Source organism: Methylomonas koyamae (assembly GCF_019669905.1).
Classification (GTDB): domain Bacteria; phylum Pseudomonadota; class Gammaproteobacteria; order Methylococcales; family Methylomonadaceae; genus Methylomonas; species Methylomonas koyamae.
Genome location: NZ_AP019777.1, coordinates 4,413,287 through 4,470,957 on the forward strand (window position 1 = coordinate 4,413,287; position 57,671 = coordinate 4,470,957).

The window sequence follows — 57,671 nt, forward strand, 5'->3', positions numbered from 1 at the left end:
TCGTGGTGGTCTGCATCAGGCCGAAGGGTTGGAGCTGGGCGGCCCAGACGGTTTGCCCGGCGGCGTTGCTGGCTTTCAGCGGTACGCCCAGCGGGTGGTTGTGGAAGTAGTAGATCGGGCTGTTGGCGGCGCTGCCGTCGATGCGGGCCAGCGGTTCGCCGTCCAGGTAGGCGTAGTGGCTGGGGGTGCCGGCGATTTCCGCCAGTAGCTGGCTACCGGCGTAGGCGAAGGTGTGCAGCGGCTTGCCCGGCCAGGTTTTGCCGACCCGGCGGCCAAAGGCGTCGTAGGCATAGCCGGCCAGCAGGCTGCTACCGCTGTTGATTTGCACCAAGCGCTGGTCTGCGGCATAAACGTAATTGATCGGCGTGCTGAGCACATTCCAGAAGGCCGACTTCAGTTCGGTTTGCGAGCGGTCGATTGCGCCGCGAGCGTCGCTCCGGAAGTGGTTGAGTTGTTGGCCGGTCGCGGGAACGCCCATCACCGTCCCCAACAATTGCTGGCTGTCCGGATCGTACCGATAATCCGCCGTGCCGCCGCTAGGGCTGGACAGCTGGGTACGGTTACCTACCGCATCGTATTGGTAATTCTGGTTTTGCAGCGGATTGGCATGGTTCAGAGCGGTTAATTCGCCGACGGCGTCGTAGGTGTAATTTTGTTGGGCCAAGCTGGCGGTTTCGTCGTTGCTCAACGTCATGTTGCCAAGGTTGTCGTAGCCGTACTGCTGGCGGAACAGGTTACCGACGGTCTGCCGGGTCAAGCGGTAATCCTGGTCGAATTGGCGGCTGTCGCTCAGGCCGTTGCCGTAGGTCAGGCCGGCGACCGGGCCGAACGGCAGGTGGACGATATTGTCCGCCAGCAGCCGGGTGGTGGTGGCGCCGGACACGGTGTCGGCGACTTGGATGCGCCGGACTTGGCCGGTGGCGTCGTATTCGTATTGCAGGCGGCGGCCGCTGCCGGGCTGGGTTTGCACGATACGGTCGTCGACATCGTAACCAAAAGCCAGCTCACTGAGTACGCTGTTATTGGAAGGTTTGCGCACCGTGGCGGTAAGCAGGTTGCCGCGCAGGTCGAATTGGTGGCGGGTGGCGATATCGCCGCGGCGGGCATCAGTCAACCGGCCCTGTTGGCCGGCGATATTGCCGGCGCTACCGTCGTAACCGTATTCGGCGTCGGCCTCGCTGCCGGGATAATCGATACCGAGCAGGCGGTTCAGGGCGTCGTAGCGGTAGGTGGCCGTGACGTCGGCGGCGTCGGTGGTTTGGGCCAGGTTGCCGGCGGCGTCGTAGGCGTATTGCGTCGCGCCGGTGTTGGGGCTGTCGAGGCGGGTCAGGTCGCCCAGGCCGTTGTAGCGGTATTCGGTGTTGTGGCCGGCGGCGTCGGTGATTTGGGTCAAGCGGTCCTGCGCGTCGTAGTAGTAATCGGTCTGGCCGTTCAACGCGTCGGTGCTGCGGATCAGCCGGTCCAGGCTGTCGTATTGGCGCTGGCTGACGTTGCCGGCGGCATCGGTGGTTTGAGTCAGGTTGCCGTTGGCGTCGTAGGCGTAGCTAGTGGTTTGGTTGTAGGCGCCGATGTCCTGGGCCAGGCGATTAAGAGCATCGTAGACGCGGCGATGGCTTTTTACCACAGTACCGCTGCTGTCGAGTATCTGTTCCTGGGTACGGTTGCCCATGGCATCCAGCGTGTAGTGGATCTTGCCGCCCAGGGCGTCGGTAATGTCGGTCAGGCGGTGGGCGGCGTCGTAGGTGTAGCTGAAAAACACGCCGCTGGGCTGGGTCACTTTCGTCAAATTGCCGACCGGATCGTAGTCATAGCGGGTGATGTTGCCGCCGACATTTTTTTGCGTCAGCCGACCGCGGGCATCGTAGCTGAATCCAACCGCCAAACCGTTGGGGCCGGTCAGGCCGAGCAGGCGGCCGTTGGCATCGTAGCTGTTAAAGCTGGTGGTGTGGCCGAGGGCATTGGTGATTTGCCACAGGTCGCCGACATGGTGGCCGGCTGCGGTATCGGTGTAATAGCGGTAGGCGGTGACGTCGTTAACGTCGGTGCGCGGGCCGTCCTGGCTCAGGATTTGGCCCAATGTTGTAGGTATAGGTCCAAGTCCGGCTTTGCTGGGTCGAGGTATCGGTGACGGTTTTGCTCAGCAGGTTGCCGCCGGCGTCGTAACTGAAGGTTGTGCGGCGGCCGGCTTCGTCGATTTGGGTGGGCAGCCGGTAATTGGCGTGCCATTGGCTGCCGATTTTGTGGACATTGCTGCCGGCGGCCGGAGTATAGCCGGCCAGGTTGGCCGGACAGCTCGAGCCCGGCGGCAAACCTCCGAGGCGCACGGTCTCCAGATTGCGACTCAGGTCGTAAGCGTAACAGCTCAGGTTGCCGTTGAAGTCGGTTTGGCTGGCAAGGTTGCCGTTGGCGTCGTAGCTACGGGTTTGGGTCGTCGTACCGCCGCCGGTCGAGCCGGGCTGGCTGAGGCCGGTGAGTTTCCAGACGTTCAGCACGTTTTGGAAGGTGTAATGCCGAGTCGTGTTCAGACTGTCGGTGACATCGGTACTGCTGTCGCTGTTGTAGACCAGATTCACTTGCTCAGCGCCGTCGGCATGCTGCGACAGGTTGGCCCGGCCTTGGCCGTCGTAACTCCAGGTGGCGAAGCGGACGCCGTTTTCGTCGGTGATGCCGGTCAGCGCGTGCGGAAAAGTGGCGTTTTCGTAATGGTAGCGGCGCACGCTGCCGTCCTGGTGGACAACCTGGCTCAGGTTGCCCTGGGCGTCGTATTGGTACTGGCTAAATAATCCGTCGGGATAGGTCACGCGGGAGATGCGGTTGGCGCTGTCGTAGCTTAATTGCAGGGTATGGCCGAACGGGCCAGTGACGCTACTGAGCCGTTGCGAGGCGTCGTAGGCAAAAGCGGTAACGCGGCCGTTGGTTTCGGTACTGGACTGGATACGACCGCCGTTGTCGTAACGCTCGACAGTGCCGGCGGCGTCGGTCAGCGTGTAACCGCCCGCGTCCTGTGTCAGGCGCAAACGGCTGTCGGCATCGCCGCCCCAGGTGCCGTTGGTCAGCGTGAACCATTCGGCGCGGCCGTCCGAGCTCATCACTTGTATTTGGTCGTAGCTAACCCCTAAAGCCAATGAATAATTATGGCTCCAACCGAAACCAAAGGAGCTACTACTGTCAGAAGCACCACTGTTATAGTATCGGACCAGATTTATGCCAACAGCACCTGAGTCTAAATCAGTTTCCGCTTGAAATTTATTGCCGGTAGCCGTGTCGCAAGGGTTGCCTGCAGAGCACCGTGGTTCCCCTTGATTTTTTGGAAATACAAATGACTTGAGCGGTAAGCGGCATGACCAGGACACCCTATCGGCAACAAACGGTGACTTACAAGCCAATTCAGAGCCGACATACGTTAAATTTCTGTATATTCCACCGTCGTAAGTCAATACACAAGTTCCTTGCAAACCAGTAACTATTTGCCCATGGGGAGGGAGGTGCCACAAAGTGTTATAGCAATAGTTGCGGACATTGTTAATGTAAGTGCATATTGAAGATGTCGCTCCTGTGAGATTAAGCGTGATATCGCTTCGGTTACAGTAATAAGGTTCATAGATCGAGTACTGATCAGGTTGGGCCGAATATACAGAGAAATGAATTGCAATAAGCAAAATAAAACCGCTAATTCCGCGGCAGTGGATAAAACGAAAGCAAGACATCTTGAGAAACTCCTAATCCGTATCAATTGGGCGGAATGTTTGAACCTAACGGATTGATACGGCCGTGGTTGGGCTTTGCATCAAAACTCTAGTAAGCAAATTTAGCCGCCAAATCACGAACTTCAACGACGATCTGACTTGGATCCCCTGTTTTTATTGAATTCGAATGAAAAGTGCTAACCAATCGACTTAAATTGTATGTAGCCTAGCTGCGTGAATTTCTATCTGGAAGAACTACAGCTACTGAACATAGCCCGGATTTATGAGCACACATTTAAGTAGGCATATTAGAACTGTAAACCATCCCTGATAGAAGCGCCGTTGGCGGAGCTGCCTATACTTGCCAAGTCAAAATTTTGCAAAGCGCGACCATGGCTACTGAAGACGATATCACCCGTATGCTGCCGCTGGACGACGTCACCATTATCCAAACCCGTCGGCAAAACCGGCCTTTGGGCGACGCTCCGGAAGCGGACGACCTGTATGGCGGCGATTATTCGTTGCGCGGCGCGGTCGGTGCCGGCGGCGTCGGCCGGGTGTTGCTGGGCTTCGACCAGCGTATCGGCCGGGAAGTGGCGATCAAGGAGATGCTGGACCAGGCCGCCAACGAAGACATGGCCTTGAATGCGCGCTTTCTGCGCGAAGCCCGCATTACCGGCCGGCTGGAGCATCCGAGCATCGTCCCGGTCTACGATCTCGGCGTCAAACAAAGCGGCGCGCCGTATTACGTGATGCGACTGGTGCGCGGCGATACGCTGGCCAAGGCCCTGAAAGAATGCAACAACGAGCCGTTGGCCGAACACGCGCTGTCCAAACGCCTGGCCCTGCTGGACCGGCTGATCGATGTCTGCGAGGCCCTGGCCTATGCCCATTCCAAGGGCGTCGTGCACCGCGATATCAAACCCGGCAATATTGTGCTGGGGCCTTTCGGCGAAACCATCGTGCTGGACTGGGGCTTGGCCAAAGTCGAAAACGAAGCGGAAACCCCGCTGCCGACGCCGCACCAGCAAGGCGGCGACGCCGAGCTGACCCAATTCGGCGACATTCTCGGCACACCGGCCTACATGGCGCCGGAACAGGCCGATCCGGAGTTCGGCCCGATAGATGCCCGCTCCGACGTATTCGCTCTCGGCTGCATTCTGTATTACCTGCTGAACGGCCGGCCGCCGCTGCAAGGCAACGCCGACCAGATCATGTCGCAGTTGGTTGCGGCGGCGCCGATGCCGGATGCGCGCAATCCCAAACTGGCCGCCCCGGCCGAATTGATCGCGATCTGCAACAAGGCCCTGTCCAAACGGCAAAGCCTGCGTTTCAAGGACGCCGGCGCGCTGGCCGACGAGCTGCGCGCGTTTCGCGACGGCCGCCTGGTCAATGCTTACGCCTATACCCGCGGCGAATTGCTGCGCCGCTTCATTGCCCGCAATAAAGTCGCCTTGGCCGCATCCGCCGCGGTACTGGTTTCGATCCTGGCCGGCGCCGGATTGGCGTTTAAATTCGGCGTCGAAGCGCATCAAGCCCGGCAATTGGCCGAAGCCGAGGGCGAGATCGCCAAACAGCAGCAGCAACGCGCGGAACTGGCCCTGGCCGACGTGACCCGGATTTCCAACGCCAACCTGGCCACCGCAGACTCGATTGCCGCTAAAATCGGCGCCGAATTCGAGAATACCCGGGCAGGCTTGGCGCAAACCGCCGCGCGTTTCAAATCCGCCGCCGAACTGGCCGGTTCCACGCCGTTACTGAACAGCTTGCTGAGCCGGCTGCCGCACCTGACCAGCGTTGCCGCCACCCGCGCACCGGGGACTATCGTCGCGGTCGCGCCGGCGCAATACCGGCAAGCGATCGGCAGCGATACCTCGCAACTGGAACACAACCGCTTGACGCTGCAAACCGCGGCCCCGGCCTTGAGCCGAGTCTATCCGGCTCCCGAGGGCTACCAGGCCATCACATTGGTGGTACCGGTCAAAACCGGCACGACAGTACCCGGTTTCATCTCCGGCCGTTTCAAGGCCGCCGAACTGTTGGGAGCCCTGTTGGCGCCGGAATTGCAAACCGCGAACCGAACCATTTGGGTGATCCAGGACGACGGCTTGATTTTGTTCGATACCGATAGCGACGAAATCGGCTTGAACCTGTTCCGCGAGGAGCGTTACGCCGAACTGCCGGAATTGCGCGAGCTGGCCCGGCATATCTCCGCGCAGGACGCCGGCGTCGGCTACTACCAAAACCCGGCCGCTTACAGCGGACGCCGCATCGCGTCTTGGGTTAGTCTGCATCCGATTGCCAACCGGGAATGGAAAGTCGTGGTTTTGGAAGCCTGGTAGGCCAGGACGGATCGAATCGGCGAGCACGCGGCGTCCGGACCCACTATACTAAGCGCGCTTCGCTTACGCCGTTGACCATGCCGATGTTCAGTTCTTGTTCGAATTACCGGATTTGCCGCTTAGCCGCCCCATGGCTGCTGGCGCTCGCGCTCGGCCAACTGGCCGGTTGCGCCAGCACCGAAAAGGCGCCGCCGATTTATTTGCCGCAAACCGAAGGCGGCAACCGGATGGCGGTGGCCGAGGCGCTGCAGTTGCAGGGCGCCCCTTACGTTTACGGCGGCGAATCGCCCAGCGAAGGCTTCGACTGCAGCGGTCTGGTGTATTACGTTTACTATCGGCAGGGATTGCGTCTGCCGCGCGACACCCAATCGTTGGCCCGGCAATTGCCGGCCGTGGCGCCGGAACAGCGCCTGCCCGGCGACCTGTTGTTTTTCAATACCGAACGGCCCTATTCCCACGTCGGCATCTATATCGGCGGCGAACAATTCGTCCACGCCCCCAGCGCCCGCACCGGCCGGGTCATGGTCTCCGACCTGCGCCAGCCCTATTGGCGCGAGCGCTTCATCGGCGTGCGCCGCCCGCTTAACCGCCAAGCCTTGTCCTTTAACAGCCTCGACGCCGGCTGCGGCGTCAACTAAGCCCGGCAGCATAAGGCTCGGGAAGCTGTCATAGCCCGTCCCGACCGCTGCCGCCGATGAATGCCGAAAACTCCTCCGCCGGCATCGGTTTGCCGAACAGATAGCCTTGCCCCTGTTTGCAATGGTTTTGCCGCAAATAGCTGGCCTGCTCCGCGGTTTCCACGCCCTCGGCAATCACCTCGAACTTTAAAATCCCGGCGATCGAAATGATCACCCGCACGATCGCCGCGGCATCGGCGTCGTGCATGATGTTGGCGACGAAGGATTTGTCGATTTTCAGTTTGTCGAATACGAAATGTTTCAGTTGGTTCAGACTGGAATAACCGGTGCCGAAATCGTCGATCGATATCTGCATGCCGGCGGCTTTCAAGCGCGCCAGAATTTCGCGTTTCTGCTCCGGGTGGCGGATGAACAGGCTTTCGGTCAATTCCAATTCCAGATATTCGGCCGCCAGCCCGGACTCGTGCAGAATGGCAATCACCTGTTCGGCAAAGCCGTCCCTGTCCAACTGTTTGGCCGACACGTTGACCGCGACGACGAAAGGCGGGTGGCCGTTTTGTTGCCACAGCCGGTTCTGCCGGCAAGCCTCGCGCAACACCCAGGCGCCGATCTCGTCGATCAAGCCGATTTCCTCGGCCACCGGGATAAACTGGTCGGGCGAGATCATGCCCAATTCCGGATGCCGCCACCGGATCAAAGCCTCGGCGCCGATGACGCGGCCGGAGTCCAAATCGATCTGCGGTTGGTAATGCAGAAAGAACTCCCGCCGCTGCAAGGCCCGGCGCAAATCGCTCTCCAGCCGCAATTTGCTGGACACCGCATATTCCATGCTCTGTTCGTAAAAACAAAAGGTATTGCCCTGCTCCTTGGCCCGGTACATCGCGGTGTCGGCGTGCTTGACCAGCAGGCCGCTGTCCTTGCCGTCGTACGGGTACAAGGAAATGCCGATACTGGAGCTGATGTAAAACTCCTGCCCCATCAACGCGAACGGTTTGGCAATGGCATTACAGATTTTTTGCGCCACCGCCGCCGCAGCCTGCGGATTGCCGACATGCTCCAGCAACAGGATGAACTCGTCGCCGCCGAAGCGCGACACCATGTCTTCGCGGCGGACGCAAGCCTGAATCCGCTCGGCGGCGGCCTTTAACATCATGTCGCCGACGTCGTGGCCCATCGTGTCGTTGGTCAGTTTGAAACGGTCCAGATCCAAAAACAACACCGCATGCGCTTGCGGCTGCGCTGCCGGTTTTGCCAGCACCCGGTTCAAGCGCTCCATAAACTGCACCCGGTTGGGCAAATTGGTCAAGGTATCGTGGTAGGCGAGCTGGTTCAGGCTGCGCTGGCTTTGGCTGGCTTTCAACAGATGGGCGATGCGCTTGCGCAACACCGTGAAATGAATCGGCTTCGGGACAAAATCGTTCGCGCCGGTGGCGAAGGCCAATTCGACCGAATGTTCGTTTTCCAGTGAGGTGATCATCAGAATCGGCACCTCCGCTCCGTGCGGTAAGGCGCGAATGGCTTTGCAAGCGGCGAAACCGTCCATTTCCGGCATCATCGCGTCCATCAAAATCAGATCGGCCATTTGCCGGGCGCACAAGGCCACGGCCTGCCGGCCGGTAACGGCCAGATCGACGCTATAACCGTCCTGCTGCAGGATGTCCTGCAAAGCCACCCGCAAAACCCTGTCGTCGTCGGCCACCAACACCCGCGGCCCGAGCGGGGCCAACGCACTGTCCGCGGCCGGCTCGGCTTCGATTTCCGCCCGCAGCAGCGGTTCGAGTGCGCGAAATTCGGCAAGCAAGCCCTCGGCCAACGTGGCGGAACCCTCGGCCAAAGCGCCGGTTTCGGCCGCCAATTCCAATTGCCGGGCCATGGCCGCCAGTTTTTCCGCACCCACATTTCGGGCGGCGCCTTTCAGACTGTGCGCCAACTCGCGCAAGCGGCTCAGGTCCATGTCCCGCAGGGCCGGAGCGATTTGCTCGATTTGCGCCGGCGCATCCTCCAAAAAGAAACTGAGCATTTTGCCGTATGCACCGCCGATTTCGGCGCGCAGTTGCGCCAGTTTGTCGGGGTCCAGAGTAGCCGGCCCGGCAGCGGCAGGCGCGGCATCGCTGGCCGCAGCAAGCGGCAGCGGCCGGTTTTCGAGGCGGCCGATTAATTTTTGCCGCAACGCCTGCAACTTGATCGGTTTCGGCAGAAAATCGTCCATGCCGGCAGCGCGGCATAGTTCTTCGTCGCCGCGCAGGGCGTTGGCCGTCATCGCGATGATCGGTATCCGGCCCAACGGTTCCGGCCACGCCCGGATCCGGCGCGTGGCTTCGAAACCGTCGACGCCGGGCATATGGCAATCCATCAACACCACGTCGAACGCGCCGGATGCCAAGCGCTGCAGCGCTTCCGCACCGGAAGCGGCAATTTGGTAACGGCAGCCCAAGCGCTCCAGCATGCCGGCCGCCACCATTTGTCCGGCACGGTTATCCTCCACCACCAGCACATCGAGCGCCAACGCCGGCAGCACGGCTACCGGTGGCGCCGCGACGCCGTCCGCCGCATTCCGGCCGCAACCGACATTCAAAATCAGACCGTATAAATCGGTTGGATTTACCGGTTTGGCCAAGCGTGCGGCGAGATTGGCCAAATCGCCGAGCCGGGATTCGTACTCGGAATCGTGCAACAGAATGATTTTCGCGTTCACCTCAGCCGCGGCAGCGGCGACGGCATCGAGCCGTTTCCAATCGGCTTCGGTGTCGATATCGGCCACGATCAAGCGGTAGGTTTCGCCTTGGCTGGGCACCGGGTCGAAAACTTGGTTCATGCGGCCGGTAAAACCGGAATGACGGTACTCGACTTGCCACTCGTCGAAATGGCTCGCCAGCACGCTACGGGTTTGCTCGTTGTCGGTAACCAGCAAAATGCGCAGTTCGGCGAAACATTCCCGCCGCGCGGCGGCCAGGGCGGCGCTGCCGCGCGGGGTGGCGAACGGCACGCTAAACCAGAACCGGCTGCCGTGGCCGAGCCGGCTGTCGACGCCGATGCGCCCGCCCATCAACTGCACCAATTGCCGGCATATGGCCAGCCCCAAGCCGGCGCCTTCGTAATGCCGAGTGCTGGAACCGTCGGCTTGCACGAAAGCATCGAAAATCCGGTCTTGGACCGTTGCCGGGATGCCCAAGCCGGTATCGGCCACGCTGAAGCGCAACACCAGTGGATCTTGGCCGGCCGCATCCGCTTCGACGCCAAGCTCGATAGCCCCCTGCTCGGTGAATTTCAGCGCGTTGCCGACCAGATTGATCAGTACCTGGCGCACGCGGCCGGCTTCGCCGTGCAACACGGCGGGGACGCGCTCGCCGATGGTATAGCTTAAGCGCAGGTTCTTGCGTCTGGCCTGAGCCGCCATCAGTTCGACGACTTCGTCCAAGGTTTCGTGCAACACAAAATCGCTCGGTTGGCACTTCAACATGCCCGCCTCGATCCGCGAAAAATCCAGAATATCCTCGATCAACTTCAGCAGCGCCTCGCCGGCATTGCGCGCCACCGTCGAATATTCCAATTGCTTGGGCGTCAGCCCCATGTCTTGCAGCAATTCCAGCATGCCGAGTACCGCATTCAGCGGCGTGCGCAGCTCGTGGCTGACGTTGGCGGCAAATTCGCCTTTCAAACGGGCCGACTCCAGGGCTTTGTCTCTGGCCTGCTCCAACAATTCCTCGCGGGTTTCCAACACCTGCATCATGGCGTTGAATGCCGCCCCCATGTCGGTAATATCGCGCGGCCCGGCCAATTTAGCCCTGACCTTCTTTTCGCCGGCCGAGGCCCGGCCCATCCGTTTCGCCAATTGCTGGATCGGCAATGTCAACCGCCGGGCCATGGCCAGCAAAAACACGAAAAACACCAATGCCGCACCGCCCGATACCAGCAACGTCACGAATTGGATCTGCCGCTTCATCGCCAGCAACGATTGCTTGCCGATCGCCAACCTGACGTAGCCGATCAATTCGGGGCTGGGGGTTTGCGCTTCGAACGGCGATGCCTGTTCGCCGCCGCTACGGGCAAAAACCGGCGCGGCAAAAAACCAGGCCTGCTCGGTTTCCTCCACTAACTGCAGCGCTTCGGGCCAAACCGAAGCGGCCGAGCCGGCCGGCTGGGTCGATTCGCCCAGCTCGAGCAAGGCCTCGCGGTTAGCGTTGTAAATCGCGACGCCCCGCACGTCGGGCGAGGACAGAAACCGCTTGGCCGGCTCTTCGGCATTTTCCCGGCTGGCGTAGAGCAAGGCCAATGCGCTTTGCGCGGCGAAGGCTTCGGTCGACTGCCGGCCCTGTGCCAGCCATTTATCGCGGACCACGCCGTAAGACAAGGCCGATATGCCGAACGAGGACAATAACGAGATTACCAGCAGACCGCAGGTAAAAGTCACGGTCAGTTGCTGCAGAAAACTCGTCCGCCCTAGGCGGAATAGCGGTAGCGACGCCATCGGCCTTACGGGGAGGGGAAAACCATCGCGAATTCCCGCCGCGTTTGATTCGAGAATTGCAACCCCAGATGCTCGGCGGTGCGTAAATTGACGGCCACCAGCAAATCGCGCAGTAATTTGATCGGCTCCAGCTTGCCGCCCGGTTGCATTTGTTGCATGGCCAGATTCGCCAGACTGCGGCCCATGCCGAAGTTATCCGGGTATAACGAAAATAGCGCGCCCTTACGGACGTGGTCCAGGTTGCTGGAAAACACCACGAAGTTCTTTTCCCAGGCCTCGCGCAGCACTTCCGGAAACAAGGCTTGCTCGTCCAGCGCGGCATTTTCCCGCGGCAGCCACAATGCAATCGAATTGTCCTTAATATCGATCATAATCTGCCGGAACGAATCCGACGCATCGCGCAAGCTGGCGGTGGGCTGCGCCTGCAACACCAGGCCGCGTTCCTGCGCGGCGCGTTCGGCCTGCCCGATCTCCCAGGCGGTTTGGCGAGGATCGTAAATCACCGTGATTTTCTTCACATTCGGCACCAGTTTTTTCAGTTGGTCGAACATCGCTTCCGGTGCCGGCGTCAGGCTGATACCGGTCAAGCCCTGCGGCGCCTCCTCCGGCCGGACGATGGTGGCGCCGATCACCACCGGCAACACGCCGACCAAGCCCTTGGCCATGGCCAGCCCGGCCCGGCCCAGCGTCACTACCACGTCGATACGGTCGTTCTTCAAGTCGGCGATCAATCGGTCCGGCGAGGTATCGCGCTCGCTCAGTAAATAATGGGCGACCGGCCGGCCCAGTTCCTGCTCCATGCCGCGGGCGATTTCCAAGAACACCGAACGGTAGGGCTCGCGCACTTCCGGGTACACGATGCCCACCGCCGGCGTTTGCGCCAACGCATTCGTGAAGCTGCACGCCAAAACCAGCGCCAGCCAAATCGGTAACATTACTCGGTCCAACAAAATCACTCCTGGGTTATGCATTCGGGCGGTCGGGATAGGTGCGGCCGCTCAAAAATTCACGCTGATTTCGCCATAGAAACTGCGCGGCGCCAACGGCAAGTCGTTGGGGATGCCGGGCTGCGGGCTGCCGGCCAAACTCGGTTCGCGGGCGCCGACGTCGAATAAATTGCGCACCGAGAACGCCAGTTCCACATGCTTAGCCAAGTTTTGCCGGCGCAAGGTCAAATCGACCCAGGTATAGTCGGCCACCGGCTCGCGGGTATCGCCGAAACTGCGGCTGCGGCCGACGATCCATTTAGCTTGCGGGCTGAAGCTCCAATCGGGCAAAAACTGCCAGTTCGCCCGCAGATAAAGTTGATGCTGCGGTGCGTAACCGGCATCGTGGTGCAGGGTTTCGTCGCGGCTGCGCTGGTAGGCATAGTTGCCGATTAGTTTCAAACTATCGGCCGCCTGCCATTCCGCTTCGAATTCGCCGCCGTAACCCTGTTGTGCGCCCCGGTTTTGGGCGGTGGCGGTAGTGGCATTGCTATCCGGCACGAAGCGAATGATGTCCTTCCACCAATAACCGAAAAAATTCAGACCCAAGCGCAAGCCGTCGGCCGGGCGGTAATCGAAGCCCAATTCCAGATTCTCCATGGTCTCGGGCTTTAGTTGCGGATTGCCGATCTGGGCCGGATTGTTCAGGATATACATTTCCTGAAACGACGGCGCCCGAAAGGCCGAGCCGTACATCAGCTTGGCGGTCAAGTCGTAATCGGCCTGCCAAATCAAGGCCGCCCTGGGATTGAAGGTGTTGCCGAAATCGGAATAGCGGTCGTAGCGGGCACCGGCGGTCAGGGTCCAGTCGTTAGCAAAATTCCACTGGTCCTGAAAAAACAGGTAGGCGATTTTACGGTCGACTTCCGGGATGAAGGTGGACGCGGTGCCGGACACGTCGATCAGCGGAATCCCCGGCAACGACGGTATCGGCAGTCCGGAGCCCGGATCGATGCCGAAGTTCTGGCTGACGCGGGCCTGGAACAGGCTGTCGTAGTTGAAGCCGACGCCGCTGCGGATTTGGTGCCGGCTAAAACCGTTGTAGGCTAGCATCTGGCTGATGCGGACGTGGCGTTCCCAGACTTCCGGATTGCCGATGTAACCGTTGGGAAAGGTCACCGGCGCGCCGGCGCCGATTTGGCCGTTGCCGCCTATCGGTAAGGTAGTGCCGGGCGGGAACAAGGTCAGATTGCGTTCGATTTCCTGGCTGGTTTCGAAATAACTGGCCTGGCTGGTCAATTCCCAATTTTCGATATCGGTATTTTGGTAAGTGATATCGGCGTTCCAGCGGTCGCTGCCGTAGCGGGCAGTCGAATCCAGCGCCTGGGCCACGCCGGAACCGATCCCGAAATTGCCGCGGTGTTGCAGACCGCCGCGAAAACGCCAACGGCCGCGCGCCAAATCGACCCGGGCGTCCAGGTTCTCGCGCGATAGGCTCAGCGGCCCCGGCGCCAGCGAGGCGCCGGTACCGAACAGCCGATCGAACTGGCTCTGCAAATCGGCATCGACCACCGCGTTTTGGCCGGCGGTATTGTGGTATTCCAGGGCCAGGGCCACGTCGAAACCGGCCCACTCGGCCCCGTGCAAGGCCCAGCCGTCGTAGGTATCGAAACTGCCGACGCGGCCGCCGATTTCGCTACCGTCGATGTCCTGCCGGGTTTTGGTGATGACGTTGATTACGCCGGCAAAGGCGTCGGCGCCGTAAACCGCGGAGCCCGGCCCGCGCACCACCTCGATCCGGGCGATATCGCGGAGCGGCATGCCGCCCCAGACTTCGCTGCGGCTGCCGGTATAGGAATTGGTGATCGGGATACCGTTGACCATCATCAACACCTGTTGATTGAACTGCGAGAAGATACCGCGAAAGGTATAGATCGGATTGTAGCCGATGGTGTTGCGTTGCACGTGCAAGCCGGGCACGGTTTCCAAGACTTCGTCGATGTCGGTGGCGCCGATGGCCTTGATATCGGCGGCGCTGATCACCGTGGCGATAGACGGCGCTTGCGAAATCCGCTGTTTGTAGCCGGAGGCGATGCTGACCATTTCCTCGCCGCCGTATATTTGCGACAGCGCCCGCTCTTCCTCTTCGGACGACACCGGTTGCGCCTTGGCAGTCGAGCCAAGGCAAGCGGCGCACGCAGCGAAAAGCAGAAAGCGGGACATGGCTAACTCCTGGGTGAAATCTTTTTTGAATTAATTGTTATCGATCACCACGGCAAGCGAGGATACAACAAAGATCCCGCCGATTGTACGTTCGGCCAATTTTAGACTAAATCGGCCGGGTGCCGGCCGATATCGGAGAACTGGTGGCGGTTTGGCCGGGATGCGCCGCCAGCGGCGGCGCTGGCGGCGAATTAGACGCCGGACGGAACGGTCGGCCGCCGGGCGGGAAAGGTGCGGGCGCAGCCGGGGCGGCTTATTCGAGCCACTCCACCACTTGCGCCAAGCTTTGCCGGGTTTTCGGCCGCGGCGGCGGATTTTTGCGGTAGCCGAAAGCCACCATGTAAGCCGCCGCCCAGCGTTCGAGATCGACGCCGGCCTGTTCGGCCAGAATCCGCTCGATTTCGGCGCGTTCGAAACCTTCTATCGGACAGGAATCGATGCCGATCATCGCTGCTGCCGTCATCATATTCGCCAGCGGCAGATAGGTTTGCCGGGTGGCCCAGTCGGTCAGCGTGCGTTCCGATCCGAGCAGATCGAAATCGCTGCGCTGGAATTTTTCGATCAGGCCGCTGCGCAACTGAATGATGTCTTCCGGATAGTGCTGAACTTCGCGCATCATGTATTGCAAATAAGCGCTGTCGTAACGCATGAAATGGCTCTTGCGCACTAGGGTCAGCACCACGTGGCTGGCTGTCGGCAATTGCTTTTGCCCGCCCCAGGTAAACTGGCGCAGCGTTTCGCGCAATTGCGGATTTTGTACGACCAGAAACCGCCACGGCTCCAGTCCGAACGAACTCGGCGACAGCCGGGCCGTTTCCAGAATAAACTCGAAATCGGCGCCGGCGATTTTGCGCTCGGCGTCGAATTCTTTACAGGCGTGGCGGAATTGGAAGGCGTCGAGAATGGCCTGTTTGGCTATCGTCATGGCTTACAAGCTATCGCCGACTTCGCGTTGGTAAAACGGCCACTTGGTGACGTGCAGATGTTTGCGGATCGGCGTCTTGATTACCGACACGCACAGCGCAATCGAAAACAAACACCAGACCGCGCAATACTCGTTCGGATCGTCGGTGGTGATGTCGGAAATCCACGGCCCGATCAAATAATGGAAGGCGACGAAGCGCCAGGAGCCGTAAATAATCGGCAAATAAAACGCCGCCAGAATATAAGCAAAGGCGTGCAAACCCCAGTTAAAGCCGAGCAGCCATTCCACCGGCTGCGACATCAGCCCGTTCAACGGCATTTGCCAGGCGATATGCCAAGCGCCGGAAACGGAGCAAGTTTGGGTGCCGCAAAAGCCTTCGGTACCCGGTACGCAATCGCCGGCCCAGGCGAACGGGTACATTTTGATCAGCATCGCCAGCGAACTGATCGCGCACAGCGTATAGACCGTGGTTTTGATCTTTAACTTGACGCTTTCCGGCACGAAATACATCGCCACCATATTGACGAAAAACGGCTGAAACGCGATATGCAGATAGCCGAGCAAGGTCAACACCTGGTTATTCGGGTTATCACATAAATCGATATAAACGTACGTCGCCGCTTGCAGCAGCTCCATCAACGCAAAATAAGTCAACGGAATCCACAGCTCTTTGGATTCGCCCTTGTACGCCACGTAAACGGCGGTTGCCAAACCCGCGGCAGCCAAAACGCCTGACGCCTCTCCACTCCAGCACATCGGAAAACACCCCTTTTTATACTTTATAGTTATAGGTATGGATACCTGTTCCAACTCGGCGCCGCGCGGCGCCGAAACGGCCAAGATAGCCATGGCTTTAATTGTGAACGGGTCACAAAGGGGCGAAATTATTACATAAAACCGTAGCCGTTAAGCCGGATTTTGCCGGCGGCTCAGTACAGATCCAGCGGGTCGACGTCCAGCGACCAACGCACTTTTTTAACCTCCGGCAACAGGTAAATCCGAGGCAGCACAAGGTCCAACAAGCGATGCAAATCCTGGCGCCGCGGACTTTGCAGCAGCAATTGGTAACGGTAAGCGCCGGCGCGGCGCGCCATCGGCGCCGCCACCGGCCCCAAGACTTGGGTGCTGCCGGCACCCAGCTCGGCAATCGCCGCGCAAACGGCTTGCAGAAATCGGCGCGGCGCATCGCTGCCGCCGGCTTGCGCCCGTAACAGGGCCTGATAGCTGTACGGCGGCAAGCCGGCCTGGCGCCGCTCCTGCAATGCACTGTCGGCAAAGGCGCGGTAACCTTGCCGCAACAACGTGTTCAGCAACGGATGTTGCGGCTGGCGGGTCTGCAAAATCACCCGGCCCGGCCGTTCGGCCCGGCCGGCGCGGCCGGCCACCTGCACGATCAACTGCGCCAGGCGCTCGGCACCGTGAAAATCGATGCTGAACAGGCCGCTGTCGATGTCCAAAATCGCCACCAGCGTCACGCCCGGAAAATGGTGGCCCTTGGCCAGCATCTGCGTGCCGAGGATGATGTCGGCCCGGCCGTCGTGGATTTGCTCCAGATAACCTTCCAACGCGCCTTTACGTTGCGTCGTATCCTTGTCCAGCCGCACCACGCTCCGCTGCGGAAACAATTCGGCCAGGGTCTGTTCGATGCGTTCGGTACCGAGCCCCAGCGCCTGCAATTCGCCGGTGCTGCAAGCCGGGCACAGTTTGATCAACGGATGTTCGGCGCCGCAATGGTGGCAGCGCAACAGACGCTCGGCGGCATGGATCACCAGATTGGCGTCGCAGCGGCGGCAACGCGACACCCAGCCGCAACCGTGGCAGATTTGTACCGGGGCGTAACCGCGCCGGTTCAGGAACAGCAATACCTGTTGCCCGTTGTCCAGTGCGGCGCGGATTTCCGCCAACAGCGGTTCGGACAACCCGGATTGCAGGCGCTTGTTGCGGATATCCAGCAATTGAAAGCTCGGCGCTACCGCCGCGCCGGCCCGGTTCGGCAAATGCAGCAGGCGGTAGCGGCCTTCGCCGACATTGGCCAGACTTTCCAGCGACGGCGTGGCCGAACCCAGCAACACCGGAATATCCAGCATCTTGGCGCGGGCCACGGCCACGTCGCGCGCCGAGAAGCGGAAGCCCTCCTGCTGTTTGAAGGAGCTGTCGTGCTCTTCGTCGAGAATGATCAGGCCCGGCCGTTGCAACGGCGTGAACAACGCGGAACGGGTGCCGAGCATGATCGCCGCCCGCCCCTGCTGCATGCTCAACCAGGCTTGCAGGCGCTGATTGTCGGTGAGCTTGGAGTGGGTCGCCACCATTGCCACGGCGAAGCGGCGGCGGAAACGCTGTTCCAATTGCGGCGTCAGGCTGATTTCCGGCAGCAGCACCAACACCTGTTTGCCTTGCGCCAGGACGCTGGCAATGACCTGCATATACACCTCGGTCTTGCCGCTGCCGGTCACGCCCTCCAACAGCGACACCGAAAACCGGCCGAGCCCGGCGGCGACACTGGCTATCGCCGCCTGCTGCTCGGCGTTGGCGGCCAAGGCCGGTTCGGCTTCCGTTACCGCAGCGCTTGGCGGCAGCTCGCAGCGTTCGGCCAGACCTTTGTCCAACAAGGCCTTCAACGCCGGCCGGCAGTCGGCCAGATCCGCCTCCGCCAAGATCCCGGCCTGTAAGCGCGCAAGCAATGCCCGTTGCTTCGGCGCACGGCTTAATTGCTGCAAATCGGTTTGCCGGCCGGCCGAAGTCAGCTCGTAAGCCTTGGGCAGCTCCAACACGGCCGGCCGGCCTTGGCGCAACGCGACCGGAAACGCGGCGGCCAGCACTTCGCCGAGCGGATGATGGTAATAGCGGGCAGCCCAATGCAGCAGCTTCAGATCGGTTGCGGACAACAGCGGCGCCGGGTCCAGAACCGCAATCGCCGGTTTCAAGCGCTCGACGGCCACATCCGAGTCGGATGCCACCGCCAACAGCACGCCGACCTGGCGCCGCCTGCCGAACGGCACCAGGACTCTGCTGCCCGGACGCAAATCGGCAGCGTCGCAACCTTCCGGAGGCAGGTAATCGAAAATGCGTTCTAACGGAACGGGGGTTGCAACTTTCAGAATTAATTTGCCGGAAACGTCACAGTTGGACATATTTGATGAGGCGTTTTTGATATTGCACCGCTAAGTGTTTAACGGCATTGGAAAATCCCGAGTTACCCACAAAATCTGTGGATAACTCTGTGGATTAGGCGTATCCGCTGCCGCTTAGTGTCGGTTTTTATTACAGATTCTTTAAATTGGGCAAATTTCAGCCAGCTTTATTTGCCAGTTAAAATCAATAACTTACACCACAAATTAATCTGTGTTATTTCTCGGCGGCCGCGAAAACCGGCGGCTGCGGCGCTTGCTCCGTTTTTGTGCATAACCTGTTGAGGAACAGTATCGATACGACGCGATCAAGCAACACCTGCCGTTTGTCGCGGCGGCAACGCCCGGCGCGGCATTTATTCCCTGTCCGGCTGCCCGCCGCCGTTAACGAATTGCAATCCGCCCCAGGCCGCCAACAGCAAAAACGCCAGCAAGGTCCAGGCCGGGATACTGAAGCCCAACAGCGTCCAATCCACTTTCGCGCATTCGCCGGTTCCGGTCAGCATCAGTTTGATCGTGTCGGCCAGCGGAAAATGCTGAAACACGTATTCCAAACCGGGACTGCATTCCGGCACCTCCTCCGGCGGCAAATGCTGCAGCCAGACATGCCTGGCGGAAATGCTGGCACCGACCAGCGCCACCGCGGCAGCGGCTACGGCATATATGCGGCGGCCGCGATTGTGCAGGCCGGCCAACAGGAACACGACGCCGGTCGCCAAGATTGCCAATCGCTGGGAAATGCACAGCGGGCAAGGCTCCAGCTCTTCGACGAATTGCAAATACGCGCCGATGCCCAGTAACCCGGCGCAAGCGGCAAAGCCCAGTAAAAAACCCAGGCGGGGGCTTAGTCTTTCAAAATTCATACTCAAAATTATTCCAATAAAGTGAACGAATCGGTTAAGGTGCGGCCTGGCCGGTTTGCCCCCGGCAGCCCAATGCCGTTTTGAAGCCCCCGGTGCGAGAAGCACGGTTGCCGTTTAAAACTTAATGGCAATGCCCGGGCGCCGAAACCATTTTCCGCAATCCGGCCGGCGCCCATTTCGCCGCCCGAGCCAGGAAGTACGGCTCCGAACGCGAATTGCGGATAACATTATCCGCCAATTACCCCGGCTTATTGGCCGCGTTTTATTCGTCAGAGCACCCGAAATACAGGATACCACCGATGCCGTCAGTTGAATTAGCCAGTCTGATTGGCGCCTGTTTGTTGTTAATCAGCGTTTTTTCCAGCAAGTTGGCGTCCAAGGTCGGCATTCCGTCCTTACTGTTCTTTCTGTTGATCGGCTGGCTGATCGGCGAATTCGGCGGCCCGGAATTGCGCAGCCCGGAAATTGCCAAGTTTATCGGCGATTTCGCGCTGATATTTATTCTGTTCACCGGCGGCCTGGATTCGCATTGGCCCAACATTCGGCCGGTGTTGTGGCAGGGGCTGTGCCTATCGACGTTTGGCGTTTTTATCACGATGCTGTTGCTGGGCAGTTTTGCCTGGTTCATTTTGGGTTCGTTCAGCACCTTTTCGCTGGGGGTGCACGGCATCAGCCTGCAGCAGGGCTTGTTACTGGCAGCTATCGTCTCGTCCACCGACGCGGCGGCGGTATTTTCGGTGCTACGCTCCAGCCACATTGCCCTGAAAGGCAAATTGCAACCGCTGCTGGAACTCGAATCCAGCAGCAACGACCCGATGGCGGTATTGCAGACGGTCAGCTTGCTCAATTATTCCACCGGCGGCGAGGCATCGCTGCTGCAGGGAGGCAGCTTTTTGGCGATCCAATTGACTATCGGCGTCGCCGCGGGTTACGGCGCCGGTCGCTTCATGGTCTGGCTGCTCAATCGCTTGGGTTTGAGCTCGGCCGGGCTGTATGCCATCGCCTCGATAGCCCTGGTATTGCTGACTTACGCGGTCGCCACTTTTATGCACGGCAACGGCTTTTTGGCGGTTTACGTCGCCGGCATCGTCGCCGGTAACCGCAAGGTCATCCACCAGCATTACATCAATGCCTTTCACGACAGCTTCGCCTGGCTAATGCAAATCATCATGTTTTTAACGCTGGGCATGCTGTCGGTGCCTTATCGTGCCGAACTGCCGGCCTTAGCCAGCGTCGCCGTGGCGATCAGCTTGTTTTTGATGTTTGTGGCGCGCCCGGCCAGCGTATTCATCAGCCTGTTCTGGGCCAAAGTCAGCTTCAAGGAAAAACTGCTGGTGTCTTGGGTCGGCCTGCGCGGCTCGGTGCCGATCGTGCTCGCGACTTTTCCGCTGGCGGCCGGCACAGACGAAGCCGGAGAAATCTTTGTGTTGATCAGCTTTATCGTGGTGATGTCGGTGCTGATCCAGGGCTTTTCGCTGGCCGCGTTTGCGCGGTGGCTGGGCTTGGCCGAGAAGCGCTAACCGCAGGGCCGCTGGCTACTTGGGACTCAGGTGGCAATACTCGTTTTCGACGTCTTGCTTGAAGGCTCTAATTTCCCGCGAAGGCCCCAAAATCACCAAAATGTCGCCGACGTTGAGCCGGCGGTCGATGTCCTCGCCGACAAAATGCAAGCGGTCGCCGATCCGATTATTGACGATGCCGATCAGCAGCAAATTGTATTGCGAACCCAGTTCCAACTGGCTGGCGTGCATGTTTTCCAGAAAGCTGTTCTCCGGAATCGCCACTTCGGCCAGGTGCAAATCGTGGCGACCGAACACGGTATGGTCGAAAAGTTCGGCAATATCCGGCCTCCTCAACATGTCGTGTATCTTGCGGCCGCAAATTTCGTAAGGGTCGATGATTTTGTTGGCGCCGGCCGCAATCAGCTTTTCGGCCGATTCCGGGCTATCGACGATGGCGACGATGTTCAGATTCGGGTCCAGCGCCCGCGCCGACAGCGTCAAGAACACGTTTTCCGAATCGGTATCGAAAAAACAGAACAAGGTATCGATATGCCCGCCGATGCCGGCCAACCGCAGATCGTCGTCGCTGCGAAAATCGATATTGGCGGTCTCGAAGCCGTTTTCCCGCGCCAACGCGGCCTTGGCCGGGTCGTGGTCTATGACGACGATCCCGTAAAACTCCTTATCCAGCCGGCTGATAGCTTCGAACGACAACCGGTTGTAACCGAACACGGCAATCTGTTTCATGCCGGCTTCCTGGCGAATAACCGGCGTCGTTCGACCTGGTCGCGAAAATGGTCGATGCCGAATTTGCGCCCCAGCAACACCAGAATATCGCCGTGGCGCAAGATGAACTGTTCGGCCGGGTTGAAATAAAAATGCTGCTGGTTCACTTGGTATTTGTTCTTGTGTTTCAAATGAATCGGGTTGGCGCTGATCACGCCGAGCAGGGTTAATTTGCGTTGTTCCAGATCGAGCTGGCCGATATTTTGATCCTCCAGCGGCGACTTTTCGCTAACCAATACCGACTCCATGACGATATCGCTCTGACTTTGCAGAATGCCGGAAATGGCCTCGAACGCCACCGGCTGGCCGACGAACTCGGCGGCCAGCATGCCGGCGATTTCGAAAGGCCGGATTACCTGGTTGGCACCGGCCTGGTACAACTTGTTGACGTTGTCGTGGCGGTTGGCGCGGGAAATGATGCGCAGCCCCTTATTCAAGTGCCGGCTGGTCAGCGTGATGTAAACGTTGACCACGTCGTCGCCGGTAATGCACAAAATGACCGAAGCCCCGCGGCAAATGCCGGCATTCAACAGGACGGCGTTATTACTGGCATCGTTTTCTATCGCCAGGTAACCGCGCAATTTCGCCAAAGCCACTTTCTCCGGCGATTTGTCGATGACCACGAACCGGTTTTGCTCTTCGTGCAAATGGCGGGCGATTTCCTGGCCGACTCGGCCGAAACCGCAAATGATGATGAAGTTGTCGAAATGCTCCAATGCGGCATAGGTGCGGCTCTCCCGTACCGACAACATTTTCTCGCTGAAGGCGGCGATCAGAATCGAGGTGAAGAACGACAGCACGCCCAAACTGGCCAGAATCAGAAAAATCGTCACCCAGCGCCCGCCGGCGGTTTGCGGGGTAATGTCGCCGAATCCGACCGTGGCCAGCGTGACGATGGTCCAATAAAACGCATCGAACAAGGTGTTGACGCCGGCGTTGTTTCGGTACTCGAACATATAGATCGACACGCTGGCGATGAATACCAAAAAGCAGGTAAAGATCAGCAGCGTAGTCAGTTCGAAGCGTTTGCTGGCCAAGGCGTCGGCGAACAATTTGGCGCTGTCGGAATAGCGGAACAGCTTGAACAAACGGAAGATGATGAAAATCCGCAGAATGTCCAATGGCCGGTAGCTGGGCAGAATCGCCAACACATCGATCACGGCAAAGGCCGAGCTGACGTACTCCAGATCCTTGGCGACCAGTTTTTTGTAAATCCCGGACAGCTTGAACGGCAGGTTCAGATACAGGGCTTTTTCGTATTCTTCGATCACGATCTTGTAGGTGTCGGAATAAATCCAACCCCTGACCAGGTATTCCACGATGAACACCATCAAAATCGCCAGTTCGAAATAGCCGCCCATCTTGCTGTCGGCATGTTCGATGTCGTAGATCAAAAAGATTACGCTCAATACCAGCAACAAAATCATCGTCGCATCGAAGTATTTTTTGCGGTGGCTCTGCCGGTTTTCCAATAGCTCGAAAAAGAAGGCTTTGCTGGCCTTGTACCAGTGCGCCGCTTTCAGGTAATACGCGCAATAAACGACGAGTTTGGCGAACATGCTTATTTTTTAAATTCGATGACTTTGCTGGCGGGATTCAGATTGATTTCGTCGATGACGCAATGCGGCCCGGCCTGCAGGATGTATAGCACGGCATCGGCCACGTCGTCGGCTCGCAGGGCTTGGCCGGCCTGCTTGCCGGGCATGAAGCCCAAACGCTCGAAGAACTCGGTATCGACCATGCCCGGGTTGACCAGCGACACCCGCACCGGACTCTTGCTGCATTCGTCGCGCAAGGCCTGGCTGAAGCCGCGCAACGCGAATTTGCTGGCGCAGTAAATACTGCCGTTACGGCTGCCTTTCAGGGCCGCTTCGGAACCGATGTAGACCAAATTGGCGAACGGCCGCCGTTTCAGATTCGGCAACAGCAACCGCGTCAGACAGGCCTGGGCCGTGAAGTTGACCGTCATCAGCCGTTCGATCTGCGCGGCGGAAAATTGCTCCAAGCCGCCGAACTGGCCGTAGCCGGCGGCAAATATCGCCGTGTCCAGTTCCGGCGCCTGCAACTGTATTTGTTTGGCGGCGGCCGGTAGCCGTCCCAGTTCGGCCAAATCCAGTTCGACCGAGGAAAAACCGGGGTGCTCGGTCGCAAACCGCCGGCAATCGCGCGATACGCCGACCACGCTATGGCCTTGCTCCAATAGCCGCCTCGCCAGCGCGCGGCCGATGCCGGAGCTGGCGCCGGTGACCAGCACGCTGCGCTTTACGGGCTGCATGGAAAAAACCGTTCTTGCGGCATGTATTCGAGCAGCATCCGGCTGCAGTCCGCCATCATCGCCTGCTCCAGATCGGCCCGGTAGCTCACCATGCCGGCGGCGGTTTGAAACGGGCTGGCAAACAATTTTTCGTCCGGGTACAGCTTATGGATTTTCTTGAAGTAGTGCTCCGGCAAGCGGAACAGGCCCAGACTGGCAGAATGCAGCTTGGACGCATCGAGCTCGGCAAACACCCGGTCGAATAACTCCCGGTAAAGCCGCCGGTAGTCGTGTTGGTAGATCACCGGATCGAAACGCAAACCGATAGGCCAGCCCTGCCGCTGCAATTTCGCTGCCGCCTCGATACGTTTGGCGACCGGCGGCGCCTTGGCTTCGACTTTGCCGGCCACGGCATCCGGCGCCAGACTGAACGCCACCACGCAACGCGCCAACGGTTGCCGATGCAGCAATGTCCTGATCTGGGTGCTCTTGGTGCGCAGTTCCAACCAGGCGTTCGGCAATTCGGCGAATGCCGGCAAGAACTGTTCGGCAAAACCGGTGACCGGCTCGAAGGCCAGGCTGTCGCAATCGTAGCCGGAGAAAAAATACACGTCTTCATCCGGCGTCTCGGCGCAAATCTCGCGAATCCGCGCCTGAAAATCCTCGTAATTGACGAACAACACGTAATTGGCCGACTGGTACATGCCCTGCAGAAAGCAATAGCGGCAGTCGTACAGGCAATTCAGCATGTGGGAGAAATAGTAATTGCGCCGGCCGCCGATGCCGTAGCCGGCTGGCGCCGGCAACACAAACTTCTGGAATTTCTCGGCCAAAATCAGCGCCGGACGTTGTTTTTGCAACCGAAAATTCTGCGCCTTGGGATTGAACACCTCGCCGAAGCGCTCGCAATATACGGTTCGCGCCTTCGGAAAACGGGCCCGAATTGCCTGAGTACGCGGATGAAGTTCGACAGCGGATTCGATGTACAAGGTGTCTATCATCGGCAACGGCAAGCATGCGGGATTGGCAGGACATTATAAAGGATGCGCGGCCTGCCGGTTACGGCCGACGGCCGGGAACGAACTTAGCGGTCGGCAGCGCCGGCGACAATAGCGCATGCCATAGAGTCGTGTTCTATCCGGGCGGCAATACGTTATCGATCCATCGAAAAAAACCGAGGCTGGAGAAAAACCGATGCGTTGCCGGATTCAAGCCGCCGGCAAACGGCAAACACGACGAAAACGTTGCAACTGAGCAGAACGGGTGCCGGCTAATTTTTGAATCTTACTCCAAATAACCGGATCTGCAACATCGGACTTGTTTCACCAAAAGAAATAATAAATGAATTTTTTGCAGCATTGTAAACCGAACAGTCAAGACATATAGTTAACCCAACGCCGACATTAACCGATCCAGCCGATCGAAGGAGCCAAAAATGAATACCCCGACGTTCTATCGCGATATTGCCACCGGCTTGTTCTTTATCGGCGGCGTGCTGAGTTTCGTTTCCGGACAATTCATCTTGTCCACCATGCTGTTCGGTACCGCGTCGTTGACAGCCAACCTGCACCCGGCCAAACCGGTACGCATCTGATTTTGTTGTGCCTCCTCGTTGTGAAGAAGTAAGCTCTATGGCCCCCACTTTTGCTCGGAGTGGGGGCTCTTTTTGGCCGTTTCGCCACATCCTATCGAAAGCCATTCCCGGTTCGAATTCCTATCCGGCAATTGACGGTTGCGTCGGCCGCACCGCCGCCATCGCGCTCAAACGAATATCAAGCCGCCGAAACTCGCCGCATCCAGCGGCCGGCTGAAGTAATAGCCTTGCACCTCGTCGCAGGCCAGTTCCCGCAAAAATGCCAGTTGTTCGGCGGTTTCGACGCCTTCCGCCAATACGGTCAGCCGCAGGCTGTGGCCCAGGGCCAGTATCGAGCGGGTGATGGCGCTATCGTTGGCGTCTTGCGGAATGTCCATGACAAAGGACCGGTCGATTTTCAATTTGTCGACCGGCAAGCGTTTCAAATAGCTCAACGACGACTGGCCGGTACCGAAATCGTCGATAGCCAGCGTCAGGCCGAGGTCGCGCAGGGCTTCCATGACCTGAATATTGCGCTCGGCCTGGCGCATGATGTAGGTCTCGGTTATTTCCAGCTCCAGATGCTGCGGTGCCAGGCCGGTTTCCGCCAAAATCCGCCCGACCGCAGCCAACACGTCGCTACGCTCGATCTGCGCTCCAGACAGATTGACCGCCATCCGCTGAAAGCCTTTGCCGGCTTCCGCCCAAATCCTGGCCTGGCGGCAGGCCGTGCGCAACACCCATTCGCCGATCGGTACGATCAAACCGGAATCTTCGGCGATTGCGATGAATTTGTCCGGCGGTATCATGCCTCTGTCCGGATGGCGCCAGCGCAGCAACGCCTCGGCTCCGATCAAGCGGCCGTCCGCCAGCGAATACTGGGGTTGGTAGTGGACTTGCAATTCGCCCCGGTTCAGCGCCTCGCGCAATTCGCCCTCCAAAAACAGGCGCTCCCTGGCCCGCTCGGTCAAGTGCGCTTCGAAAAACTGAAAATTGCCGCGGCCACGTTCTTTGGCTTGGTACATCGCCAGATCGGCGTGCTTGATCAGCGTCGTGTAATCCTCGCCGTCGTCGGGATAAAGGCTGATACCGATCGAAGTGCCGATTTCCAGCTTATGTCCTTGTACCTGAAACGGCCAGGCCAAGGCCTGCAAAATCTTGGCGGCGACTTTTTCGGTATCGCTGATGCTGGGATGGCTTTCCAGCAGGATGATGAACTCGTCGCCGCCCAGGCGCGCCACAGTGTCGCCCTGGCGCAAGCTGTCCTTCAAGCGTTGCCCGGCCATCCGCAGCAGTTCGTCGCCGACCGGATGCCCTAGGCTGTCGTTGACGTGTTTGAACCGGTCCAGGTCCAGAAACAGCAAGGCCAGCGTTTGCCGGTCGCGCCGGGCCCGTTCCAGACTGTGCTCGCAACGTTCTTGAAAATGCTGCCGGTTCGGCAGATCGGTCAAGGCGTCGTAATACGCCAGATAATGGATGTGTTCGGCGCTTTGTTTTTGCTCGCTCAGATCGTAAAACACGCTGATATAGCAAATCACCCGGCCCTCGCTGTCGCGCACCGACGATATGTTCTGCCACAGCGGAATCAGTTCGCCGTCCTTGCGCCGGTCCCAGATCTCGCCTTGCCATTTGCCCTCGCGTTTCAGCGAGCTCCATAACTCCTGGTAGAAGCGTTTGCCGTGGTGGCCGGACTTGAACAGATTGGGCTTGCGGCCGACCACCTCGTCCGGCTTGTAGCCCATCACCTCGCTGAACACCCGGTTGACTTTCAAAATATGGGCCTTGGCGTCGGTGATCAAAATCGCGTTCAGGCTGTTGTCGAACACACTGGCAGCCAAGCGCAGTTGTTCGTCAACAATGTGTTGCTCGGTAATGTCCTGCACCGTGCCGACCGAACGCAGCGGTCGGCCGTCGGCCGCGTAATAATTCTGCGAGCGCTCGTGCACCCATTTGATGCTGCCGTCGGCGAATTGCAGGCGGTGTTGGATATCGTAAGGCTGGCTGTTGGCGAGCGAAGCTTGGTAGGCGCGATCGACCTGCTCCCGGTCCTCCGGATGCACCAACGCCAGAAACGCTTGGTAGCTGTGCGGCGGCTCGGTCCGGGTCAATTCGAAAATCCGGTAGACCTGCTCGGACCAGGTCAGGCGGCCGCTGGCCAAATCCAGCTCCCAATGGCCCAATTGGGCGATGTGCTGGGCCTCTTTCAACAGGCTTTCGCTGCGGCGCAAGCGCTCCTGCTGTTGCTTCAACACCGTGATATCGGTGGCGCAGATCACGGCGCCTTCTTCCTTACCCTGCGGGTTATGCTGCACGCTGCCCTTGAGCCAATAATGCCGGTAACGCCCGTCGCGGCCGCGCAAACGGTGCTCGGCCGCATAATCGCCCCGGCAGCGCACCGTCTCGAATAACGGCGAATGCACCGGCCAAGGCAGGCTACCCAGCTCTGCGGCCAGGCTTTGGCGTTCCGCCGGATGCAGCCAAGCATCGGCAACGGCCGGTTCCGGCTCCGCGCCTACAGCAGCCAGTTCCTGCGCACATTGCTGATTGATCCGAAGTAAGCGCCCGTCCGGGCCGAGTACGATCATCAAGGCGCCGGTGCTGTCCATCACCCGTTGGATGAAATTGCTTTGGCTCTGGTAACGCTGGTTGGCTTCGCGTAACGCATTGCCGTGCGATTCCAGCGCCCGCAGCATCTCGTCGGTACGCTCGGCATCCCGGCTCATTTGCCGTTCCAACGCGGCGTTGGCCAGGCGCAAGGCTTCCACTTCGGTCCGCAACCGCGCCAGTTCCTGCTGCAATGCCGCTTCATTCATGGTGTTGCGGAGCGAAATAAACGCTGAGCAAAGCCACCGCGCGTTCCACGGCCGCGGCGACCGGTGCCGACAAGCCCGGCCGGAAAGGCTCCACGGCGGCGGCTTCGACGCCGACGATGCGCACCGTCGGCGCCGGTTCCGGCATTACCGCCAACGCCGCCAGCAGATAGCCGACACCGTGGCCGTGGCCGGCCGCCGCCGACTCCAGCGGAATGGCTTCCGCCGCCAGCTCCAACAACCTGCCGGGGTGGCCGGCCGGAGCCAGCGCATCGACGACGACGACCTCGGCGCAATCCCGGAACAGCGCCAGCGCGGCAAGGCCGGGCGTACCGGCATCGAACAGGCGCACGTCCGCCGCCAACGGCAACTGGGACAAGCGCTGGTAAACGGCCGGCCCGAAGCCGTCGTCGCCATGCAAGGGATTACCGAAACACAGAATGTGGCGCATCATCGCGGCAATAGGCGGGAATCAAGGCGCGAAACGCAACTTTTTTCCGCTGTCCAACATATGCACGGTACAGACCAGGCAGGGATCGTGCGAGCGGATGATATGGCCGATTTCTATCGGATCGTCGGGGTCCTGCACCGCCACGCCGACCAGACTCTGCTCCCAGTGGCCGGGCAGGCCGTTACTGTCGCGCGGCGACGCGTTCCAGGCGGTGGGGGTGACGATTTGGTATTGGGCGATGACGCCGTCTTCGATTTTCAGCCAGTGGCCCAACGCGCCGCGGGCAGCCATGATCAGGCCGAAACCTTCGCCGTCGATTTCGGCGGATTTGGCCGGATTCAGGATATGCGGCTGACCGATGTCGGCAGCCAATTCTTCCAACATGCGCCGGGCTCCCGCCAATTCGTAAGCGATGCGGCGCACTCTGGCGAACTGGCGCAGCCAGGCATTGCCGCCTTCCGCCGCATGCAGCGACCGAATCAGCGCATCGCCGCCGATCAGCAGTTCCGCCAGGGGCCCGGTCTGCACCGCCTTGTCGCCGTAGCGCGGCGCCTTGGCCCAGGTATAGCGGTCGCTGTTGGGCTGAAAATCCGGCACCGTTTCGCCGTTCAGCGGATGCCGGCCGCCCGGGTAAGGCCGAAACCAGGAGTGGCGCACGTGTTCGTTGACCAATTGCTGGTCGAAGGGGCTCAGCGTGGCACTGTCGCCGTCGTAGAAGCCGCCCGGCAGCAGCCGGCCCGACGCCTGCTGCGGATCGCACCACGCGCCGAAACTCAACATGTGCCGGGTCCCGGCCGCCATGCCGTGCAACCCGAGCGAGCGGGCGCAACGGCTCAACAAGCCGAGCGCACTATCGGCATGGGCCGGCGTTTCCAGCCATTCGAAATAGGCATCGGCACTGTCCAACGCCAACCATTCGTCGAGCGGCGCACCGACGATAACCTGTTCGTACCAATGCTGGATATCGTCCAACACCGCGCGGCAGGCCAAAATCCGCCGCAAATCGGGCGGTATCGTGACGCCGCCCGGCAGCATGTAGGAGGAATGCGGCCATTGCCCGCCGAATTGGGCGACGACCTCGACCGCCTTGCGGCTTTGGGCCAGAGTCTGCCGATAAATCGAGCCGCGGAACGGTTCGAAACGCTCGGTCAACTCGGCAAACCAGGCCTGGTCCCGGTAACGCGGATTGCAAAAATCCGGCGCGAAAAACAGAAAGGTCTGGCGCAGGTCGTTTTGTATGCCCTCGGCGATCAGGCACAGGTTGCGGATTCGCACCGCATTCGGCGGCACCGGCACCTGCCAGATTTGCTCCAGCGCCAGCACCGCCGAATAAAGATGCGCGGTACCGCAAATGCCGCAAACCCGCGGCGTGATCACCAAGCTGTCGCGCGGCGCCCGGCCCAGCATGATTTGTTCGAAACCGCGGTACAGCGTGCCGACGGTGCGGGCTTCCGCGACGACGCCGTCCTCCAACACCACGGCAATTTCCAGATCGCCTTCGACCCGGTTCAGACTCAGATTGAGCTCGACTCTAGCCATCAGACGTCCATCTCTTTATCGCGCACCCGAGCCGGCGCCGCGGCCCGCGCCAGATTTTTGTAGGCCATGTAGCGGGCGCGCTCGACTCCGAGCGGGAGCCGCACCGGAATATCGCCGATTTTCGGGGTACTGAACAAATCGGCTTCGCGCGGAAAGGTCGGCGACGTACAACCGAAGCACGGCACGCCGGCCCGGGTCTTGCTGCTGACGCCGTTCCACAGGTCGCTGTTGCAAACCGCTTGCGTCATCGGCCCCTGGCAACCCAAATTGAAAAACAGACAGGCGCGGCCGCCGGGCTCCAGTTCCTCGATGTCGTATTCGTGGTATTCGTTGCGGGTGCAGCCTTGATGGACGATGGTGTTGAAAAACGCCTGCGGCCGGTTCAAACCGTCCAACGGCAGCGGCCATCCGGCGGCCAGACCGGCCAGGGTTTGCGTCATCGTATGCGGATGGGCCGGGCAGCCGGCAACGTTGACTACCGGTAAACCGCGCCGGGAGCGCCATTCCGGCGGCAGCAAACCGCCCGGCCGGTCGCGGTCGAATTGCAGGCCGATACAGTCGCTGGGATTGGGCGCCGCCGCATGCACGCCGCCGAACGCGGCGCAGGTGCCCATCGCCACCACGACGCCGGCCTGTTGCGCCAATTCGCGCACCATCTCCATTTTCGCCCGGCCGCGGTAGCTGTCGTACAGTCCGGTACCGCGCGGCGCCGTGACGATACTGCCTTCCACACATAAAATATCCAGCGTTTGCTCGCCGCTGACGATGCGCTGGTAGATCGCATCGTGCTGGCTCATCGGCTGGTGGGATAGCGAGGGGTGCCAGAGGAGTTCGACGCCGTGGTCGGTCAACAACTGCTCCAAGCTCGGCGTTTCGGCCGACAAAATAGCCAAAGAATCGCCGCCGCAGGCGCCGGTCTGCAACCAGAATAATGTAGCCATCGTTCGCCTCCAGCCCGATTTCAAAGACCCATCTTAATAAATCGGGCATTTGAGCGCCAACGGAAACGCAACCCTCCGACGAGCGGGCCTACAAAAAGCGCTCGCGGCCTTGGCCGGCACTATCCGAACCTTGCCGGGGCCGCTATCGTGCTTAAGAATTTTGCCGGCGGTGACAAAACGCAGCGGCGCCCGCCGGAAAGACGGCTTAATTTGCCGGCATGGCTGCCGGCGCTAGCCCTTCAGGACCCAAGGAAAATAAGTCAGCACCAGTTCGGCGATGGTTTTGTTCAATTCGGTATTCTGGGCGTTGACGTATTCCACTTTCTCGTACAGTTTCAACGAGTCGCCAACCGCCGGCATACTGAATTCGCACATCGTAAACAGCGAATAACACCAGGCGTAAATCACCGGGATATTGGACTTCAGGTGTTTTTGGGTTTCTTCTTGCAGCCATTTAGCCTGACCGGTTTTGCTTTGCTGGGTATCGATGATATCGACCGTGATATCGGTAAACTCTTTCAGCGCCTTGGCCCTGACCCGGTTGTCCTCGTCGATATGCTCTTTGGCAAAAACGTTCAGCGTCATACCCTTTCTATCGACGATATTCGGGATGTCGCCGTGGCGCCCGGAAAACACTTTGAAATTTTTATGGCCTTGAGAGCGCAACAACGCAACAAGCGGCAGCCAGGAGTTTTCGCCGGTTATCGTCACCGACAGGTATAGCTGGCCGACCTGAACCCAGGGGCAATCTTCGTCTTTGACGTCACCCGATAACAGATTCTTACTGATCACGCTCGGCTTGGCGGTCGAGTTGTGGTTGTACAAGGTATTGGTCGGTTTGGTAGCCATACTGAGCCCCCGGAAATTGGTTAAGGTGGTCCAAGTCTAGCCGCAAGCCTCCGAAAAGCCAGCGCGGCGCAAACCGCTGCCGTTGCAGGCAGACAAGCGGCGCTAGCGAGATAGGCCGGCACCGGTGCATGCTGGTAGAATAGGCCTTTTGACTCGTTAGCGATCATGCGTCTAATCCGTGGGCTGAACCATCTCGACCCGTTGCGCAACGGCTGTGTCTTGACGATCGGCAATTTCGACGGCCTGCATTTGGGCCACCGCCTGGTGATCGAAAAACTGGCCGAGCACGGCCGCCGGCTGCAACTGCCGACCGTGGCGATGGTGTTCGAACCGCAACCGCTGGAATATTTTTTGGCCGACCACGCGCCTTCCCGCTTGACCCGCTTACGCGAGAAAGCCATCCAATTCGCCAAACTGCCGATCGACGAATTATTGGTGATGCCGTTCAAGCGTAGCCTGGCCGATTGCGACGCCGAGCAATTCATCGCCGACATCCTGGTCCGCCGGCTGAACGTCAAGCATTTGGTGGTCGGCGACGACTTCCATTTCGGCAAGGCCCGCCGCGGCAATTTCGCGTTATTGCAGCATCGCGGCGAAACGTACGGCTTTAGCGTGGAAGATAGCCATTCCTTCGAGCTGGCCGGGCTACGAGTCAGCAGCACCTTGATCCGCGACGCGCTGGGCGAAGGCGATCTGGCCCAGGCCAAACTAATGCTGGGCCGTGATTATTCGGTCTGCGGCCGGGTCGCCCACGGCGACAAGCGCGGCCGCGAGCTGGGTTTTCCAACCGCCAACGTGCGCATGCAACGCAAGAATACCCCCATCGTCGGCGTCTACGCAGTGACGATGACCGGACTGGACGGCAAGGAATACCAGGGCGTCGCCAACGTCGGCTCGCGGCCGACCGTGGACGGCGGCGCCAAAGTGGTACTGGAGACGCATTTGTTCAACTTCAATAAGGACATCTACGGCCATTACGTCGAAGTGCATTTCAAGCACAAGCTGCGCGACGAAATCCGCTTCGACTCGCTGGACGCACTGAAGCGGCAAATCGGCCTGGATGTGGCGCAAGCCCAGCGGTTTTTCGGATGAAGGCTGAGACGATGCTCGACAATACCCCCGTTCCGTCCCCTTGCGTCCGAAATTGCTGCCTGGACGACAGCGACATCTGTCTGGGCTGTTTCCGCTCGCTGGACGAGATCCGCAACTGGAGCAACGCCGATAACGCCAGCCGCGAGCAAATACTGCACCGGGCGGCAGCGCGGCGCCAATCCCGCCCCTCCCCGCTTTTTTTAACGAACAAGGACTCATCGCCGCAATGACAGAGGATGCCGAAGACGAACTGGTCCGCAAAGCTTTAAAAAACATCAAAATCCCGCCGGCGCCGCACGTTTTGGATAAGCTGCACAAGGAATTGCAGAAAGACGAGCCCGAGCTGGAGACGGTCGCCGAGATACTGGCGCAGGACATCGGCTTGTCGGCGCTGGTATTGCGCAGCGTCAATTCGCCGTATTTCGGCTTACGCACCAAAGCCGTGTCGATCCAACACGCCACCTCGCTATTCGGCCTGCGCAATATCGTCAATATCGTGGCCGGTCTGGCGTTGCGGCGGGTGTTCGAAGAGACAGAAGGCGCCAACCCGCCCAATTTTTGGGATTCGCCGCTGAACGTGGCGATGGCCGCGGCCGCGATAGCCCGCGCGGTGTTTTATTCGCGGCCTGACGAGGCCTACATGCTCGGCTTGTTCCATAACGCCGGCCACCCTTTGCTGACCCAGCACTTTGCCGGCTATGCCGAGTTCATGTCGCAACACATCAACGCGGCGGACCAGTCGATCTGCGCCGCCGAAGACCGCCAATACCAGGTCGAGCACGCCGTACTCGGTTATTACCTGGCCCGAGCCTGGGGCCTGGATAAACGCATCGCCAATGTGATCCGCGACCACCACCAGGTCAAGGAACGCTTCGCCGCACGCGACCGCGGCGACCCCAGCGAATTGAGCCTGCTGGCGATCCTGAAAATGGCCGAACATATCGATAAGTTGTTTTGGGGCTACCAGCCCGATTACGAATGGCTGGAAATCCAAGACCTGATCCTGAACTTCGTCGGCCTTAGCGAGCAAGACTTCGCCGAACTGCACCAGGACATCGCCGACAACGTCCTCGGCGGCTTGACCCGCTAGTTACGCCGCTTGCGCAGCACCGGCTGCAGATCCAGCCGGTAGGCTAGCGCCAGATAAATCAGCATGCCGAAACTGCCGCAGAGCCAGACGTCCCATCGATACTGCGCCACCGCGTAACGGTCGGCGAAATACAGGCTCAAACCCAACGCGAAGTAAAACCCGATCTTGGCCAGAGGATAGTCGACCGGATAGTAAATCCGGCCCAAGCCCCAGGACAGCAGTACCATAAACCCGTAGCAAACCAGCGTGGCCCAGGCGGCGCCGATATAGCCGTACTGCGGAATCAGCAGGATATTCAACGCCACGGTGACGCCGGCGCCGGCCAACGACACCCAGGCGCCCAGCCCGGTGCGGTCGCTGAGTTTGTACCAAACCGATAGATTGACGTAGATGCCGAGCAACAAATTCGCGATCAATAAAATCGGCACGACGACCAAGCCCTCGCGAAATTCGGCGCCGATAAAATATTTAAACAGGTCGATGAATAAGGCCACCAATAAAAAAATCGACACGCCGGCGATGACGAAATACTGCATCACCAACGCATAAGCACGTTTGGCGTCGGCCCGGCCGGCGTAAGAGAAGAAAAAAGGTTCGCCGGCATAGCGAAAGGCTTGCACGAACAGCGTCATCAGGATCGATAACTTGTAACAGGCGCCGTAGATGCCCAACTGCTGCAGATTGGTTTGCAGATCGTACGGCAACAGTTGCTTCAATATCGCCCGGTCCAACATCTCGTTGACCATACCGGCCAGACCGATCACGATCATCGGCAGCGAATAGCGCAGCACCGGCGCCAGCACCGCCCACTCCAGGCCGAACGGCACGGCACGGAATTGCGGCAACAACATCAGCAACTTAGCGGCACTGGCCGCCAGATTGGCGATAAAGATATAACCGACGCCGACTTGCGGGTCGTAGTACCCGGCAATCGCGCTATCCGGCCATAGTGCCGCGAGTTTCGGCCACAGCAGTAACAACAGCAAATTCAGGCCGATGGCGACCAAAATCTCGGCCATTTTAATCCCGGCAAAACGCCAAGCCCGGTTCTCGGCGCGCAGTTTGGCGAACGGCAAGGCCGACAACGCATCCAGCGCCAGTATCCAGGTAAACCAGACCGCATATTCCGGATGCTGCGGGTATTGCAACCAAGCCGCCAACGTCTCTTGCCAGTACCAGACGGCCCCGACCAAAGCCAAATTGGCGAGCAGCAACAGACTCAACGCATTGCGGTAAACCCGCTCGCCGTCGAACTCCGGCCGCTGCCGAAAGCGGAAATAGCCGGTCTCCAGCCCCAATACCAGCAACACCGCAAAAAATCCGGCATAGGCGTAAAACTCGGAGACGACGCCGTATTCGCCGGTGCCGAAGGTATAGGTGTAAAGCGGCACCAGCAGGTAATTCAGGAACCGGCCAACAATACTGCTCAGGCCGTAGACCGCGGTTTGGGAAACGAGTTGGCGTAAAGACATTGATCGATTGTGTCGACGAAGGCCGCGGCGCGGCCGGTGGGATTATTGTATGCGTTTAGGCCGGTTCGGCGGGACCGGACGGCGCACAGGCATGGCCGATCAAAACTTCGGCGGCCTCGCGGGCCGAGCGCATCGGCGCCGAGCCGCGCTGCATCTGCTCCCGCACCAGCGCGCCGGCAATCAGCATCGATAAATGCTTGGCCAGACTGTCGGGGTCGCGGGCGCCGGCCTCGGCGGCCAGCGTCGCCAACAAGCGGCGAAAGCCTTCGGAAAAATCGGCCGCCGCCTGCTGCACCGGGCTGCCGGCGTCGGCGAATTCGGCCGAGGCGTTGATGAACGGGCAACCGCGAAACGCCGGGCTGGCTTGCAGCCGTTCGAACACATCGAATACGGCCAGCAATTTCCGCCGCGGATCGGCGCCGGATTGGGCCAATTCCGCCTCGATGATGCCCTGCAACTTGACACGGCTCTTACTCAAATGCGCGACCACCAAATCATCCTTGGACGGAAAGTATTTATACAGGCTCATCTTGGTCGTGCCGGCGGCCTTGACGATGGCGTCGACGCCGGTGGCCTTAATCCCTTGGCTGTAAAACAGCTCCGAAGCGACGTCGAGGATATGTTGCTGAAGATTTCGGGCCATACGCGGATATTTGCAAAAACGGAGTTGAAACTATACCGACCGGTCTGTATTATTGCAACAGACTGACCGGTCTGTTTTAAAGCACTTTTACTTGATGGAGATAATTCGATGATCACTTTATACGGCATAGCAATCAGCAACTATTACAACAAAGTCAAACTGGCCTTGATGGAAAAGGAAATCGCCTTCGTCGAAGAAGCGGTGCGCCCGAGCCAAAACGAAGCGGTGTTGAAACGGTCGCCGCTGGGCAAAGTTCCGTTCATCAAAACCCCGGAAGGCTATTTGTCCGAATCGCAAGCGATATTGGAATACCTGGAAGACGCGTTTCCTGAACATTCGCTGTTTCCTGCCAACGCTTTCGAACGCGGTAAATGCCGCGAGTTTATCCAGCATATCGAACTGAACGTGGAGCTGATTGCCCGCCGCCTGTATGCCGAAGCGCTTTTCGGCGGCAGCGTGTCGCAAGAAACCAAGGACGAAGTCCGGCAAAAACTCGACACCGGTTTGACCGGCTTGGCCAAATTGTTGAAGCTGGCGCCTTACGCGCTGGGCGATTCGTTTACCGCCGCCGACGTCGTCGCCTGGCCGCATCTGCAACTGGTCGGTTTCGCCACCCAAAAAATTTACGGCGAAAACTTGGTTAACAGCCATATCCCCGGCATCGAAAGTTATATGCAACTGATCGAAAGCCGGCCTCATGCGCAAACCGTAGCCGCCGACCGCGCTACGGCGCTGGCAGCGTTTTTCGCCAACCAGTAACCGTTCCGCAGCCGCCGGACTCGAGCAATTCGAAGCCGGCGGCGTATGCCTTAGCGCGAATCTGGTGCGGAAATTGGCGTTTATTTTTCGCCGGATTGGCTATCTCGAATCGTGGCAAGACGGCTTCACCGTCGCGCTTATTCCCGCCGATGAAAAGGCGGGAGCCGCACGCCCTGAATTAAATCTTTCATTTACCGCTGCGTCTGCCCGTTCGTCGATATCAAACTGGTGGCACAACGCTTGTTGTTTTTGACCGAGAAAGCCCTGCGGCCGGACGATTTTTTACAGACCAGTTTGGAGAAAGTTTGGCTGAAGCGGTAAGCCGAAACCAGGACCGACGCTAGTCGTCCGGCTTGAGAAAGGTTATGGAAGGGAAATTTGGCTCCGGTAAACCGGGCTCGAGGGTCGACGCGGGCGGGCCTGTGAGGACGCCGGTCCGCGCCGGGTTAAAGCTTAGGCTTCGTAGTTGGCGCTGGCGAATTCCCAGTTAACCAAGGCCCAGAACGCTTCCAAGTATTTCGGGCGCAGGTTGCGGAAATCGATGTAATAGGCGTGCTCCCAAACGTCGCAGGTCAAAATCGGAGTTTTGCCGTCGGTCAATGGGCAACCGGCATTGCTGGTGCTGACCAGTTCCAGACCGCCCTTGTCGTTTTTCACCAGCCATGCCCAGCCTGAACCGAACGTGGTGACGGCGCATTTGGTGAATTCTTCTTTGAATTTCTCGAACGAACCGAAGCTTCTTTCGATCGCGTTTGCCAAGCCGCCGGTAGGTTCGCCGCCGCCGTTGGGAGACAGGCAGTTCCAGTAGAAAGTGTGGTTCCAGACTTGCGCTGCGTTGTTAAACACGCCGCCAGACGATTTTTTGACGATTTCTTCCAGAGACAAACCTTCGAACTCGGTACCCGGAACCAGATTGTTCAGGTTGGTCACGTAGGTTTGGTGGTGTTTGCCGTAGTGGTATTCGATGGTTTCGGCGGAAATGTGCGGCGCCAAAGCATCTTTGGCGTACGGTAATGCAGGTAATTCAAAACTCATCTTTAATTCTCCAGATTGATTGAACAGCAGCAGTGACTAGGTGCGGACCGGGTCCAACCTAATTACCTAGCATTATAATAAAGAATTATTCCGAATTTAAAAGCACATTTAATTCAATGGCTTAGTATTTTTTGCCGGGACGCGGCCGCATCGCGGCGCCCGACTGCGCCAAGCAAGCCAAAAACCTTAAAAAATCAAAGCATTATAAGATCGCAACCAATAGGCTAAAACCGGCGTCGGAAGTGGTGCGTCAGTTGATCATGACCACACCGCCCTTCAGCGTCAACGTGCCGTCGCCGTTGACGGAAGTCTGCAAGCCTTTCAATTCCGCTTGAGTATCGGCTTGGATTTTGACGGTCATGCCTTTGATCGTCACGCCGCTTTGATCGAGCTTGATACTGCTCGACCCGACTCTGAGTTCTATCGATTGCTCGGCTTCTTCGAGAATGGCGCCTTTATCCAGCTTTACCGTCAGATTGCCCGATCCTAAACTAACTGTACGGTTACCGGAGCTGACGGTCAATTCGTCATTACCTCGTTTGATCTCGACGGTACGGTTGCCGGTCTTGACCGTCAACTTGTCGTTACCCTGATCCAGCGTCACGGTGCGGTGGTTATAAATATCTATGGTTTGGTCGCCGGGATCTGCCCTCTCGAAACCTATTTTCTGTACGTCGTTGTTCTTGACGATGCGGGTAAAGTTCTTTTCCGCTTGCATATAGATTTCTTCTTCGTCTTTTTTATCTTCGAAGCGTAATTCGTTGAAGTTCCCGGCCTCACCGTTTGGCGTGCTGCGCGTCTTGATACCGCTTTGGGTCTTGTTGGCATCCAGCCCGTAAGGCGGCATGTTGACGCTGTTATAGACCCGGCCGGTGATGATCGGATTGTCCGGGTTGCCTTCCAGAAAATCGACGACAACCTCCTGCCCGACTCGGGGTATGAACATGCTGCCCCAATTTTTACCGGCCCAAATCTGCGCAACCCGAACCCAGCAGGAGCTATTCTCGTTTTTAGTTCCGAGCCGGTCCCAATGGAACTGGACTTTGACTCGGCCATATTGGTCGGTCAGGATCTCGTCGCCCTCCGCTCCTACCACGACAGCGGTTTGCACGCCCTGCACCACCGGGACCCTGGTCAACCGCGGCGGCCGGTAAACATACGCAGTTTTGATCACCGAATAGGTACACAGGTACTCTTCTTCGCCGCCGACGCCGGAATCGAAACCGTTGTTGCGGATACTGATATCGGTCGACAACACCATGTATTGGCAATTTTGGTCGGCGCGGGGATATTCGGCTAGAGTAAAGGTCAGACCGGTTGCCAATCCTCTGACATTGCCGCCGGCAAATATCTGTTCGTGCTCGGAGCGAACCTGCTCCATGCGCAAGCGGGCGTAGCGCTCGCCCTGCGTGGCGGTTTTATATTCGCCCGGATAATCGTAAATTTCCTTGCCGGATTCCGCGTGCTCGCCGTCAATCAACGACGCCACCTTCAAGTCAGACGTGACTGCTTCGAAATCGTATTCGTTCAAATAGTAACCGCCGGACTGAATTTGCCGGCTGAAAGTCCAGTCGAAAATATGCTCTTCGTCGCGGACACCCTGGTTATCGGGCGGGTAATACTTGACCGTGGCATTGCCGGCAAGCGCTTGGTGCGCCTGCATGTTGTCGCACAACACCATGGTGTGGCTGCCGTTCTGGTGCTGGAAGTAGTAGTAGATACCCTCCTCTTCCATCAATCGGCTGACCAGATTGAAGTCGGTTTCCCGGTATTGCACGCAAAATTCGCGTTCCGGGTAGGTTTCGTTCAGATTCAAGGTCGGCACGATGCCGTAATTGCCGAGTATGCTCTTGACGATCTCGGAAGCGGTAGTAGGTGCCGCTTGGTTGTTTTCGCCGACAGAAGGCGACAAAACTCGGCAATTACTGGATCGGGTCATTAGCCAAGCCTTCGGATGCAGCCAGACCCGATAGTTGTACAAATCTCCGAGCATACCAAGTTGATTGACCCGGGTAACAATGCCGTTAAACCAACGGCTGCCGCCGTTCTCCAACGCCAATTCCACGGTCAGGCCGGTGCCGAGCAAGGCTTTCAAGTCGACGGTTCCGCTTTCGCTCAACAATTCCAATTGGTATTCGAACAAACTGCTGACGGCCTCGCTACCGGTCATCCGATACAGCACGAAAACACCGTCACCCAGTGCCGTGGTCACCTTAGCTACCCGCTGATCTTGAGAGAGGGACATGTCGAAATCCTAAATGAAACTGTTGAATAACTAAGCCAGGCGGCTCAACCGATCAATACCGTCGGATAGCCGACAATAATGGTGCCGCCATGGGCGCAACTGTCGCCCATCCGGGCCGCGGGCATATTGCCGATCAATACCGTCGCCGACCCCATCGCGATGGTATCGGGCGGCCCGACGCAGACGGCCATGTCGGTGGCTCTTGCGGCAGGCATACTGCCGATCAAAACCGTTGCCGCACCCGGACCTGAAATCGGCCCACCGACGTGAGGTACCGGTCCGTTGAACATCGGGCAAACATGCATGTCGGTCAAGCGTGCAGCAGGCTGTCCCATTCCCCCCCCTAAGCCGCTTGCCAGACGCGGCCGTTACCGCCGTTGGCGATATCGATGCCTTGCTCCAGAAAGAACTGGTATTTGTCCTGGGATTTGTCCGGCTGCGTCAGTACCGCGGCCAGCATCACGGCCCCGGCCACAGCCTTACCGGTCAAATTGTCGGCCGGCGGCACGGCCGGCACGTTTTCCGGTGCCATACTGCCTTCACTCCAGAACGCCGCCATCGCCGCCCAGGCCGCCGGATTTTCGAACGACGCATCGTGGGCGGCGCTATTCGCCAAGCGGCGATTGGGTTCGGTAGGTTTGAATACCCATAACTCGGCTGCCTCCAAGGCTTTCACCACTTCCGGCTTGGTATCCGGTCCGACCACACTGCGGGCGCTGATGCAGGCCCACCAGGTTGCTTCCCGCTTGGGTAAGGCTCTTGCCAGAAACCGAACGGCATCTGGGAACAGTTTGAGTTCGATCAAGTTGCGCAAAAATGCCGCCGGCGCCAAGTCGTCGGCCAAACAACGTAACGCTTCTGGCTCCAACTGAATGTCCCGGCAAATTTGCGCCGCCGTAGGCATCGTCACTTTGCGTAAACTTACCGCAGTTGTCATGCTGTCTCCCATCTCCAACGTGTCTGATTTCAGATTTTCTCTGTCGCGATTACGAATCTGCCAAGTAAAAATCTTAACCGTTGCACGCCGAGTTAGCTACCCGATTCACAACGCTTCGAATGGGTCTATATTGGCCCAGTCCGTTTGCAAAACCGCCTGCCAACAATTGCCTTTTCCGTGCGCACCGCCGCCGGTGGCATTCGGCAAATCCACAACCATGCCGACATGGTCGCCCGCCACCCCCTCGACACTGACCAAATCGCCGGCGATTCGGAAATTGACGCCGGGGCAATCGGATGCGCTTTTCGATTTCCAGGTCCGCAGCATCATTTGCGGCTTGAAGATATTGACATGGGCTGCTTTGATAACCTGGGCCATCGCCGGCGCGTTAAAGGTGACGAACGGCACGCCTTCCCAAACGCCGACCACTTGCGCCAAGCCGCCGCCTAACGAATGCCCGGTCACCGATATTCTTCTGCCGTTGGCAATTTGTTTGGCGGCCTTCAGCATTTGCCGCGCCGACGAAGATTGGTTGGGTAGAATACGCAAACCGATTCTCAGGTCGGCCCCGATATCCGAAAATAGCTTTCCCGCTTGCCCCGGATTCGTGCCACAACAACCGACCACGACGTCCGAGCTGTTGCACCATATACCGCCTTGAAAACCGTCTCCGTACCAGGTCCCCGATTCCCACTTCTGCACCTGCCAATCGTCGACCATATGGCCGGGAGGATCGGCGTAATACTGGTTGGCGCGTTTGTAATAAGCAGCTATTGCGATTTTTGCGTAGTCTAGGCAGGTAGCCATTGTGACAGTCCTCAATGCGTGACGTTTACAACCAATAAAGTCGAATAAGCTAAGGTGTTTTGTTCGTTGCAGCTTTGTTCAAACAAAATCGTTGTATCTGAGTCTTCGCTTTATTCGGCGGAGAAGGCGTACCTGTCCGATTTTCGACACGGCAAGCCAGCCAATGTACAACGCAAGTATCATTGGTGTTTCCCGCTATTTCGGCAGCGAATTTAAGTATTTCGTCCAACGCCATCTCATCTTTATCCGAACCAAACTTCCGGTCGGCGATTTTTTTGTCAGAACCGTCCCAGCCACTGGTTGCAAAACATCCAAAGCTGTACTTTAGCGGATCATCTTTTTGGCCGGGGCCGTGTACAACGTAATCGAACAAAAACGTGTCAGCGGCTTTTCCGCCGGTAATCAGGGACGGCCAATCTGTGCCGAAACTGGGCATCAAATGACTGTAGTTGGTAAGAGGAGTAATTTTCTCGATAGGCTTCATGCCGAGCTTTCCGCGCAGTCGTAACAGTCCGCCTTCGAGATCTGATTTGTTCTGGAAATTTTTCTTCATAATTTCATCTTTTAGCGTCGTTGCTAAATCGGCACTAATTTCTTGTCCCGGCGGTACATAAAAGACCACCCAAACATTATTGGGCAAGTTTAATGTGTCGGGATCGTCCGTCCCGTCAACAAGAATCCCCCCATGGCCAATCGCGCAAAAATGCTGCATACCCATGATCGATTACCCCCAATGAAATCAAAAATGCCAAAAAACCGGTGTACGTGTTACAGCAAAATGGCGGCGCGATATTTTTATCGAGCCTGCGGGATATTCAACATCCGGCTCCAATTCAACCGATAGTTTGGGTCGTCGTTCGGACATTTTGATTACTCTTCAAGTAAACCCGATAAATGGCTTCAAAATCCCAGGGCTTAATATCTTTGATCGAATCAAAGCCATCGCCCCATGTGTAGTATTTACCTCGGCCACCATAAATCCAGTGACCGAGACCGCCGTATTTGGAATTACCTTTAGCATGAGGTGACTTGACGCCGATTATTCCGGTTGCTGTCTGGCTCACCGTGGCTTCAAATGCCGCGTCCACGGAATACATTGTGTTCAAGAAATGCACGATGGCTTCGGGCGGCAGCGGTAGGTTGATTTCCAATCCAGCCAATTTGTCTTCGGTCACCTGCGATTTGTCGCCAGTTAACAGTTTGGTGATCTGGTCTTTGGTTTTATGATAATCCCAGACCAGCTGTTTTCCGTCGGGCATACCGAAATCGGCAGCAAAATCGATGATTTTTTGTTTGATCGGATCACCGCTTTGCTCGATCTTTTGCAGCCAATTGCTCATCGCAATCAACACCGTATGGAATTGGGTATGGTCGATCAATTCGCGTCGTCGCGGCCCTGCTCTAAAATCGAATAACAACATCATGCAAGCGTTGATACCGCAGATTCCCCACTTCTTATTCGTCGCGCTCAGTCCCGAAATCGTGCTCAAGACTCGTGTCTTACTCATTGACATCGTATCCACCCCGGTTAATTGTTAAAGTTTTCGAGTGCTTGGTTGATTCGTTGCTTAAAGGCGTTCCGGATTGCCGGTTTTTTCCTCTGTCGCTGCGGTTTCTAATCGCTATCAGCCGGTCAACATAGTGGTCTTAAACGGAAATAAACCTAGATGCTTGATCTGGCCGGGGCCCAGGATTTCGTACTTCTGATAGAAGAAGTTCCAGGTGCCGTTGATACGGATACCGAACGTCGTCAGATTTTTTCGAGTCTCGTCCGCAGATTTTCGGGCATACATGTGCGGAGTAATGTATAGGGTGCCGCTGCCCATCAGCGAATCGACCGCTTCGCCGTACTCTTCGCCCAGACCGGACGAATTCATGTTGCCGTGGGTAACCATCACCGTACCGTCGTCCGCTTGCGAACCGATGCCGAAGGTGCAACCGTTCATGGTCACGGTAAAACAGTAGTCCGCTTCCTGGTCCAAAATTTGATAATGCACTTTGTCCGGTGTGTAGTCGCAGATATACGACTTGAAACCCGCCATGGCGTTGGCCGTCTGTTTCAAGTTGTAAACGGGCACAGCGGCGCCTTTGTCGTTGACGCCTTTAAATTGCTGGTCAGGCGATAGTGCGACCAATTCGGCACGCCCGTAGACACTGGTGTTACGCAGAAAACCGGTCTTGATGATGCTCGATTCCATCAGATTCAATAATTCGCTGGGCGTCATGGTTTAGCTCGATTCGCGGTGATGTTTCACGGGAAGGCGATTGCCTTAGGTCTGCTCGTAGTAAAGCCGGTACCGAACCCGGACCTCACCCCAACGCAGGGAAATCCTCGACATAGGACTTCTTGATGGTCTTCTCTATCGTCGTATAGATGCTGACCTGTTCGAGATGGAAGATTTGCCGAACATTCCTTTGACTGGCCCATCCCCAGATGTATTTGAACTTTACGTCCTTATAGACGGTAACCTGATCATTGCGACGGTCGGCGACAATGCCGTAGCTAACGGTATTGGCGATTTCAACCACGGTTTCACGGGTGCTGATGGCCAAGGAATCGCAGTGGGCGAGGATCTGTTGTGCCTCCGACGAACTGACCACTAAGGTCGAATTGGCGCGGACGCTACGATCGTTCAGGCGCTTGACCGCCTCGTCAATCAACTTTTCCTTGTTATCGCTGGGCGCAAAGACGCGGATATGATTGGTCTGAAACCCGTTTGTAAATTTGGCCATTGTCAATTCCTCTTTTTATTGAATATTTTTTATCCGTGCCTTAGGTAAGCGCTAATCGCAGGTGTATGCGTCATAAAACTACCATCGAAGCGCAGGCTTAGACTGCAAGCTCAGGGCAACACACCGGCTTTTCAGCCGGAGGCTAATAACCGTGGCGGCGCGGTCTCGTCGGGCACAATGCTCATGCATAGGGTGTCCCTCAGCATTACGCTAATCGAAGCCGTATTGAAAATCCCCGTCCGACGCGCTCACGTTCACTCGTTCGACCGGCGCACCCTGCATCATCCGGGTCAAAAACTCCTCGCTGATTTTGGGCAGAACGGTGTTGGTCAGGATGGCATCGATCATCCGGCCGCCGCTTTCCAACTCGGTACAGCGGCTGGCGATCAGTTTGATCACGTCGTCGTCGTAGTTGAACGGGACTTTGTGGGTTTCTTCGACGCGTTTTTTGATTCTGTTCAATTGCAAGCGGGCAATCGCGCCTATCATTTCGTCGTTTAACGGATAGTAAGGAATCACGACCAGACGGCCGAGCAGCGCCGGCGGAAATACTTTCAGCAACGGCTCGCGCAAGGCTTTGGATATGCCTTCCGGTTCCGGCATCAGATCCGGGTCCTTGCACAGATTGGCGATCAAGTCGGTACCGGCGTTGGTAGTCAACAAAATCAGCGTGTTTTTGAAGTCGATGACCCGGCCTTCGCCGTCTTCCATCCAACCCTTGTCGAACACCTGGAAAAAGATTTCGTGCACGTCGGGATGGGCTTTTTCGACCTCGTCCAGCAACACGACGCTGTAAGGCCGGCGCCGCACGGCTTCGGTCAATACGCCGCCCTCGCCATAACCGACATAGCCGGGAGGCGCGCCTTTCAGCGTCGACACGGTATGCGCTTCCTGGTACTCGCTCATGTTGATGGTAATGACGTTCTGCTCGCCGCCGTACAAGGCTTCGGCCAAGGCCAGAGCGGTTTCGGTCTTACCGACGCCGGATGTACCGGCCAACATGAACACGCCAATCGGTTTATTCGGATTGTCGAGACCTGCGCGCGAGGTCTGAATCCGTTTGGCGATCATTTCCAGCGCGTGGCGTTGGCCGATGATGCGCTGCTCCAGATTGTCGGCCAATTTCAGCACGGTTTCGATTTCGTTTCTGACCATCCGCCCGACCGGAATGCCGGTCCAATCCTGTACCACCGCAGCGACGGCCTGATGGTCGACGGTCGGCAGGATCAGCGGCGATTCGCCTTGTTGTTCGTGCAATTGCGTTTGCAGCGATTTAAGTTCGGTCAGCATGGCATCGCGATCCTCGTGTTCCGCTGCCGATTCGTCAGCCGTAGCGTTCGCGCCATCCACGGCATGGCCGGCCGAGCGCAATTTACCCCGAAGCGCCAGAATTTTGCCGACCAATTCTTTCTCGGCGTTCCAGCGCTCCTCCAGACCCAGCAAGCGCTCGCGTTCGGCCGCCAATTTTTCGTTGGCCAACTCTTCGCGGCCGGCCACTTCGACACCGACAGCTTTTTCGCGGCCGATGATGGCGAGTTCGGTTTCCAAGGCTTCGATACGCTTACGACAATCGTCGACTTCGGCCGGCACCGCGTGCTGGCTGACGCCGACCCGGGCACAGGCGGTATCCAACAGACTGACCGCCTTGTCCGGCAGTTGCCGGGCCGGAATATAGCGGTGCGACAGTTTTACCGCGGCTTCCAGCGCCTCATCCAGAATCAGCACTTGGTGGTGTTTTTCCTGTACCGAAACCACGCCGCGCATCATCCGGATCGCCTTGGCTTCGTCCGGTTCGTGGACTTGCACGACTTGAAAGCGGCGGGTCAAGGCCGGGTCTTTCTCGATATGTTTTTTATACTCGGCCCAGGTCGTTGCGGCGACGGTACGCAATTGGCCGCGCGCCAACGCCGGCTTCAACAGATTGGCCGCATCGCCGGTGCCGGCCGCACCGCCGGCGCCGACCAGGGTGTGGGCTTCGTCGATGAACAAAATGATGGGTTTCGGCGACGCTTGGACTTCTTCGATGACCTGACGCAGGCGGTTTTCGAATTCGCCCTTCATGCTGGCACCTGCCTGCAGCAAACCGACGTCCAAGGTGCGCAAACTGACGTCGCGCAAGGACGGCGGTACGTCGCCGGCGACGATTTTCAAAGCGAAGCCTTCGACCACGGCGGTCTTGCCAACGCCGGCCTCGCCGGTCAAAATCGGATTATTCTGGCGGCGGCGCATCAGGATGTCGATTACCTGGCGGATTTCCTCGTCGCGGCCGACGATAGGATCGATCTTGCCTTGGCGGGCCTGTTCGGTCAGGTCGACGGTGAACTGTTTCAGGGCCTCCTGCTTGCCCATCGCCGCCGGCGCCATCGCGCCGCTGGCCTCGCCCGGCGTCGCAGCAATGTGGCTACCGTCGGTTGCCGCCAAACCGTCTTCCGGCGAACCGGCAATTACGCTTGGCAACTCGTCCGATAGGCTATCCGGTTTAAATTTTTCGAATTCGCGGGAAATGCCGATTAGCTCGTTGCGCAGGCCTTTGGTTTTCAGCATGCCGACCAGCAAATGGCCGCTACGCACCTGGTTTTCGCCGAATAACAGCGTGCCGTAAACCCAACCGCGTTCGACGCTGTCTTCGATGTGCGGCGAGAAATCGGAAATCGAGGTCGAGCCGCGCGGCAATTTGTCCAGCGCTTCTGTGACTTCTTTGGCGATCCGCGACATGTCCAGGCCGTAATGCTTGATTGCCCGGTGCAGGTCGGAATCGGGCAATTGCAGCAATTGGCTCAGCCAATGCACCAATTCGACATAAGGGTTGCCCCGCAGCTTACAAAACACCGTTGCGCTTTCGACGGCTTTGTAACAAACCCGGTTTAATTTCCCAAACAGCTTGACTCGGCTAATTTCTGCCATCGCTACATTTCCTGTTCAAAAGTTAAGGTTGGTTTAACAGTTCGCCCCAACGGCGATAAATGGGTCGAGCAATAAATCGTCGGCATCGCGTTCGCTGTGGCGCGGCCCCAGCCACATACTCCAGCCCAGTTGCGCATAGCCATTCATACTGCGTTTATCCTGTTGCTGCGGCACACCCAACGCCAATTCCGGCGGCACTTCGGAGTGTTTCAAAACCAATTGTGCGTCCCAGACATATTCGTCGCCGACGTAATTGCGCACACTGGCTTTCAGTTGTTCGAACAACACCGCGCCCGGTAACAGCGCCAGATAATCGGTCAGCGCCATCGGCCCCAACACGACCTTGAATTTGTGCTGGCAGCCCCATACCGAAGCGCCCAATAACGCGGTTTGGCCCAAGCTGGCTATATCTGCACTGGCACCCAATCGAGTTTGTTCCGACGGCTGAATATCCATCCATTCGCCGACGAATTCTTCGATTCTGACCCCCAGTCCCAGCACATCGGCGATCACGGCGCGCAATCCGTCCGGATGCTTGGTTTGGGCGGAAAAGTGGCCGGCGTAAAACAGTTTCGCCCGATCCGCCAGCGCATCGCGCTGCTGAAAAGCCTCTCCGGCAACGCCCAACAAGCTACCGACGTAAAAAGCGAAGCGGTCGGTTTGCGGCCGATCGTAATGCACTTCCGGCCGAGCGTTGGCCCAAGCCCGGTAAAACAGGCTGATCATGCGATGGTGAAACACATCGGCAAACCGGGCCAGGGTCGGATCGTGGTGGTGGCGCGCACGTTGTCGGGCATATTCGGTCAAATGCAACGGCAACGGGCCGTGCGGGCCGAACAGCCCCATAAAGTTCACGGCCAGCCGCGGCGTTGCGGATTTGCCTCCCGCCGCAACGTAGGCCGAAACGGCGGACGCCGGAAACTCCAGCTCGGGCTCCTGCGACAAGCGAATCGCATCGTCCCCTGCCTTTAGGCTTTCGCCCAGACGCGGTTTGTCCGGATGCAGGGTTTCGATCAAGCGCAAGGCTTCGAAAAAATCGAAGCGGTAAGCGGCTTGTTGCAATTCGTCGATCAGAACGTGTGCCGACATCCCATCCTCACCGGCCATCTGGCCACTTCGCCGCGATCGGTAGTACGAATCGCGGTTTCGACGAAGGAATTGATCGATACGTAGCGGGCAAAAAATTGCTCCAGCACGGTACCCATCAAAAAGTAACCGCCACCCTCGAATGCCGACTCGTCGAGCAATACCGAAATTTCCAGACCGCGGCCGAACACCATCGGTCCTTTCGAATCGATGCGCCGGACCACATTTTTCGACGCGACCGAAATCACGCCCTCGATTTGTTTTTTGATCGCCGGCTCCCTGCCTTCCGCATAAAGCCCCAACAATTCGCGCAACGCGGCGGCACCTGCTTTCTGGTCGCTGTCGATCAAGGACAAATAATTCAGCGATAAATGGTTGATCAGACGCCACACCGTATCCGACTCATAGGCTGCCGGTAACGGCCGGGTCGGTCCGGCAATGCAACGGATCGATTTGACCGGGGCGCTGATCTGGAGCGTAAAGTCGGTCTCGCCCAAGCCGACCGGCATTACCAACGGCAAATCGCGGTTGGTACATAACGTCTCTATGCCCAACTGCGCCAATTTAGTGGAATACGGGGCCTCGGCCGCGTCGACCAAAGCGATAAACACTTCGCTGCCGATGTAGCTGGAGCGCACGCCTTTACGCCGCTGTTTGGACGACAACACCCGCTTGGTCCGGCGGAGGGCGTAAAACGCGGTTTCCGTTTGGTTCTGGTAAGCCGACTTGGAACCGTAGAACGGTAGAAATGCCTGTTCGCCGGCCTGGTCGTTGCCGTAACCGCAAACCTCGTTAACGCTGTACACCTCATAGTCCATCGGCCGGCTGCGGTCGACTACCAAATGGTATTCGGACTGGCGGTGGTCGACGTGGATCCGGTCGGCGCGCTTCGGGAACAAATTGATGGCCGGCGCGCAAAACAGCGCCAAATTGTTCTGGTCCAGCGCGTTGACCAGTTGCAAATCGCTGCGGTCCAATAGCACGAACAGTTCCAGTTCCTCGCTGTCGCAAACCGCCGTCAACTGGTTCAGCCGCTCCAGCTCGACGAACAGGTAGCGCTCCGGAAAGGCGAAATATTCCTGCAAGATCCGGTAACCGTCGAACGAGCGCGGCGTTTGCCTGAGTAGCGCCTCGTCCTGATTGAAGCCCATGCCGTGCGCCACCCGACCGTTAGCATATTCGAAAACATGGGATGCACCGACTTTGAACTTGCCGGCCAAACCGACCGCGTTGGCCAGAAACTGCTCGTACAAGCGGTAAGGAATATTGCCGGAACCGCGCAAAAACAACGGCAAACTTTGCAGCGGCATCTTGCTGAATTTAATTCCGCCGACCGTACGCAACACGATACGGAATGCCGCCTTGACCGTCGGCGGATACCGTCCCGGCGCCAAGCCGCTGCTGGAAATGGCCGCCAAACTGGGCAGATATTCCAATTGCGCCAGTTGCAGTGGCCAAAGTTGCACCGCTTGCGAAGTCCTGTATTCGCATGCGGTTTGTTCGCCTTTAGCGATCAAACTGCGCAGCACCGTATCCCGCGGAATGGTCAAGCCTTCCGCCAACGCCGCTTCGGCGAAATCCGGCTTGAATTCCACCACTGCCATCGACGGCGTCGCCGACAAATAATGCGGATAAACGATTTGCAGCAGTTGCTGGGTGAAATTCGGAAATTCGGCGTCGACTTTGAGCTGTACCCGTGCCGCCATGAAGGCAAAGCCTTCGAACAACCGCTCGACGTAAGGATCGGAACACTCGAAGGTATCCAGGCCCAGCCGGCCGGCGATCTTCGGAAATTCGGCAGCGAACTCGGCGCCGACTTCCCGGACGTATTGCAATTCGCGGTTGTAATATTTCAGCAGTTTCGGATCCATGGCCGCTCAATCCAATTCCTGAATGGTCATTTCCCCAGTCTCCAGATCGAGGTCGCTGCGGATAAACAAATGAATCGGCAACGGCTGCGCCCATAGATCGCCTTCGATGGTAAAAGACAGGGCTTTGTTACTCATCTGCTCGTCGTCCTTCACCAGCTCCACCGACAGCGAATCCGGCAAGATGCGCGGTTCGAAACTGGCTATCGCCTGCTTAACCTTTCTCTGGATCTGTTTGGCATCGATGCCGGTTACCGAAACGCCGGAAAACACCGGCGAGCCGAAGTTCAACACCGAATTCGCCACGAACGGGTAATCGGCAAGATCGGTCATGCTTTCCAAAGCCGCCGTGTTCAGCAGCCAGCTTAAATCGCGTAGTACGCTTTGCCGGAGTTGACGCATCGACATGACGCGTTGTTCGCGGCTTTCTTTTTGATTTTCCGGCGCATCGTCGGTCAGCCGGTCCAATAAGGACGGCTGCAAGCGCTCGGAGTGAAGCAAATCGGCCATTACTGCGGTTCCGCTGCGCCGGCCAGTTCGATGCTGCGCACATCCAACAGCGCATAATCGTCGACATCGGTTGCCAATAAACGCTGACCAAGGCCGTGAGCGGTATCTGCCGCCACCGGCTGCCAGTCGGTCAGCCGCGACAGGCGAATCCGCGCATCGTCGGCCAGTTCCGAACCGGGATAACGCGACGGAATAAAGCCTTCAGCTTCGCCGCCGTTAATCCAGGTGAAATGAGCGGGAAGCCAGACCAAATCGCGCAAGTCGGTCGGCTTTTCCAACTGAATCTTGCTGATTTGCATGAAGGGAATCCAATAATAACGGCCATTGATAATGGCTTCCAGACAGGGGCCGAGCCGAACGTCGGCGTCCGCGATCCAGGCGAACGGAGTACCGTCGATGGAACCGGGCGTCGCCGGCGCCTGATTCATGGCGAGATTGCGCAATTCCGCTGCCTGCGGGTGGTTGCCGTCGCTTTCCAGTTTCAAAGCCTCCAGCATCAGGGCCATCCATTCCTGCGGCTGGCCGAAAACCAGCGGCGTCTTACGGCCGGCAAACACTTCCTTGCGTAAGGCCTCGCACTGTAAGACCTGTTCGTAGGTACTGACCATCAGCAGAGTGGATGCATCCAGATCGCGCAACACGTTGAGTTGATTGAGGGCTTTGTCCCACAGGCCCGATATGCAATACAACTGGAACAATAAAACCCGCAGTTTGGCGTCCGCCGGATTCTGCCGAATCTGTTGCTGAGTTTGCTGCAAAGCGGGCTCCAATTCTCCGTTTGCGATCAGTTGCGAAACAGTGAGCATGACTTCTCCAATAGGTCAGAAAGATATCCCCGGCAGCGTGCACGCCACCGGGGACGGCGATTAAAGCGCTTGGTTTTTCTTCAAATCCCAGCCTTTGAATGCACCGGCGGTGGCCGACTTGCCTTCGCCGAAGGTGCTGTACTTCATTTTGGCCTGGTTGAAGTTGATGGAAAGCGATTCAGAGGGACGTTCGCCGCCGCTGCTTTGGCTGTAGCCACTGACGATGGCTTCCGACAGCTCGATTTCCAAATAGACTTGCTGTTTGGTATCGGCGCCTGCGGTTTGAATGAAATGAATCGTCGCAGTGCCCAAGCTCTTGCCGCAAATGGCCTGCATCCACAAGTCCACGGACGCAACGTCCATGCTTTTGGTCAGGGTCACTTCCGAAAAAGACGGATTGCTGGTATCCCGGTCTTTACCGGCACCGCTGGTGCTGATCGCACGGCCGACGCCCCATTGCAGCGAATCGATCGTGATCCAATCGGCGTGGCCCTCGACGGTGCTATCGCCTTTAATTTCGGTTGCAAATTTCAATAAAATCATACTGCTCTCCTTTCCACTTTGGTCATTAAAACAAACGGGTATGCCACCCGGGATTTATAGGTCCCGGCGATCCGGGATTTATAAAATTTCTTGCCGCTAGCCGCGGCGGGCCGAATGCCCGGCATTGCCAACCGAACGGCATCCGGCGTGATCGAATAACGCTATTTATCCTTTCTGCGACGGCAATTTGGAGGTCAGACGCAAAGACACCGTCAAACCTTCCAATTGGTAATGCGGCCGCAGGAAAAACTTGGATTGGTAATAACCGGGATTGCCTTCCACTTCCTCGACCACCACTTCGGCGCCGGCCAAAGGCCGTCTGGCTTTGTCCTTCTCGGTGGCGACGGCCGGATTGGTCAACACGTATTGGCTGATCCAGGTATTCAACCAAGACTCCATATCCTCCCTTTCCTTGAAAGAACCGATTTTGTCGCGAACGATGCATTTCAAATAATGGGCGAAACGGCAGGTCGCGAACAGGTAAGGTAGGCGCGCGGCCAAGTTGGCGTTGGCGGTTGCGTCCGGATCTTCGTATTCGGCCGGTTTTTGCAAAGATTGCGCCCCGATGAACGCGGCAAAGTCGGTATTTTTCTTATGCAACAACGGCATGAAACCGCTTTTCGCCAGTTCCGCTTCGCGCCGGTCGGTAATTGCAATCTCGGTCGGACACTTCATATCGACGCCGCCGTCATCGGTCGGAAACGAATGCACCGGCAAGCCTTCCACCGCCCCGCCCGACTCGACGCCGCGAATCTGCGAGCACCAGCCGTAGTATTTGAACGAACGGTTGATGTTGACCGCCATCGCATAGGCCGCATTGGACCAAGTGTATTTGCTGCTGTCGGCTCCTGAAGTATCTTCCTCGAAATCGAATTCCTCGACCGGGTCGGTTTTGGAACCGTAAGGCAAGCGGCTCAGGAAGCGCGGCATTGCCAATCCGATATAGCGGGAGTCTTCCGATTCGCGCAACGAGCGCCAAGCGGCGTATTCCGGCGTCTGGAAAATTTTGGTCAAATCGCGCGGATTGGCCAATTCCGACCAGCTTTCCATTTGCAGCACCGACGGCGCCACGCCGGAAATGAACGGCGTATGCGCGGAAGCGCTGATTTTCGCCATCTCGCCCAACAATTCGACGTCCTGCGGACTGTGGTCGAAATGGTAATCGCCGACCAAACAGCCGAAAGGTTCGCCGCCGAAAGTGCCGTATTCTTCTTCGTACAGCTTTTTGAACAGCGGGCTTTGGTCCCAGGCGGTACCCTTGAATTTTTTCAGGGTTTTGCCCAGTTCGTTTTTCGAAATGTTCAACACCTTGATTTTTAACATCTCGTCGGTTTCGGTGTTGTTCACCAAATAGTGCAAGCCGCGCCAGGCCCCTTCCAGTTTTTGGAAGTCGGGGTGGTGCAGAACCAGATTCAATTGTTCGGTGATTTTTTGGTCGAGACTGGCGATGATGGACTGGATCGACTTGATGGCGTCGTCCGAAATTTTGGTGACGTCCTTCAAGGCGTATTGGGCCAGTGTCGCTACGGCGGTGTTGACTTGATTCGCCGCCTCGGTACCCGGTTTGAACTCCTTGGCCAGCAAGGCGGAAAAATCGTCGAACTCCAGGGTTTGGGTTGCCCCTTGCGCGCTTTGCGATTCTAATTCTGCCATGGCTTATTCTCCTTGCCCTTCGGTGGTTTCGCTTCCGGATTCGGCCGGTTTGGCAGATGCCGCCAAGGTTTGCAGCAAGGCCGGATCGTTGATCAGTTTAGCGATCAATTCTTCCGCACCGGTCTTGCCGTCCATGTAAGTAATCAGGTTGGACAACTGGGTTCTAGCCTCCAGGATTTTGTCCAAACCGGCCACCTTTTTCGCCACGGCAGCAGGAGAAAAGTCGTCCATGCTCTCGAAGGTGATATCCACGCTCAAATTGCCTTCTCCGGTCAAAGTATTGGCGACTTGGAACGCGACGCGCGGCTTCATCGATTTCAAACGGTCATTGAAATTATCGACGTCGATTTCCAGCAATTTGCGGTCGGCCACCGGAGCCAGCGGCTCGGACGGTTTACCGGACAGGTCCGACATCACGCCCATCACGAACGGCAACTGCACTTTCTTCTCCGAGCCGTACAATTCGACATCGTATTCAATCTGCACCCGGGGCGCCCGGTTTCTCTGTATAAATTTCTGACTACTCTCAGCCATGTTTTTCTCCAGTTGAAATAGTTAATAACAGTAAAACTTTAGTTCAGATCGGGACCTTTGATTAAATCTATTTGCGACAGTGCATCCGGCATCAGGTTGTTGACTATGCTCAGGAAATCCGCGGTAGCAAGGTATTTGGCGCGTTGCAACAAAATCGGTACCGGGCTGGACGGTTCGTTTTCGGCATAATATTTACAGAGCAAATCCAAAGTTCTAACGACATCGGCTCGGGTCTCAATCGTCCCGGCCACCTGTTTTACCTTGGCCGGCGCTTTGGCTCCGGCTCCGGCTCCGGTTTCGTCTTCGGCATCTGCGCCGGCGTCCTCCCCGGCTGCTTCGGCTTCGCCAACCAACCGGCTACCGGCCAGTTGGTCGAATTGGTAACTGATTTCTTTCAACAAGGAGCGGAGCCCAGACAAATTCGCCCCTTGCCCAACCCCGACCTTTTCGCTGACGAAATTCTCGAGCTGAGCCACGCTGGCACTGCTCTCGCCTATTGCCCGGAATGTTGCTGCCAGTTCTTCGCCGTCCACATCCAAAAACGCGGCCTTGATGGCGTTGATATCCGGTTTGGCGACGCCTTCCGGCGGCTCCAGCTTATCGGTTGCATATTGAATGTCGCGCAAACAGAACCGGCCTACGGCTTTGGATTCGACCAGCGGCGTCAAACTCAACGGCCGAATGATCCAGTCGAAATTTACCAACTCTTCGATAATGTTGATCCGCAAGGTAGGATCGAGGCCGTCGTCGGGATCGAGTTGCGGGTGTATGCTATCCCAATACCGATTCACCGACTCCTGCAACAAACCCAGCCCGTCGCGGAAACCGGCCAAACCTTCCAGCGGAATTAAAGCCCTGATCAAATACAAAATAACTTGCAAGTCCCTGGATCTTTCCAGCAGCGCTATGGTTTGCTTTTGGATATCGCGCCAGTTGGGCGGCATCGCCTTTTCGCCGGTAAATTGGTTTTCCGGCGTGCCTTGAATGTCCGTGTCCAACGCGATGCGGGCGGCGTCATACTCCAAATTGTCTCCGCACGGGTTATCCGGGCTTATTTCGTTTAACAAGCCTGATAAATCTGCCATGTTTTATTCTCCGATCTATAAAGTCCCGCCAGCAGCGGCGGCAAGCTAGCAAATTGCCATGCCAGCGACGCGCGGTCGCGATAGGTTTGCAGCTCGATGGCAAATCGCAGCCTCTTCGCTGCTTCAACTTGCGTTTACCAATACCCCACCAAGGTTACAAATTTGTGTCGCCGAACCGAATCTCGCCGCTGGTTCCGCCCAGTATGGGCGCTTCCAGTGTAGCCGCTTTTGCGCCGCGTGCCGAAAATTGGAATGAGTCGCCGCACTGCGCTCGGCCCCGCCTAACATCAGGCCCTTCGGCTAACTATGCTAAGCATTACACAAGATATGTGCCAGCCGTCGCGGCCTAACGCCTGCGGAAGATCAAACCATTGATAGATATGAAAATATTTGAACAGAGTCACGAAGCGGCACTATGCAGCCGTTCGCGTCAAACCGGAATGTCGGCACGATATGTCGTCACCGATACGGGATTTAGTAAGCCTTTTGCCGCGCTATCCCGGCAAAAGGCACGAATGCAAACTACCGGGAGTTCCGGCAACGAGCGCCCGGAAAATCGAAAGCCGCTTGCGGAGCAACGGGATCAGGCCGGCTCGCGGCGGTCAGCCGAATTGGGTGACGACGACAGTAATGTTGTCTCGGCCGCTACGCGCCAACGCCTGATTAACCAGGCTATCCGTCGCTTCCCGGCAATCGCCGACAGCCATCAAACCGGCAATTTCAGCCTCGCTCAGCTCCTTGTCCAGACCGTCGCTGCACAGCAAAAAGCGGTCGCCCGGCTCGGCCCGAAAGCGGACCACATCCAACACCAAATCTTGCTGGCCGCCAACGGCCCGGGTAATCACGTTGGCCCCGACCTGCTGTTCGGCCACTTCCCGGGTCATAAACCCGGAATCCATCAATTCGTCTATCAGCGTGTGGTCGCGCGTCAGTTGCCGAAATTGAGCTCCGCGCAGTTGGTAAAGCCGGCTATCGCCGGCCCAAATCGCCGCACATTCTGCCGCTCGGGCCAGCAGCACGACCACCGTGCTACCGATAATCCCGCCCTGCTGCAGACCCGAGGCGAAGCGGCGCAAATCGTCGTTAATTTTTTGCAGCCGCGCCAGCACCACTTCGATTTGCCCATCCAGGCTCTCGGCCGGCGCCATCGCCGATAAGCTATCCACAACCAGGCGGCTGGCCAGGTCGCCGGACTGGTGTCCGCCCATACCGTCGGCAACCACCCACAACCCTTGCGCCGGACAATCCAGCATCGCATCCTCGTTATGTTTGCGCTTGTTTCCGACCACACTAACGCCGTAAGAATGCCAATTCAGCGCAGACGAAGCCGACTCGGCGACTATTTCAGCCCCGTTTACCGCGGCTGGGCCGGACTGGCGGCATTCCAAGATTTGTTTGTAGTTCTGCAACTGCCAGGAGCGCGAAGTTTGCGGTGCGCCCTGTAAAAAATCGGCATAAGTATCGATGGGCGGTAAGCCCTCGCAACATAACAGGGTTGCCGGCCCCGATTGCGTTCCCGCCGATGACCATATGCTGTAACAAGTTAAAAATCGGGCCATCAATGCTTGGCTCAAGTACGGATACGCCAGATTGCTCTGCGCTAAATCCCGCATCTCGAACCCTGACGCAAATTTATTGGGCTGCTGCCGAAAATCCGCAACCGGCTCGGCTTGAAAATAATTGGCCGGGCCGTAACGGTTCCAGGAAATCCCCGATACCGCCGCATCGAAGCCCTCCAAATCGAAGGACTCGCTCAGCACCGATAACGCGACCTCTTCGAGTTGCGAGAACCACACGTTCTCCGGCAGAAACAAGCCCATTAACGTATCGCTAGGCACCGGCTGGGCCAAGGTCAACGGGTAATAGCGCCCCACCCGATCGACACTCGGCATCATCACCCCGGCCCAGGCCGAGTTACCGCATATTCCGGGTCCGAGAGCAAAACGCCAGAGCGGACTGACCAAA

Annotated in this window: 47 protein-coding genes (2 of these 47 running past the window's edge); 8 read left to right on the forward strand and 39 right to left on the reverse strand. The window is 58.0% G+C overall.

From position 1 onward, the window contains the following. A protein-coding gene (locus MKFW12EY_RS19930) for an RHS repeat-associated core domain-containing protein (protein WP_221053633.1) crosses the window boundary here: on the reverse strand, nucleotides 1-2,077 show its 5' portion. The gene continues 692 nt to the left of window position 1, outside the view; only the first 2,077 of its 2,769 coding nucleotides appear in the window; its start codon is at nucleotides 2,075-2,077; the stop codon falls past the left edge of the window. Then, entirely contained in the window at nucleotides 2,034-3,707 is a 1,674-nt protein-coding gene (locus MKFW12EY_RS23215) for a DUF6531 domain-containing protein (RefSeq protein WP_082409768.1), read from the reverse strand. Before MKFW12EY_RS23215 ends, MKFW12EY_RS19930 begins: the two co-directional genes overlap by 44 nt. 371 nt (nucleotides 3,708-4,078) lie before the next feature. Here MKFW12EY_RS23215 and MKFW12EY_RS19940 point away from each other — a divergent pair, with 371 nt between their 5' ends. Together MKFW12EY_RS19940 and MKFW12EY_RS19945 are read left to right on the forward strand one after the other, a co-directional pair. Next, nucleotides 4,079-6,028, forward strand: a complete 1,950-nt coding sequence (locus MKFW12EY_RS19940; protein WP_221053635.1) for a protein kinase domain-containing protein — start codon at nucleotides 4,079-4,081, stop codon at nucleotides 6,026-6,028. A gap of 77 nt (nucleotides 6,029-6,105) precedes the next feature. Next, complete coding sequence (locus MKFW12EY_RS19945; RefSeq protein ID WP_064023622.1) at nucleotides 6,106-6,666, forward strand: C40 family peptidase; 561 nt, start codon at nucleotides 6,106-6,108, stop codon at nucleotides 6,664-6,666. A 28-nt stretch (nucleotides 6,667-6,694) separates the two neighbouring features. Here MKFW12EY_RS19945 and MKFW12EY_RS19950 read toward each other — a convergent pair whose 3' ends face one another. The 7 genes from MKFW12EY_RS19950 to MKFW12EY_RS19980 form a co-directional block, all read right to left on the reverse strand. Beyond that, nucleotides 6,695-11,077, reverse strand: a complete 4,383-nt coding sequence (locus MKFW12EY_RS19950) for an EAL domain-containing protein (protein ID WP_245006362.1) — start codon at nucleotides 11,075-11,077, stop codon at nucleotides 6,695-6,697. A gap of 62 nt (nucleotides 11,078-11,139) precedes the next feature. Continuing rightward, nucleotides 11,140-12,069: an ABC transporter substrate binding protein gene (locus tag MKFW12EY_RS19955; RefSeq protein ID WP_157199589.1), complete on the reverse strand. Its 930-nt coding sequence runs from the start codon at nucleotides 12,067-12,069 to the stop codon at nucleotides 11,140-11,142. A 63-nt stretch (nucleotides 12,070-12,132) separates the two neighbouring features. Further along, nucleotides 12,133-14,283, reverse strand: coding sequence for a TonB-dependent receptor plug domain-containing protein (locus tag MKFW12EY_RS19960; protein ID WP_221053637.1), 2,151 nt, complete (start codon nucleotides 14,281-14,283; stop codon nucleotides 12,133-12,135). Nucleotides 14,284-14,536: 253 nt separating this feature from the next. Continuing rightward, nucleotides 14,537-15,208 (reverse strand): NAD(P)H-dependent oxidoreductase, encoded by a 672-nt coding sequence (locus MKFW12EY_RS19965; RefSeq protein ID WP_054763479.1) that lies wholly within the window; start codon nucleotides 15,206-15,208, stop codon nucleotides 14,537-14,539. 3 nt (nucleotides 15,209-15,211) lie between these two features. Continuing rightward, nucleotides 15,212-15,964, reverse strand: a complete 753-nt coding sequence (locus MKFW12EY_RS19970) for a DUF5765 domain-containing protein (RefSeq protein WP_054763480.1) — start codon at nucleotides 15,962-15,964, stop codon at nucleotides 15,212-15,214. A 173-nt stretch (nucleotides 15,965-16,137) separates the two neighbouring features. Next, on the reverse strand, nucleotides 16,138-18,339 hold the full coding sequence (locus MKFW12EY_RS19975; protein WP_221053638.1) for a primosomal protein N': 2,202 nt from the start codon (nucleotides 18,337-18,339) through the stop codon (nucleotides 16,138-16,140). Between the two features lie 353 nt (nucleotides 18,340-18,692). After that, entirely contained in the window at nucleotides 18,693-19,199 is a 507-nt protein-coding gene (locus MKFW12EY_RS19980; RefSeq protein ID WP_221053639.1) for a disulfide bond formation protein B, read from the reverse strand. A gap of 299 nt (nucleotides 19,200-19,498) precedes the next feature. Here MKFW12EY_RS19980 and MKFW12EY_RS19985 point away from each other — a divergent pair, with 299 nt between their 5' ends. Next, the gene (locus MKFW12EY_RS19985) at nucleotides 19,499-20,719 is read left to right on the forward strand and encodes a potassium/proton antiporter (RefSeq protein WP_221053640.1); all 1,221 of its coding nucleotides are present in this window, start codon (nucleotides 19,499-19,501) and stop codon (nucleotides 20,717-20,719) included. Nucleotides 20,720-20,734: 15 nt separating this feature from the next. Here MKFW12EY_RS19985 and MKFW12EY_RS19990 read toward each other — a convergent pair whose 3' ends face one another. Genes MKFW12EY_RS19990 through MKFW12EY_RS20005 form a run of 4 tightly spaced genes read right to left on the reverse strand, consistent with a single transcriptional unit; the run spans nucleotide 20,735 to nucleotide 24,742 of the window. Beyond that, nucleotides 20,735-21,448, reverse strand: a complete 714-nt coding sequence (locus MKFW12EY_RS19990; protein ID WP_054763179.1) for a potassium channel family protein — start codon at nucleotides 21,446-21,448, stop codon at nucleotides 20,735-20,737. Beyond that, nucleotides 21,445-23,046, reverse strand: a complete 1,602-nt coding sequence (locus tag MKFW12EY_RS19995) for an NAD-binding protein (RefSeq protein WP_221053641.1) — start codon at nucleotides 23,044-23,046, stop codon at nucleotides 21,445-21,447. Before MKFW12EY_RS19995 ends, MKFW12EY_RS19990 begins: the two co-directional genes overlap by 4 nt. Nucleotides 23,047-23,048: 2 nt before the next feature. Next, nucleotides 23,049-23,762: an SDR family oxidoreductase gene (locus tag MKFW12EY_RS20000; protein ID WP_221053642.1), complete on the reverse strand. Its 714-nt coding sequence runs from the start codon at nucleotides 23,760-23,762 to the stop codon at nucleotides 23,049-23,051. Next, on the reverse strand, nucleotides 23,750-24,742 hold the full coding sequence (locus tag MKFW12EY_RS20005; protein WP_054763182.1) for an SPL family radical SAM protein: 993 nt from the start codon (nucleotides 24,740-24,742) through the stop codon (nucleotides 23,750-23,752). The genes MKFW12EY_RS20000 and MKFW12EY_RS20005 overlap by 13 nt, the downstream gene beginning before the upstream one ends. A gap of 434 nt (nucleotides 24,743-25,176) precedes the next feature. Between MKFW12EY_RS20005 and MKFW12EY_RS20010 the strand changes: the two genes are divergently transcribed. Then, nucleotides 25,177-25,335, forward strand: a complete 159-nt coding sequence (locus MKFW12EY_RS20010; protein WP_172680346.1) for a hypothetical protein — start codon at nucleotides 25,177-25,179, stop codon at nucleotides 25,333-25,335. A 167-nt stretch (nucleotides 25,336-25,502) separates the two neighbouring features. Here MKFW12EY_RS20010 and MKFW12EY_RS20015 read toward each other — a convergent pair whose 3' ends face one another. From MKFW12EY_RS20015 to MKFW12EY_RS20035, 5 genes are all read right to left on the reverse strand, one after another. Next, on the reverse strand, nucleotides 25,503-28,127 hold the full coding sequence (locus tag MKFW12EY_RS20015) for a sensor domain-containing protein (RefSeq protein WP_054763181.1): 2,625 nt from the start codon (nucleotides 28,125-28,127) through the stop codon (nucleotides 25,503-25,505). Continuing rightward, nucleotides 28,120-28,578, reverse strand: coding sequence for a hydrogenase maturation protease (locus MKFW12EY_RS20020; RefSeq protein WP_221053643.1), 459 nt, complete (start codon nucleotides 28,576-28,578; stop codon nucleotides 28,120-28,122). Before MKFW12EY_RS20020 ends, MKFW12EY_RS20015 begins: the two co-directional genes overlap by 8 nt. Nucleotides 28,579-28,596: 18 nt before the next feature. Beyond that, complete coding sequence (locus MKFW12EY_RS20025) at nucleotides 28,597-30,114, reverse strand: nickel-dependent hydrogenase large subunit (RefSeq protein WP_221053644.1); 1,518 nt, start codon at nucleotides 30,112-30,114, stop codon at nucleotides 28,597-28,599. Then, nucleotides 30,114-31,055 carry an NADH-quinone oxidoreductase subunit B family protein gene (locus tag MKFW12EY_RS20030; RefSeq protein ID WP_054763452.1) on the reverse strand — a complete coding sequence of 314 codons (942 nt, stop codon included), beginning with the start codon at nucleotides 31,053-31,055 and terminating at the stop codon, nucleotides 30,114-30,116. The genes MKFW12EY_RS20025 and MKFW12EY_RS20030 overlap by 1 nt, the downstream gene beginning before the upstream one ends. A 231-nt stretch (nucleotides 31,056-31,286) precedes the next feature. Further along, the gene (locus MKFW12EY_RS20035; protein WP_054763451.1) at nucleotides 31,287-31,904 is read right to left on the reverse strand and encodes a hypothetical protein; all 618 of its coding nucleotides are present in this window, start codon (nucleotides 31,902-31,904) and stop codon (nucleotides 31,287-31,289) included. Between the two features lie 165 nt (nucleotides 31,905-32,069). On the opposite strand from MKFW12EY_RS20035, the gene ribF reads away from it, so the two are divergent. From ribF to MKFW12EY_RS20050, 3 genes are read left to right on the forward strand one after another with little or no spacing between them, the layout of a single operon-like run. Further along, nucleotides 32,070-32,996, forward strand: a complete 927-nt coding sequence (gene ribF / locus MKFW12EY_RS20040; protein ID WP_064022994.1) for a bifunctional riboflavin kinase/FAD synthetase — start codon at nucleotides 32,070-32,072, stop codon at nucleotides 32,994-32,996. Between the two features lie 11 nt (nucleotides 32,997-33,007). Continuing rightward, a complete protein-coding gene (locus tag MKFW12EY_RS20045) occupies nucleotides 33,008-33,226 on the forward strand; it encodes a DUF1289 domain-containing protein (RefSeq protein ID WP_054763453.1) in 219 nt (72 codons plus the stop codon). Further along, on the forward strand, nucleotides 33,223-34,086 hold the full coding sequence (locus MKFW12EY_RS20050) for an HDOD domain-containing protein (RefSeq protein ID WP_064022996.1): 864 nt from the start codon (nucleotides 33,223-33,225) through the stop codon (nucleotides 34,084-34,086). Before MKFW12EY_RS20045 ends, MKFW12EY_RS20050 begins: the two co-directional genes overlap by 4 nt. On the opposite strand, the gene MKFW12EY_RS20055 is transcribed toward MKFW12EY_RS20050, so the two are convergent. Together MKFW12EY_RS20055 and MKFW12EY_RS20060 are read right to left on the reverse strand one after the other, a co-directional pair. Continuing rightward, nucleotides 34,083-35,558, reverse strand: a complete 1,476-nt coding sequence (locus tag MKFW12EY_RS20055; RefSeq protein WP_054763448.1) for an MATE family efflux transporter — start codon at nucleotides 35,556-35,558, stop codon at nucleotides 34,083-34,085. The two genes, MKFW12EY_RS20050 and MKFW12EY_RS20055, sit on opposite strands and share 4 nt — an antisense overlap. Nucleotides 35,559-35,613: 55 nt before the next feature. Further along, entirely contained in the window at nucleotides 35,614-36,201 is a 588-nt protein-coding gene (locus MKFW12EY_RS20060) for a TetR/AcrR family transcriptional regulator (RefSeq protein ID WP_064022998.1), read from the reverse strand. A gap of 108 nt (nucleotides 36,202-36,309) precedes the next feature. Between MKFW12EY_RS20060 and MKFW12EY_RS20065 the strand changes: the two genes are divergently transcribed. Further along, a complete protein-coding gene (locus tag MKFW12EY_RS20065; RefSeq protein ID WP_054761061.1) occupies nucleotides 36,310-36,960 on the forward strand; it encodes a glutathione S-transferase family protein in 651 nt (216 codons plus the stop codon). Nucleotides 36,961-37,413: 453 nt separating this feature from the next. Here the strand turns inward: MKFW12EY_RS20065 and sodB are convergent, their stop codons facing one another. The 19 genes from sodB to tagF form a co-directional block, all read right to left on the reverse strand. Then, on the reverse strand, nucleotides 37,414-37,995 hold the full coding sequence (gene sodB, locus MKFW12EY_RS20070; RefSeq protein WP_054761057.1) for a superoxide dismutase [Fe]: 582 nt from the start codon (nucleotides 37,993-37,995) through the stop codon (nucleotides 37,414-37,416). A gap of 250 nt (nucleotides 37,996-38,245) precedes the next feature. Then, entirely contained in the window at nucleotides 38,246-40,240 is a 1,995-nt protein-coding gene (locus MKFW12EY_RS20075; protein ID WP_221053645.1) for a type VI secretion system Vgr family protein, read from the reverse strand. Between the two features lie 44 nt (nucleotides 40,241-40,284). Then, nucleotides 40,285-40,575 (reverse strand): PAAR domain-containing protein, encoded by a 291-nt coding sequence (locus MKFW12EY_RS20080; RefSeq protein WP_054761055.1) that lies wholly within the window; start codon nucleotides 40,573-40,575, stop codon nucleotides 40,285-40,287. Between the two features lie 8 nt (nucleotides 40,576-40,583). Next, nucleotides 40,584-41,177, reverse strand: coding sequence for a DUF6931 family protein (locus MKFW12EY_RS20085; RefSeq protein WP_054761069.1), 594 nt, complete (start codon nucleotides 41,175-41,177; stop codon nucleotides 40,584-40,586). Nucleotides 41,178-41,282: 105 nt separating this feature from the next. After that, on the reverse strand, nucleotides 41,283-41,984 hold the full coding sequence (locus MKFW12EY_RS20090; RefSeq protein ID WP_054761053.1) for a Tle-like phospholipase domain-containing protein: 702 nt from the start codon (nucleotides 41,982-41,984) through the stop codon (nucleotides 41,283-41,285). 49 nt (nucleotides 41,985-42,033) lie between these two features. Then, nucleotides 42,034-42,702, reverse strand: coding sequence for a putative adhesin (locus MKFW12EY_RS20095; RefSeq protein ID WP_054761051.1), 669 nt, complete (start codon nucleotides 42,700-42,702; stop codon nucleotides 42,034-42,036). Nucleotides 42,703-42,817: 115 nt separating this feature from the next. Then, entirely contained in the window at nucleotides 42,818-43,492 is a 675-nt protein-coding gene (locus tag MKFW12EY_RS20100; protein ID WP_157205582.1) for a hypothetical protein, read from the reverse strand. 117 nt (nucleotides 43,493-43,609) lie between these two features. After that, on the reverse strand, nucleotides 43,610-44,209 hold the full coding sequence (locus tag MKFW12EY_RS20105; protein WP_221053646.1) for a hypothetical protein: 600 nt from the start codon (nucleotides 44,207-44,209) through the stop codon (nucleotides 43,610-43,612). 85 nt (nucleotides 44,210-44,294) lie between these two features. Then, a complete protein-coding gene (locus MKFW12EY_RS20110) occupies nucleotides 44,295-44,717 on the reverse strand; it encodes a hypothetical protein (protein ID WP_054761043.1) in 423 nt (140 codons plus the stop codon). A 210-nt stretch (nucleotides 44,718-44,927) separates the two neighbouring features. Then, complete coding sequence (tssH, locus tag MKFW12EY_RS20115) at nucleotides 44,928-47,621, reverse strand: type VI secretion system ATPase TssH (RefSeq protein WP_054761041.1); 2,694 nt, start codon at nucleotides 47,619-47,621, stop codon at nucleotides 44,928-44,930. 33 nt (nucleotides 47,622-47,654) lie between these two features. Further along, on the reverse strand, nucleotides 47,655-48,710 hold the full coding sequence (tssG, locus tag MKFW12EY_RS20120; protein ID WP_245006363.1) for a type VI secretion system baseplate subunit TssG: 1,056 nt from the start codon (nucleotides 48,708-48,710) through the stop codon (nucleotides 47,655-47,657). After that, the gene (gene tssF, locus MKFW12EY_RS20125; protein WP_221053647.1) at nucleotides 48,692-50,578 is read right to left on the reverse strand and encodes a type VI secretion system baseplate subunit TssF; all 1,887 of its coding nucleotides are present in this window, start codon (nucleotides 50,576-50,578) and stop codon (nucleotides 48,692-48,694) included. Before tssF ends, tssG begins: the two co-directional genes overlap by 19 nt. A gap of 6 nt (nucleotides 50,579-50,584) precedes the next feature. After that, a complete protein-coding gene (gene tssE / locus MKFW12EY_RS20130) occupies nucleotides 50,585-51,085 on the reverse strand; it encodes a type VI secretion system baseplate subunit TssE (RefSeq protein ID WP_064023005.1) in 501 nt (166 codons plus the stop codon). Beyond that, nucleotides 51,085-51,891, reverse strand: a complete 807-nt coding sequence (locus tag MKFW12EY_RS20135) for a type VI secretion system accessory protein TagJ (protein ID WP_064041197.1) — start codon at nucleotides 51,889-51,891, stop codon at nucleotides 51,085-51,087. The genes tssE and MKFW12EY_RS20135 overlap by 1 nt, the downstream gene beginning before the upstream one ends. Before the next feature lie 60 nt (nucleotides 51,892-51,951). Further along, complete coding sequence (locus MKFW12EY_RS20140; protein ID WP_054761039.1) at nucleotides 51,952-52,434, reverse strand: Hcp family type VI secretion system effector; 483 nt, start codon at nucleotides 52,432-52,434, stop codon at nucleotides 51,952-51,954. A 165-nt stretch (nucleotides 52,435-52,599) separates the two neighbouring features. Further along, nucleotides 52,600-54,087 carry a type VI secretion system contractile sheath large subunit gene (gene tssC / locus MKFW12EY_RS20145; RefSeq protein ID WP_064023007.1) on the reverse strand — a complete coding sequence of 496 codons (1,488 nt, stop codon included), beginning with the start codon at nucleotides 54,085-54,087 and terminating at the stop codon, nucleotides 52,600-52,602. A 3-nt stretch (nucleotides 54,088-54,090) separates the two neighbouring features. Beyond that, on the reverse strand, nucleotides 54,091-54,621 hold the full coding sequence (tssB, locus tag MKFW12EY_RS20150) for a type VI secretion system contractile sheath small subunit (protein WP_064023008.1): 531 nt from the start codon (nucleotides 54,619-54,621) through the stop codon (nucleotides 54,091-54,093). Between the two features lie 38 nt (nucleotides 54,622-54,659). Next, entirely contained in the window at nucleotides 54,660-55,706 is a 1,047-nt protein-coding gene (gene tssA, locus MKFW12EY_RS20155) for a type VI secretion system protein TssA (RefSeq protein WP_221053648.1), read from the reverse strand. A gap of 602 nt (nucleotides 55,707-56,308) precedes the next feature. Then, a protein-coding gene (tagF, locus tag MKFW12EY_RS20160; RefSeq protein WP_157199325.1) for a type VI secretion system-associated protein TagF crosses the window boundary here: on the reverse strand, nucleotides 56,309-57,671 show its 3' portion. Its footprint extends 170 nt past the window's final position; the window shows 1,363 of its 1,533 coding nt (coding positions 171-1,533); the start codon falls outside the window, past its right edge — the gene reads right to left on this strand; the stop codon is at nucleotides 56,309-56,311.

What these genes read in the sequence shown, in the direction of transcription:
- MKFW12EY_RS19970 (WP_054763480.1), bottom strand. Translation starts at nt 15,964, where the DNA reads ATGTGCTGGAGTGGAGAGGCGTCAGGCGTTTTGGCTGCCGCGGGTTTG.
- MKFW12EY_RS20060 (WP_064022998.1), bottom strand. Translation starts at nt 36,201, where the DNA reads ATGGCCCGAAATCTTCAGCAACATATCCTCGACGTCGCTTCGGAGCTG.
- MKFW12EY_RS20005 (WP_054763182.1), bottom strand. Translation starts at nt 24,742, where the DNA reads ATGATAGACACCTTGTACATCGAATCCGCTGTCGAACTTCATCCGCGT.
- MKFW12EY_RS20080 (WP_054761055.1), bottom strand. Translation starts at nt 40,575, where the DNA reads ATGGGACAGCCTGCTGCACGCTTGACCGACATGCATGTTTGCCCGATG.
- MKFW12EY_RS19940 (WP_221053635.1), top strand. Translation starts at nt 4,079, where the DNA reads ATGGCTACTGAAGACGATATCACCCGTATGCTGCCGCTGGACGACGTC.
- MKFW12EY_RS19960 (WP_221053637.1), bottom strand. Translation starts at nt 14,283, where the DNA reads ATGTCCCGCTTTCTGCTTTTCGCTGCGTGCGCCGCTTGCCTTGGCTCG.
- tssA (WP_221053648.1), bottom strand. Translation starts at nt 55,706, where the DNA reads ATGGCAGATTTATCAGGCTTGTTAAACGAAATAAGCCCGGATAACCCG.
- MKFW12EY_RS20000 (WP_221053642.1), bottom strand. Translation starts at nt 23,762, where the DNA reads ATGCAGCCCGTAAAGCGCAGCGTGCTGGTCACCGGCGCCAGCTCCGGC.
- MKFW12EY_RS20045 (WP_054763453.1), top strand. Translation starts at nt 33,008, where the DNA reads ATGCTCGACAATACCCCCGTTCCGTCCCCTTGCGTCCGAAATTGCTGC.
- MKFW12EY_RS20105 (WP_221053646.1), bottom strand. Translation starts at nt 44,209, where the DNA reads ATGACGCCCAGCGAATTATTGAATCTGATGGAATCGAGCATCATCAAG.
- MKFW12EY_RS20075 (WP_221053645.1), bottom strand. Translation starts at nt 40,240, where the DNA reads ATGTCCCTCTCTCAAGATCAGCGGGTAGCTAAGGTGACCACGGCACTG.
- MKFW12EY_RS23215 (WP_082409768.1), bottom strand. Translation starts at nt 3,707, where the DNA reads ATGTCTTGCTTTCGTTTTATCCACTGCCGCGGAATTAGCGGTTTTATT.
- MKFW12EY_RS20085 (WP_054761069.1), bottom strand. Translation starts at nt 41,177, where the DNA reads ATGACAACTGCGGTAAGTTTACGCAAAGTGACGATGCCTACGGCGGCG.
- tssC (WP_064023007.1), bottom strand. Translation starts at nt 54,087, where the DNA reads ATGGCAGAATTAGAATCGCAAAGCGCGCAAGGGGCAACCCAAACCCTG.
- MKFW12EY_RS19945 (WP_064023622.1), top strand. Translation starts at nt 6,106, where the DNA reads ATGCCGATGTTCAGTTCTTGTTCGAATTACCGGATTTGCCGCTTAGCC.
- MKFW12EY_RS20110 (WP_054761043.1), bottom strand. Translation starts at nt 44,717, where the DNA reads ATGGCCAAATTTACAAACGGGTTTCAGACCAATCATATCCGCGTCTTT.
- MKFW12EY_RS20050 (WP_064022996.1), top strand. Translation starts at nt 33,223, where the DNA reads ATGACAGAGGATGCCGAAGACGAACTGGTCCGCAAAGCTTTAAAAAAC.
- MKFW12EY_RS20025 (WP_221053644.1), bottom strand. Translation starts at nt 30,114, where the DNA reads ATGGCTAGAGTCGAGCTCAATCTGAGTCTGAACCGGGTCGAAGGCGAT.
- tssB (WP_064023008.1), bottom strand. Translation starts at nt 54,621, where the DNA reads ATGGCTGAGAGTAGTCAGAAATTTATACAGAGAAACCGGGCGCCCCGG.
- MKFW12EY_RS20035 (WP_054763451.1), bottom strand. Translation starts at nt 31,904, where the DNA reads ATGGCTACCAAACCGACCAATACCTTGTACAACCACAACTCGACCGCC.
- MKFW12EY_RS19975 (WP_221053638.1), bottom strand. Translation starts at nt 18,339, where the DNA reads ATGTCCAACTGTGACGTTTCCGGCAAATTAATTCTGAAAGTTGCAACC.
- MKFW12EY_RS19990 (WP_054763179.1), bottom strand. Translation starts at nt 21,448, where the DNA reads ATGAAACAGATTGCCGTGTTCGGTTACAACCGGTTGTCGTTCGAAGCT.
- ribF (WP_064022994.1), top strand. Translation starts at nt 32,070, where the DNA reads ATGCGTCTAATCCGTGGGCTGAACCATCTCGACCCGTTGCGCAACGGC.
- MKFW12EY_RS20135 (WP_064041197.1), bottom strand. Translation starts at nt 51,891, where the DNA reads ATGCTCACTGTTTCGCAACTGATCGCAAACGGAGAATTGGAGCCCGCT.
- MKFW12EY_RS20010 (WP_172680346.1), top strand. Translation starts at nt 25,177, where the DNA reads ATGAATACCCCGACGTTCTATCGCGATATTGCCACCGGCTTGTTCTTT.
- MKFW12EY_RS20100 (WP_157205582.1), bottom strand. Translation starts at nt 43,492, where the DNA reads ATGAGTAAGACACGAGTCTTGAGCACGATTTCGGGACTGAGCGCGACG.
- MKFW12EY_RS20140 (WP_054761039.1), bottom strand. Translation starts at nt 52,434, where the DNA reads ATGATTTTATTGAAATTTGCAACCGAAATTAAAGGCGATAGCACCGTC.
- MKFW12EY_RS19955 (WP_157199589.1), bottom strand. Translation starts at nt 12,069, where the DNA reads ATGTTACCGATTTGGCTGGCGCTGGTTTTGGCGTGCAGCTTCACGAAT.
- MKFW12EY_RS20030 (WP_054763452.1), bottom strand. Translation starts at nt 31,055, where the DNA reads ATGGCTACATTATTCTGGTTGCAGACCGGCGCCTGCGGCGGCGATTCT.
- MKFW12EY_RS20055 (WP_054763448.1), bottom strand. Translation starts at nt 35,558, where the DNA reads ATGTCTTTACGCCAACTCGTTTCCCAAACCGCGGTCTACGGCCTGAGC.
- MKFW12EY_RS20020 (WP_221053643.1), bottom strand. Translation starts at nt 28,578, where the DNA reads ATGATGCGCCACATTCTGTGTTTCGGTAATCCCTTGCATGGCGACGAC.
- tssH (WP_054761041.1), bottom strand. Translation starts at nt 47,621, where the DNA reads ATGGCAGAAATTAGCCGAGTCAAGCTGTTTGGGAAATTAAACCGGGTT.
- MKFW12EY_RS20065 (WP_054761061.1), top strand. Translation starts at nt 36,310, where the DNA reads ATGATCACTTTATACGGCATAGCAATCAGCAACTATTACAACAAAGTC.
- MKFW12EY_RS19980 (WP_221053639.1), bottom strand. Translation starts at nt 19,199, where the DNA reads ATGAATTTTGAAAGACTAAGCCCCCGCCTGGGTTTTTTACTGGGCTTT.
- MKFW12EY_RS20090 (WP_054761053.1), bottom strand. Translation starts at nt 41,984, where the DNA reads ATGGCTACCTGCCTAGACTACGCAAAAATCGCAATAGCTGCTTATTAC.
- tssF (WP_221053647.1), bottom strand. Translation starts at nt 50,578, where the DNA reads ATGGATCCGAAACTGCTGAAATATTACAACCGCGAATTGCAATACGTC.
- MKFW12EY_RS19965 (WP_054763479.1), bottom strand. Translation starts at nt 15,208, where the DNA reads ATGACGATAGCCAAACAGGCCATTCTCGACGCCTTCCAATTCCGCCAC.
- MKFW12EY_RS20095 (WP_054761051.1), bottom strand. Translation starts at nt 42,702, where the DNA reads ATGGGTATGCAGCATTTTTGCGCGATTGGCCATGGGGGGATTCTTGTT.
- sodB (WP_054761057.1), bottom strand. Translation starts at nt 37,995, where the DNA reads ATGAGTTTTGAATTACCTGCATTACCGTACGCCAAAGATGCTTTGGCG.
- MKFW12EY_RS19985 (WP_221053640.1), top strand. Translation starts at nt 19,499, where the DNA reads ATGCCGTCAGTTGAATTAGCCAGTCTGATTGGCGCCTGTTTGTTGTTA.
- tssE (WP_064023005.1), bottom strand. Translation starts at nt 51,085, where the DNA reads ATGGCCGATTTGCTTCACTCCGAGCGCTTGCAGCCGTCCTTATTGGAC.
- MKFW12EY_RS19995 (WP_221053641.1), bottom strand. Translation starts at nt 23,046, where the DNA reads ATGTTCGCCAAACTCGTCGTTTATTGCGCGTATTACCTGAAAGCGGCG.
- tssG (WP_245006363.1), bottom strand. Translation starts at nt 48,710, where the DNA reads ATGTCGGCACACGTTCTGATCGACGAATTGCAACAAGCCGCTTACCGC.
- MKFW12EY_RS20015 (WP_054763181.1), bottom strand. Translation starts at nt 28,127, where the DNA reads ATGAATGAAGCGGCATTGCAGCAGGAACTGGCGCGGTTGCGGACCGAA.